60 protein-coding genes (2 of these 60 running past the window's edge) are annotated in these 54,555 nt (G+C 63.8%); 22 read left to right on the top strand and 38 right to left on the bottom strand.

Features of this window, described 5'->3' with window-relative positions:
* On the top strand, window positions 1-1,505 hold the 3' portion of the coding sequence (locus tag AC07P1_RS25250) for a glycoside hydrolase family 28 protein (RefSeq protein ID WP_494698420.1). The gene continues 340 nt to the left of window position 1, outside the view; only the last 1,505 of its 1,845 coding nucleotides appear in the window; its start codon lies beyond the left edge, outside the window; it ends in the stop codon at window positions 1,503-1,505.
* A 237-nt stretch (window positions 1,506-1,742) separates the two neighbouring features.
* On the top strand, window positions 1,743-2,234 hold the full coding sequence (locus AC07P1_RS25245) for a hypothetical protein (protein WP_494698419.1): 492 nt from the start codon (window positions 1,743-1,745) through the stop codon (window positions 2,232-2,234).
* A gap of 56 nt (window positions 2,235-2,290) precedes the next feature.
* On the opposite strand, the gene AC07P1_RS25240 is transcribed toward AC07P1_RS25245, so the two are convergent.
* The 6 genes from AC07P1_RS25240 to AC07P1_RS25215 form a co-directional block, all read right to left on the bottom strand.
* The gene (locus AC07P1_RS25240; RefSeq protein ID WP_494698418.1) at window positions 2,291-3,169 is read right to left on the bottom strand and encodes an SMP-30/gluconolactonase/LRE family protein; all 879 of its coding nucleotides are present in this window, start codon (window positions 3,167-3,169) and stop codon (window positions 2,291-2,293) included.
* Complete coding sequence (locus AC07P1_RS25235) at window positions 3,157-4,731, bottom strand: aldehyde dehydrogenase (NADP(+)) (protein WP_494698417.1); 1,575 nt, start codon at window positions 4,729-4,731, stop codon at window positions 3,157-3,159. Before AC07P1_RS25235 ends, AC07P1_RS25240 begins: the two co-directional genes overlap by 13 nt.
* Before the next feature lie 79 nt (window positions 4,732-4,810).
* Window positions 4,811-5,722 carry a 5-dehydro-4-deoxyglucarate dehydratase gene (kdgD, locus tag AC07P1_RS25230; protein ID WP_494698416.1) on the bottom strand — a complete coding sequence of 304 codons (912 nt, stop codon included), beginning with the start codon at window positions 5,720-5,722 and terminating at the stop codon, window positions 4,811-4,813.
* Window positions 5,723-5,909: 187 nt separating this feature from the next.
* Entirely contained in the window at window positions 5,910-6,674 is a 765-nt protein-coding gene (locus AC07P1_RS25225) for a FadR/GntR family transcriptional regulator (protein ID WP_494698415.1), read from the bottom strand.
* Window positions 6,675-6,992: 318 nt separating this feature from the next.
* On the bottom strand, window positions 6,993-7,811 hold the full coding sequence (locus AC07P1_RS25220) for an HDOD domain-containing protein (protein WP_315212245.1): 819 nt from the start codon (window positions 7,809-7,811) through the stop codon (window positions 6,993-6,995).
* Window positions 7,812-7,826: 15 nt separating this feature from the next.
* A complete protein-coding gene (locus AC07P1_RS25215; protein WP_494698414.1) occupies window positions 7,827-9,260 on the bottom strand; it encodes a DHA2 family efflux MFS transporter permease subunit in 1,434 nt (477 codons plus the stop codon).
* A gap of 302 nt (window positions 9,261-9,562) precedes the next feature.
* Between AC07P1_RS25215 and AC07P1_RS25210 the strand changes: the two genes are divergently transcribed.
* Complete coding sequence (locus AC07P1_RS25210) at window positions 9,563-10,885, top strand: porin (protein ID WP_494698413.1); 1,323 nt, start codon at window positions 9,563-9,565, stop codon at window positions 10,883-10,885.
* Window positions 10,886-10,971: 86 nt separating this feature from the next.
* On the opposite strand, the gene AC07P1_RS25205 is transcribed toward AC07P1_RS25210, so the two are convergent.
* The 4 genes from AC07P1_RS25205 to AC07P1_RS25190 all read right to left on the bottom strand — a co-directional run bounded on the left by AC07P1_RS25205 (window position 10,972) and on the right by AC07P1_RS25190 (window position 14,082).
* The gene (locus AC07P1_RS25205; RefSeq protein ID WP_494698412.1) at window positions 10,972-11,553 is read right to left on the bottom strand and encodes a TerD family protein; all 582 of its coding nucleotides are present in this window, start codon (window positions 11,551-11,553) and stop codon (window positions 10,972-10,974) included.
* Between the two features lie 37 nt (window positions 11,554-11,590).
* Complete coding sequence (locus tag AC07P1_RS25200) at window positions 11,591-12,289, bottom strand: TIGR00266 family protein (RefSeq protein WP_494698411.1); 699 nt, start codon at window positions 12,287-12,289, stop codon at window positions 11,591-11,593.
* A 38-nt stretch (window positions 12,290-12,327) separates the two neighbouring features.
* Entirely contained in the window at window positions 12,328-12,903 is a 576-nt protein-coding gene (locus AC07P1_RS25195) for a TerD family protein (protein ID WP_090316687.1), read from the bottom strand.
* Window positions 12,904-13,029: 126 nt separating this feature from the next.
* The gene (locus AC07P1_RS25190; RefSeq protein WP_494698410.1) at window positions 13,030-14,082 is read right to left on the bottom strand and encodes a DUF475 domain-containing protein; all 1,053 of its coding nucleotides are present in this window, start codon (window positions 14,080-14,082) and stop codon (window positions 13,030-13,032) included.
* A 110-nt stretch (window positions 14,083-14,192) separates the two neighbouring features.
* On the opposite strand from AC07P1_RS25190, the gene nhaR reads away from it, so the two are divergent.
* Genes nhaR through AC07P1_RS25175 form a run of 3 tightly spaced genes read left to right on the top strand, consistent with a single transcriptional unit; the run spans window position 14,193 to window position 16,044 of the window.
* Window positions 14,193-15,104, top strand: a complete 912-nt coding sequence (nhaR, locus tag AC07P1_RS25185; protein ID WP_090316692.1) for a transcriptional activator NhaR — start codon at window positions 14,193-14,195, stop codon at window positions 15,102-15,104.
* 56 nt (window positions 15,105-15,160) lie between these two features.
* Complete coding sequence (locus AC07P1_RS25180; RefSeq protein ID WP_494698409.1) at window positions 15,161-15,526, top strand: GFA family protein; 366 nt, start codon at window positions 15,161-15,163, stop codon at window positions 15,524-15,526.
* Complete coding sequence (locus AC07P1_RS25175; RefSeq protein ID WP_494698408.1) at window positions 15,523-16,044, top strand: hypothetical protein; 522 nt, start codon at window positions 15,523-15,525, stop codon at window positions 16,042-16,044. Before AC07P1_RS25180 ends, AC07P1_RS25175 begins: the two co-directional genes overlap by 4 nt.
* An 83-nt stretch (window positions 16,045-16,127) precedes the next feature.
* On the opposite strand, the gene AC07P1_RS25170 is transcribed toward AC07P1_RS25175, so the two are convergent.
* Entirely contained in the window at window positions 16,128-16,742 is a 615-nt protein-coding gene (locus tag AC07P1_RS25170) for a hypothetical protein (protein WP_494698407.1), read from the bottom strand.
* Window positions 16,743-16,955: 213 nt separating this feature from the next.
* Here AC07P1_RS25170 and AC07P1_RS25165 point away from each other — a divergent pair, with 213 nt between their 5' ends.
* Window positions 16,956-17,396 carry a GNAT family N-acetyltransferase gene (locus AC07P1_RS25165; protein ID WP_494698406.1) on the top strand — a complete coding sequence of 147 codons (441 nt, stop codon included), beginning with the start codon at window positions 16,956-16,958 and terminating at the stop codon, window positions 17,394-17,396.
* Here the strand turns inward: AC07P1_RS25165 and AC07P1_RS25160 are convergent.
* From AC07P1_RS25160 to AC07P1_RS25150, 3 genes are read right to left on the bottom strand one after another with little or no spacing between them, the layout of a single operon-like run.
* Entirely contained in the window at window positions 17,362-17,838 is a 477-nt protein-coding gene (locus tag AC07P1_RS25160; protein ID WP_494698405.1) for a GNAT family N-acetyltransferase, read from the bottom strand. The two genes, AC07P1_RS25165 and AC07P1_RS25160, sit on opposite strands and share 35 nt — an antisense overlap.
* Window positions 17,831-18,055, bottom strand: a complete 225-nt coding sequence (locus tag AC07P1_RS25155) for a hypothetical protein (RefSeq protein WP_494698404.1) — start codon at window positions 18,053-18,055, stop codon at window positions 17,831-17,833. Before AC07P1_RS25155 ends, AC07P1_RS25160 begins: the two co-directional genes overlap by 8 nt.
* Window positions 18,056-18,099: 44 nt before the next feature.
* Window positions 18,100-18,717, bottom strand: coding sequence for an energy transducer TonB (locus AC07P1_RS25150; RefSeq protein ID WP_494698403.1), 618 nt, complete (start codon window positions 18,715-18,717; stop codon window positions 18,100-18,102).
* Between the two features lie 204 nt (window positions 18,718-18,921).
* Here AC07P1_RS25150 and AC07P1_RS25145 point away from each other — a divergent pair, with 204 nt between their 5' ends.
* Window positions 18,922-20,259: a hemolysin family protein gene (locus AC07P1_RS25145; protein WP_494698402.1), complete on the top strand. Its 1,338-nt coding sequence runs from the start codon at window positions 18,922-18,924 to the stop codon at window positions 20,257-20,259.
* On the opposite strand, the gene AC07P1_RS25140 is transcribed toward AC07P1_RS25145, so the two are convergent.
* Window positions 20,256-20,786 carry a hypothetical protein gene (locus tag AC07P1_RS25140; RefSeq protein WP_494698401.1) on the bottom strand — a complete coding sequence of 177 codons (531 nt, stop codon included), beginning with the start codon at window positions 20,784-20,786 and terminating at the stop codon, window positions 20,256-20,258. The two genes, AC07P1_RS25145 and AC07P1_RS25140, sit on opposite strands and share 4 nt — an antisense overlap.
* Window positions 20,787-20,854: 68 nt before the next feature.
* Window positions 20,855-21,067, bottom strand: coding sequence for a hypothetical protein (locus AC07P1_RS25135; protein WP_494698400.1), 213 nt, complete (start codon window positions 21,065-21,067; stop codon window positions 20,855-20,857).
* A 210-nt stretch (window positions 21,068-21,277) separates the two neighbouring features.
* On the opposite strand from AC07P1_RS25135, the gene AC07P1_RS25130 reads away from it, so the two are divergent.
* Window positions 21,278-21,676 (top strand): GFA family protein, encoded by a 399-nt coding sequence (locus tag AC07P1_RS25130; RefSeq protein ID WP_494698399.1) that lies wholly within the window; start codon window positions 21,278-21,280, stop codon window positions 21,674-21,676.
* 24 nt (window positions 21,677-21,700) lie between these two features.
* Here the strand turns inward: AC07P1_RS25130 and AC07P1_RS25125 are convergent, their stop codons facing one another.
* The 6 genes from AC07P1_RS25125 to AC07P1_RS25100 are packed head-to-tail and all read right to left on the bottom strand — an operon-like array spanning window position 21,701 to window position 26,753.
* Window positions 21,701-22,756 (bottom strand): AI-2E family transporter, encoded by a 1,056-nt coding sequence (locus AC07P1_RS25125; RefSeq protein ID WP_494698398.1) that lies wholly within the window; start codon window positions 22,754-22,756, stop codon window positions 21,701-21,703.
* The gene (locus tag AC07P1_RS25120) at window positions 22,753-23,343 is read right to left on the bottom strand and encodes an SCO family protein (protein ID WP_494698397.1); all 591 of its coding nucleotides are present in this window, start codon (window positions 23,341-23,343) and stop codon (window positions 22,753-22,755) included. The genes AC07P1_RS25125 and AC07P1_RS25120 overlap by 4 nt, the downstream gene beginning before the upstream one ends.
* Window positions 23,340-24,233: a heme o synthase gene (cyoE, locus tag AC07P1_RS25115; RefSeq protein ID WP_494698396.1), complete on the bottom strand. Its 894-nt coding sequence runs from the start codon at window positions 24,231-24,233 to the stop codon at window positions 23,340-23,342. The genes AC07P1_RS25120 and cyoE overlap by 4 nt, the downstream gene beginning before the upstream one ends.
* A gap of 9 nt (window positions 24,234-24,242) precedes the next feature.
* Window positions 24,243-25,406, bottom strand: a complete 1,164-nt coding sequence (locus AC07P1_RS25110; protein ID WP_494698395.1) for a COX15/CtaA family protein — start codon at window positions 25,404-25,406, stop codon at window positions 24,243-24,245.
* 5 nt (window positions 25,407-25,411) lie between these two features.
* Complete coding sequence (locus tag AC07P1_RS25105) at window positions 25,412-26,038, bottom strand: SCO family protein (RefSeq protein ID WP_494698394.1); 627 nt, start codon at window positions 26,036-26,038, stop codon at window positions 25,412-25,414.
* A complete protein-coding gene (locus AC07P1_RS25100; RefSeq protein WP_494698393.1) occupies window positions 26,019-26,753 on the bottom strand; it encodes an SURF1 family protein in 735 nt (244 codons plus the stop codon). Before AC07P1_RS25100 ends, AC07P1_RS25105 begins: the two co-directional genes overlap by 20 nt.
* A 39-nt stretch (window positions 26,754-26,792) precedes the next feature.
* Between AC07P1_RS25100 and AC07P1_RS25095 the strand changes: the two genes are divergently transcribed.
* Window positions 26,793-26,996 carry a twin transmembrane helix small protein gene (locus AC07P1_RS25095; RefSeq protein ID WP_494698392.1) on the top strand — a complete coding sequence of 68 codons (204 nt, stop codon included), beginning with the start codon at window positions 26,793-26,795 and terminating at the stop codon, window positions 26,994-26,996.
* Between the two features lie 209 nt (window positions 26,997-27,205).
* Here AC07P1_RS25095 and AC07P1_RS25090 read toward each other — a convergent pair whose 3' ends face one another.
* The 7 genes from AC07P1_RS25090 to AC07P1_RS25060 all read right to left on the bottom strand — a co-directional run bounded on the left by AC07P1_RS25090 (window position 27,206) and on the right by AC07P1_RS25060 (window position 33,213).
* Entirely contained in the window at window positions 27,206-28,090 is an 885-nt protein-coding gene (locus tag AC07P1_RS25090; protein ID WP_494698391.1) for a cytochrome c oxidase subunit 3, read from the bottom strand.
* A 38-nt stretch (window positions 28,091-28,128) separates the two neighbouring features.
* Complete coding sequence (locus AC07P1_RS25085) at window positions 28,129-28,335, bottom strand: DUF2970 domain-containing protein (RefSeq protein WP_090316718.1); 207 nt, start codon at window positions 28,333-28,335, stop codon at window positions 28,129-28,131.
* Entirely contained in the window at window positions 28,322-28,918 is a 597-nt protein-coding gene (locus AC07P1_RS25080) for a cytochrome c oxidase assembly protein (RefSeq protein WP_494698390.1), read from the bottom strand. Before AC07P1_RS25080 ends, AC07P1_RS25085 begins: the two co-directional genes overlap by 14 nt.
* A gap of 3 nt (window positions 28,919-28,921) precedes the next feature.
* Window positions 28,922-29,029: a cytochrome oxidase small assembly protein gene (locus AC07P1_RS25075; RefSeq protein WP_494698389.1), complete on the bottom strand. Its 108-nt coding sequence runs from the start codon at window positions 29,027-29,029 to the stop codon at window positions 28,922-28,924.
* A 3-nt stretch (window positions 29,030-29,032) separates the two neighbouring features.
* Entirely contained in the window at window positions 29,033-30,622 is a 1,590-nt protein-coding gene (gene ctaD, locus AC07P1_RS25070) for a cytochrome c oxidase subunit I (RefSeq protein WP_494698388.1), read from the bottom strand.
* 15 nt (window positions 30,623-30,637) lie between these two features.
* The gene (gene coxB / locus AC07P1_RS25065; RefSeq protein WP_315212298.1) at window positions 30,638-31,855 is read right to left on the bottom strand and encodes a cytochrome c oxidase subunit II; all 1,218 of its coding nucleotides are present in this window, start codon (window positions 31,853-31,855) and stop codon (window positions 30,638-30,640) included.
* A 431-nt stretch (window positions 31,856-32,286) separates the two neighbouring features.
* A complete protein-coding gene (locus tag AC07P1_RS25060) occupies window positions 32,287-33,213 on the bottom strand; it encodes a methyltransferase domain-containing protein (RefSeq protein WP_494698387.1) in 927 nt (308 codons plus the stop codon).
* 94 nt (window positions 33,214-33,307) lie between these two features.
* On the opposite strand from AC07P1_RS25060, the gene AC07P1_RS25055 reads away from it, so the two are divergent.
* Entirely contained in the window at window positions 33,308-34,153 is an 846-nt protein-coding gene (locus AC07P1_RS25055) for a ComF family protein (RefSeq protein WP_494698386.1), read from the top strand.
* Between the two features lie 37 nt (window positions 34,154-34,190).
* Window positions 34,191-34,661 (top strand): tRNA (uridine(34)/cytosine(34)/5-carboxymethylaminomethyluridine(34)-2'-O)-methyltransferase TrmL, encoded by a 471-nt coding sequence (gene trmL, locus AC07P1_RS25050; protein WP_494698385.1) that lies wholly within the window; start codon window positions 34,191-34,193, stop codon window positions 34,659-34,661.
* A 161-nt stretch (window positions 34,662-34,822) separates the two neighbouring features.
* Here trmL and AC07P1_RS25045 read toward each other — a convergent pair whose 3' ends face one another.
* Genes AC07P1_RS25045 through AC07P1_RS25035 form a run of 3 tightly spaced genes read right to left on the bottom strand, consistent with a single transcriptional unit; the run spans window position 34,823 to window position 36,796 of the window.
* Window positions 34,823-35,110, bottom strand: a complete 288-nt coding sequence (locus AC07P1_RS25045) for a hypothetical protein (RefSeq protein ID WP_494698384.1) — start codon at window positions 35,108-35,110, stop codon at window positions 34,823-34,825.
* Window positions 35,107-35,592: a D-glycero-beta-D-manno-heptose 1-phosphate adenylyltransferase gene (gene rfaE2, locus AC07P1_RS25040; protein WP_494698383.1), complete on the bottom strand. Its 486-nt coding sequence runs from the start codon at window positions 35,590-35,592 to the stop codon at window positions 35,107-35,109. The genes AC07P1_RS25045 and rfaE2 overlap by 4 nt, the downstream gene beginning before the upstream one ends.
* Window positions 35,593-35,611: 19 nt before the next feature.
* Complete coding sequence (locus AC07P1_RS25035) at window positions 35,612-36,796, bottom strand: PilT/PilU family type 4a pilus ATPase (RefSeq protein WP_494698382.1); 1,185 nt, start codon at window positions 36,794-36,796, stop codon at window positions 35,612-35,614.
* A 122-nt stretch (window positions 36,797-36,918) separates the two neighbouring features.
* On the opposite strand from AC07P1_RS25035, the gene AC07P1_RS25030 reads away from it, so the two are divergent.
* The 4 genes from AC07P1_RS25030 (at window position 36,919) to AC07P1_RS25015 (ending at window position 41,752) form a co-directional block, all read left to right on the top strand.
* The gene (locus AC07P1_RS25030) at window positions 36,919-37,854 is read left to right on the top strand and encodes a LysR substrate-binding domain-containing protein (RefSeq protein ID WP_315212309.1); all 936 of its coding nucleotides are present in this window, start codon (window positions 36,919-36,921) and stop codon (window positions 37,852-37,854) included.
* Between the two features lie 73 nt (window positions 37,855-37,927).
* Window positions 37,928-38,782: a 4-hydroxybenzoate octaprenyltransferase gene (gene ubiA, locus AC07P1_RS25025; protein WP_494698381.1), complete on the top strand. Its 855-nt coding sequence runs from the start codon at window positions 37,928-37,930 to the stop codon at window positions 38,780-38,782.
* A gap of 88 nt (window positions 38,783-38,870) precedes the next feature.
* Window positions 38,871-39,221: an ElaB/YgaM/YqjD family protein gene (locus AC07P1_RS25020; RefSeq protein WP_494698380.1), complete on the top strand. Its 351-nt coding sequence runs from the start codon at window positions 38,871-38,873 to the stop codon at window positions 39,219-39,221.
* Window positions 39,222-39,685: 464 nt separating this feature from the next.
* The gene (locus AC07P1_RS25015) at window positions 39,686-41,752 is read left to right on the top strand and encodes a J domain-containing protein (protein ID WP_494698379.1); all 2,067 of its coding nucleotides are present in this window, start codon (window positions 39,686-39,688) and stop codon (window positions 41,750-41,752) included.
* An 86-nt stretch (window positions 41,753-41,838) separates the two neighbouring features.
* On the opposite strand, the gene proC is transcribed toward AC07P1_RS25015, so the two are convergent.
* Together proC and AC07P1_RS25005 are read right to left on the bottom strand one after the other, a co-directional pair.
* On the bottom strand, window positions 41,839-42,663 hold the full coding sequence (gene proC / locus AC07P1_RS25010; RefSeq protein ID WP_494698378.1) for a pyrroline-5-carboxylate reductase: 825 nt from the start codon (window positions 42,661-42,663) through the stop codon (window positions 41,839-41,841).
* A gap of 1 nt (window position 42,664) precedes the next feature.
* Window positions 42,665-43,378 (bottom strand): YggS family pyridoxal phosphate-dependent enzyme, encoded by a 714-nt coding sequence (locus tag AC07P1_RS25005; RefSeq protein ID WP_494698377.1) that lies wholly within the window; start codon window positions 43,376-43,378, stop codon window positions 42,665-42,667.
* 60 nt (window positions 43,379-43,438) lie between these two features.
* On the opposite strand from AC07P1_RS25005, the gene AC07P1_RS25000 reads away from it, so the two are divergent.
* The 4 genes from AC07P1_RS25000 (at window position 43,439) to AC07P1_RS24985 (ending at window position 48,929) form a co-directional block, all read left to right on the top strand.
* The gene (locus AC07P1_RS25000) at window positions 43,439-44,482 is read left to right on the top strand and encodes a type IV pilus twitching motility protein PilT (RefSeq protein ID WP_090316767.1); all 1,044 of its coding nucleotides are present in this window, start codon (window positions 43,439-43,441) and stop codon (window positions 44,480-44,482) included.
* Window positions 44,483-44,623: 141 nt separating this feature from the next.
* Entirely contained in the window at window positions 44,624-45,760 is a 1,137-nt protein-coding gene (locus tag AC07P1_RS24995; protein ID WP_494698376.1) for a PilT/PilU family type 4a pilus ATPase, read from the top strand.
* Between the two features lie 12 nt (window positions 45,761-45,772).
* Window positions 45,773-46,258, top strand: a complete 486-nt coding sequence (locus AC07P1_RS24990; RefSeq protein ID WP_494698375.1) for a glutathione peroxidase — start codon at window positions 45,773-45,775, stop codon at window positions 46,256-46,258.
* Between the two features lie 166 nt (window positions 46,259-46,424).
* Entirely contained in the window at window positions 46,425-48,929 is a 2,505-nt protein-coding gene (locus AC07P1_RS24985) for an EAL domain-containing protein (protein WP_494698374.1), read from the top strand.
* A gap of 174 nt (window positions 48,930-49,103) precedes the next feature.
* On the opposite strand, the gene glcF is transcribed toward AC07P1_RS24985, so the two are convergent.
* From glcF to AC07P1_RS24970, 3 genes are read right to left on the bottom strand one after another with little or no spacing between them, the layout of a single operon-like run.
* The gene (gene glcF, locus AC07P1_RS24980; protein WP_494698373.1) at window positions 49,104-50,342 is read right to left on the bottom strand and encodes a glycolate oxidase subunit GlcF; all 1,239 of its coding nucleotides are present in this window, start codon (window positions 50,340-50,342) and stop codon (window positions 49,104-49,106) included.
* A gap of 9 nt (window positions 50,343-50,351) precedes the next feature.
* Complete coding sequence (gene glcE / locus AC07P1_RS24975) at window positions 50,352-51,434, bottom strand: glycolate oxidase subunit GlcE (protein WP_494698372.1); 1,083 nt, start codon at window positions 51,432-51,434, stop codon at window positions 50,352-50,354.
* 10 nt (window positions 51,435-51,444) lie between these two features.
* A complete protein-coding gene (locus tag AC07P1_RS24970) occupies window positions 51,445-52,944 on the bottom strand; it encodes an FAD-linked oxidase C-terminal domain-containing protein (protein WP_494698371.1) in 1,500 nt (499 codons plus the stop codon).
* 126 nt (window positions 52,945-53,070) lie between these two features.
* On the opposite strand from AC07P1_RS24970, the gene AC07P1_RS24965 reads away from it, so the two are divergent.
* On the top strand, window positions 53,071-53,628 hold the full coding sequence (locus AC07P1_RS24965) for a suppressor of fused domain protein (RefSeq protein ID WP_494698370.1): 558 nt from the start codon (window positions 53,071-53,073) through the stop codon (window positions 53,626-53,628).
* A gap of 19 nt (window positions 53,629-53,647) precedes the next feature.
* Complete coding sequence (locus AC07P1_RS24960; protein WP_494698369.1) at window positions 53,648-54,223, top strand: cob(I)yrinic acid a,c-diamide adenosyltransferase; 576 nt, start codon at window positions 53,648-53,650, stop codon at window positions 54,221-54,223.
* A 43-nt stretch (window positions 54,224-54,266) separates the two neighbouring features.
* On the opposite strand, the gene AC07P1_RS24955 is transcribed toward AC07P1_RS24960, so the two are convergent.
* Window positions 54,267-54,555, bottom strand: the final stretch of a protein-coding gene (locus AC07P1_RS24955; protein WP_494698368.1) for a M48 family metalloprotease. The gene runs 473 nt beyond the window's last position; only the last 289 of its 762 coding nucleotides appear in the window; its start codon lies off the right edge, out of view; it ends in the stop codon at window positions 54,267-54,269.

Below are 54,555 nucleotides of genomic sequence, written 5' to 3'. Positions count from 1 at the left end.
TCATCCCGGCCGGCGACTGGTACTGCGCCGGCCCGATCGTGCTGCTGTCGAACGTGAACGTGCACCTGAGCGCCAAGGCCCACGTCTACTTCAGCCACAAGCCGGAGGACTACGCCAAGTACGGCGACATCGATTGCGGCAAGCATGGCAAGCTGTCGATCTCGCGCTGGCAGAGCAACGACGTGCTCAATTACTCGCCGATGGTGTACGCCTACAACCAGCACAACATCGCGCTGACCGGCGATGACTGGACCAGCACCCTGGACGGCCAGGGCGGCGTGCCGTTCAACGACGAAGGCGACTGCTGGTGGACCTGGAAGGGCAAGCAAAAAACCATCAACTCGATCGGCCAGGGCACCACGCCCAACTTCAAGGCCGGCAAAATGTCGGAGAACACCGAAAACCCGCTCAACGCCATGTCGCTGGCGACGGTCGCGCCCAAGCTGACCGAGGCCGAGCGCCTGCTGATCCAGGGCGAAGGCCAGCGCTGGCGCGCCGACGCGCAGTATCTGCCGGCGCTGTCCGAAGCGGGCGTGCCGCTGTCGAAGCGCGTGTTCGGCATCGGCCACTATCTGCGTCCGCCGATGATCCAGCTGATCGGCTGCACCAACGTGCTGCTGCAGGGGTACCACGTCACGCGCACGCCGTTCTGGATGCACCATCCGGTCCACTGCCGCAATATCGTCATCCGCAAGGTGCACTGCGAAAGCCATGGCCCGAACAGCGACGGCTTCGATCCGGAAGCCTGCGACCACGTGCTGATCGAGGGCTGCACCTTCGACACCGGCGACGACTGCATCGCCATCAAGGCCGGCAAGGATCTGGATACGCAATTCGGCCCGTCGCAGAACATCGTCGTCCAGAACTGCATCATGCACAGCGGCCATGGCGGCGTGACCCTGGGCAGCGAGATGGCCGGCGGCATCCAGAACGTGTTCGCGCAAAAGCTGGTGTTCGAAAACGCCAACTGGAAGACCAACCCGCTCAACACCGCGATCCGCATGAAGACCAACATGAATCGCGGCGGCTACCTGCGCAATTTCTACGTGCGCGATTGCACGATACCGAATGGGGTACAGTTGTCGCCGTCGTTCTACGCGTCGCTGCCAGGGTCGCCGATCCAATCGAAGACGGTGGCCACGGCGGCCGGCGCCATCGTCACCTTCGATTGCGACTACACGCCGATCAGCGACAACGTGCGTACGCGGCCGCCGGTGGTGTCGAACATTCATATCTCGAACATCAAGGTTGGCAACGTCACCAAGGACGGCAAGACGGCGTCGTGCTTCCAGGCGATCGTGATCCTCGGGCCGGTGGCGTCGGACTACAACGGTCCGGGGCCGATGCCGCCGGTGGTGCCGGTCACGGACGTGACGATCACCGACTGCGATTTCGGCGTTCCGGTCAACACCGCGCAGCCATGGTTCCTGTACAACGTCAAAGGGCTGACCTTAAAGAACGTCACCATCGGCGGCAAGGTCCACAACACCACGCTGAACGCCTGAGGATAGGACGCAGAACCCGTCATGGCCGCTGGCGGCTCGTGGCGGATTAGCGGGCGAGGCCCGCCAATCCGCCCCGGGGCCCCTCCGAAGGAGGCGGCCTACCTGCCGGTAGGCCTTAAGAGGCGGAACGCCGTAATCCGCCGCAGAGCCGCCGACAACGCTCGAGCTTGTGTAGAAATGGTGGACCTGACCCCGGATCGGTTTATACTGGTCCGTCACCATACCGCGAGGCCGATCATGCGTCCGCTGTCCCTGCTGTTGCTGCTGTCCGCCACCGCCGCGCAGGCGGCGCCGATCGATGCGCTCAAGCCGATGGCTTTCCTCGCCGGCCATTGCTGGAAGGGCGAATTCGCCGCCGGCAAACCGCAAACCGACGAGCACTGCTTCCAGTGGATGTACGACGGCAAGGCGCTGCGCGACGTGCACACCACGCGCTCGCCGGGCAAGCCCGATTACGTCGGCGAGACCATCTACTACTACGACGCGACCGCGAAGCACATCGCCTATCTGTACGTGGAAAACGGCGGTGGCCACAGTCGCGGCACGATGACGCCGACGGCCACCGGCCTCGAATTCCCGGCGACCCAATATATCGGCGCCAATGGCAAGGCGCTCCCCTACCGCGCCAGCTGGACGCCCGCCGGTCCGGACGCCTACGAAGTCCTGAGCGAGATGCAGGTCAACGACAAATGGGTCACGCAATTCAAGATGCGCCTGACAAAACAGTAGCGGCGCGGCGTCCATGAAAAAAAATCGGACACCAAGGTGTCCGATTTTTTGATCATTCATCCAACGAACGGCGTTTCCGCCAGCCCTTTGACACCGGGCCGCAGCAGCAACACCGCCCCGCCCCACTCCGCGTCCTCCGGCTTGCCGGACGGGATGGAGGTGACGATCATCGTGTCCAGATCCTTGCCGCCGAAGGAGCACATCGACGGCTTCTTCATCGGCACCTCGAGGCGGCGATCGAGCTTGCCGTCCGGGGTGTAGCGCAGCAGGCAGCCGCCGTCGTTGCCGGCGACCCAGTAGCAACCGTCGGCGTCGACCGCCGCGCCGTCCGGACGTCCAACCTCCTTCGTCAGATCGGCGAACACGCGCTGGTTCGACGGCACGCCGTCGGCGATGTCGTAGTCGAACGCCCACACCATGCGCCGCAGCGGATGCGAGTCCGACAGGTACATGGTGCGTCCGTCCGCCGAGAAGGCGGTGCCGTTCTGCGTCAGCAGCTCGACCACCAGCGGCGCCGAAATACCATGCGCCGCATCGTAACGGAACAGTTTGCCGACCGGACGATTGGCCGACATGTCCATGAACATGGTACCGGCCACGAAGCGCCCCTGACGGTCGCAGCGGCCGTCGTTGAAGCGCATGCCTTCGCCCAGGCCCACCGATGGCGTGGCCACCTTGGTCGCCACGGCGGCCGGGCCGTCGCCCAGCTCCAGCTTGAACACGCCCGTCTCCATGCCGGCGATCAGGCCACCACCGGCCCTGGTCGCGACACAGCCGGCCATTTCATCCAAGGTCCAGAAACGCGTGGCGCCGGACGCGAGGTCCAGGCGCCAGACACGCTTGGCGGGGATATCGGTCCAGTAAAAGGCCGATTCCGCCGCACTCCACGTCGGGCTTTCGCCCACCGCGCATTTGATGTCGCTTACGCGTTCCATACCAGGTCACCGTTGACGATGCGCGGCAGCTTTTGCGGATTCTCGTCAGCCAGCGATTCAGGCAACAGGTAGGAAGGCACGTCCTGGTAGCAAACAGGGCGCAGGAAGCGGTCGATGGCGCCGGCGCCAACCGACGTCGAACGGCTGTCCGAGGTCGATGGGAACGGGCCGCCGTGCACCATGGCGTGCGAGACTTCCACGCCGGTGCCGAAGCCGTTGAACAGGATGCGGCCCACTTTGCGTTCCAACACAGGCATCAGGCGCGCGGCCAGTTGACGGTCGTCGGCGGTGGCGTGGACGGCGGCGGTCAGTTGACCTTCGACGTGTTCGGCCACGGCCAGCAGTTCGGCTTCGTCGTTGGCGACCACCAGCAGCGAGGTCGGTCCGAAGATCTCGCCTTCCAGCGCTGGATTGCTCAGGAAGGTTTTCGCGTCGACCTGGTACAGGAACGCTTGCGCGGCGCATGGCGCCTCGGTGGTCTGGCCGGCGGCCTTTTGCGAAACGCCTTCGATGCCCGCCAGGCCCTTGACGCCGTTGACGTAGGCTTTGTGGATGCCAGGGGTCAGCATGGTGGCGGCGGGCTTGGCGCCCAGCGAGCCGGCGGCGGCATCGACGAAGGCTTGCAGCTTGTCGCTTTTCAGGCCGATCAGCAGGCCGGGGTTGGTGCAGAACTGGCCGGCGCCCATCGTCAGCGAATCGGCGAAGGCTTGCGGCAGCTTGGCGTTGTCCAGCGCGCCCGGCAGCAGGAACACGGGATTGATCGAGCTCATTTCGGCGTACACAGGGATCGGTTCCTTGCGTTCGGCGGCGGTTTTCATCAGGGCGAGGCCGCCGGCGCGCGAGCCGGTGAAGCCGACCGCCTTGATGGCGGGATGGCTCACCAGCGCCTGGCCGATGGTCTGGCCGGAGCCGATCAGCATCGAGAACACGCCTTCCGGCATGCCGCATTCCTCAGCGGCCTTGGCGACGGCTTTGCCGACCAGTTCCGAGGTGCCCAGGTGGGCCGAGTGGGCCTTGACGACGACCGGGCAACCGGCGGCCAGCGCCGAGGCGGTATCGCCGCCGGCCACCGAGAACGCCAGCGGGAAGTTCGAGGCGCCGAACACGGCGACCGGGCCCAGGCCGATCTTGCGCAGACGCAGGTCGCTGCGCGGCGGAGTGCGTTCCGGCAGAGCGCTGTCCAGGGTGGCCGACTGGAAGCGGCCGTCGCGCACGACTTTGGCGAACAGGCGCAATTGATTGCAAGTACGACCGCGCTCGCCTTCCAGGCGGGCTTGCGGCAGGCCGGTTTCCCGCATCGCGCGCTCGATCAGGGTCGGTCCGAGATCCATGATGCGGTCGGCGATGGTTTCGAGGAACTTGGCGCGCGCTTCCAGGCCGGTGGCGCGGTAGACGTCGAAGGCGGCGTCGGCCAGTTCGCAGGCGCGCGCCAGGTCGGCGGCGCCGGCCAGGCCGAACGCCGGTTCGATTTCGACGTTGCGCGATGGATCGATCGCCTTCATCGTGCCCTCTTTACCCACAACGGCGTTGCGGCCAATGATCATTTCGCCAGCTACTTGCATATCGACTCCTTAGATGTGTGAAAAGCGCGGACCAGCCGCGCTTATGTTGTATGACGTTCTATGACGACAGCTTACCGGATTATTGCGCGCCCTGCTTGCGAATCAGCTTGTCGAGCATGTCGCATTCTTCGGCGGTCAGGTCGGTCAGCGGTGCGCGCACCGGGCCGCCGTCGTGGCCGACCAGGCGGGCGCCGGCCTTGACGATGCTGACGGCGTAGCCGGCCTTGCGGTTGCGGATCTCCAGGTACGGCAGGAAGAACTCGTCCAGCATCCGGTTTTGTTCGGCGTGGTTGTCCGAGGCGACCGCGTGGTAGAAGTCCATCGCCAGCTTCGGCATGAAGTTGAACACCGCCGACGAGTATACCGGAGTGCCGAGCGCCTTGTAGGCCGCCGCGTACACTTCGGCCGTTGGCAGGCCGCCCAGGTAGCTGAAACGGTCGCCCATCTTGCGCCAGATCGAGACCATCAGTTCGATGTCGCCGACGCCGTCCTTGAAGCCGATCAGGTTAGGGCAACGGTCGGCCAGCTTGGCCAGCGAGTCCGGGGTCAGGCGGCAGTTGGCGCGGTTGTACACCACCACGCCCAGGTTGGTCGCCTTGCAGACTTCGGCGACGTGTTCGATCAGGCCGTCCTGCGACGCTTCGGTCAGGTAGTGCGGCAACAGCAGCAAGCCCTGGGCGCCCACGCGCTCGGCTTCCTTGGCGTAGGCGGCGGCGACGCGGGTCGGACCGCCGACACCGGCCAGGATAGGCACTTGGCCGGCGCAGGTGTCGACGGCGGTCTTGATGATGTCGGTGTATTCGTTCGGGGTCAGCGAGAAGAACTCGCCGGTGCCGCCGGCGGCGAACAGCGCGGTCGCGCCGTACGGGGCCAGCCATTCCAGGCGCTCGATGTAGGTCGATTTACGGAAATTGCCTTCGGCATCGAAGTCGGTGATCGGGAACGACAGCAGGCCAGAGGAAAGGATTTTTTTCAGGTCATTCGGTTGCATAAGGTCTCCAATAATCGACGTCTATTGTGTGAAGGGGAAGTTCGACGGGCTTCCCGTCGCGTGTTGTATGACATCGTACAACCATATTCGGACGGGAGCAAGCGATTTAGCGAAAACTCGCCGATCGCCGGCACTAGCGTTGCTGTTCAGGGCGAAACCCGCGGCGGCGGCGCCGCCCTTCCGCGTATCAGCCGTTCTTGGCGGCGATATCCTCTTGCGCGCGGCGCAGGCGCTCGCGGCTGTTGCTCAGGTGGGTACGCATGGCGGCGCGGGCCGCCTCGGCATCCTTGCGCAGGATGGCGTTGTATATATCGTCATGTTCGCGGTTGACGCGCTCCTGGTAGACCACCGGATCGTCGTGGGCCAGCTGCGCCGAATCGACGCGCGTGCGCGGGATGATGGTATTGCCCAGGTCGCTCAGGATATCGACGAAATAGCGGTTGCCGGTGGCCTGCGCGATCAGCAGATGGAATTTGACGTCCGATTCGACCGAGCCGGGGCGGGTTTGCGATTCCTGGATGCGCTTGAGCACCACGCCCATTTCCTGCACCTGTTCTTCGCTGCGGCGGCTCGCCGCCAGCCACGCGGCCTCGGTTTCGAGGCTGATGCGCAGTTCCAGGATGGCCAGCACGTCGCCGAGGGTGCGGATGGTGTCGGACGAGATGCGCAGGTTGGCCGGCTGCGGTTCGAGCACGAAGGTGCCGATGCCGTGGCGGGTCTGCACCAGCCCCGCCGCCTGCAGGTGGGAGATGGCCTCGCGCACCACGGTGCGGCTGACGCCGTGCATTTCCATGATCACCGATTCGGTCGGCAGTTTCTCGCCCGGTTTCAGGGTGCCGGCCTGGATGCTGTGGGTGAAGCTCTCCACCACGCCTTGGGCGAGGTTGCGGTGCTTCTTCTTGGGCAAGGGCGCCGGCGCGGCGGGCAATGGGACTGCTGCGGTTTGACTCATGGCTGTTGGTTTGTTGTATGACGACTATTCGGCATTATCGCCTATGAGGGTCGTGCGATGTGCATATTGCCAGAGTTTCGACAAAAATGATTGCTTATACATCGTTTTCGCCACAGGGCGGCGAATCGGCCGTGATATGCGTTATCGACTGTCCACACATGGCGGATTACGCTGCGCTAATCCGCCCTACGTGGAACCGTGGCCGGTCGACGGCCGCCGGCCAAATGAGCAATGCGACGGCGAATCCGCCACGGATCCACGTAGGGCAGATTAGGCGGAACGCCGTAATCCGCCATGCACGCGCCGCCGACAACGCCCCTAGACCAGCAACGCCGCGCTCATCGAGGCGGCCTCCTCGGCCGATTCGGCCAGCATCTGCTCCAGCGCGGCGTTGTCGTCGATGAAGCCGGCCAGGCCGGCGTGCTCCTGCGTCGGCGAAAACGGCGAGGCTACCGGCGCCAGCCGCTTGGCGATGAGCAAGGTGTCGCGCAAGCCCAGCGGCGGCGGCGTCAACGTCGCTCCGCGCAGCGAGACGATGGCCAGGCTCACCGGCTCGGGGATCGCCATCTTCTTCATCATCTCGCGGGTGATGATTTCGTGCGCGGCGCCCATCCAGTCGGCCGGATCGTCCAGCAGGCCGGGAATCTCGTCGGCGCGCGACAGCAGATAAAAGCCGCCCGCCTCGTGGACGATGCCTGCGAACATCGCCGTGTCGGCGTCGGTGGCGGTCAGCTTGCGGGCGATCACATGGGACAGCGCGGCCACGTGGGCCGTGTGGCGCCACAGCTGCTCGGCCTTGGCGCGCAGGCCGGCGTCGCGGATGCGGCTGCCGAACTGGCGCACCACCATCGCCGCCGCCATCGTATACAGGTGGCGGTAGCCCACCCGCGCCACGGCCGACCGCACGCTGGTGACGGGCACGCCGCCACGGTTGAACACCACCGCGTTGGCCAGCGCCACGGTGCGCGCCGCCAGCAGCGGCTCGGCCAGCACCTTGCGGATCACGTCGTCGGTGTCGCAATCGGGATCGGCCAGCGCCAGTTGCAGCCGCAACGCGGCGTTGACGCTGGTAGGAAAGACCAACTCGCCGCGTGAGGCTTGCGTAACAATCTGCGAGATGTCTTTTAGTTTTTCCATAGCAAGATTATAGCGTTAAAGGCCACGCCGCTTTGTAACAACTTGTGCGCCGGCGCCCGCTTTGAGGAACATCGCGTCCAGCATGGCCAGCAAACTGACCAGCGCCACCAGCAGAAACGCCAGCCGGTATTCGATCGCGGGCCAGTCGGCGATGCCCAGCCGCTGCGCGCCCCAATGGCCCAGGCGCACCCCGCCCGCCCCCATCGCGATGCCCAGGCCCACCGCCACCTGGAACGAGGTGCTGAACAAGGTGTTGGCGGCCGCCATGCGCTGCTGCGGCACGTCGGCGAAGGCCAAGGTGTTCAGGGCGCTGAACTGCATCGAGCGCGTCAGCCCGCCGACGAACAGCACGGCGGCGATCAGCCACACCGGCGTGGCCGGCGACAGCAGCGCGCACGCCGCCAGCGAGGCGACGTTGGCCAGGCCGTTCACCAGCAGCACCGGCTTGAAGCCGAAGCGCCGCAGGATGGGCGTGGTGGCCGGCTTCATCATCAGGTTGCCGGCGAAGACCGCCACCACCAGCAAGCCGGACTGGAAGGCGTCCAGTCCGAAGCCCAGCTGGAACATCAACGGCAGCAGGAAGGGCACGGCGCCGATCGCCATGCGGAACAGCGAGCCGCCGACCAGCGTGATGGCGAACGTCGGGATGGCGAACGCGCCCAGGTCGATCAACGGATGGGCGGCGCGGCGCAGGTGCCAGACCATCGCGGCCAGCATGACGGCGCCGGCGGCCATGCACGATGCCGCTTCGAACCAGTCCGGATTGGCGCCGCCGACCGACTCCGCGCCCCACGTCAGCAACAGCACGCCGCCCGCGCTGAGCACGAAGCCGGGCCAGTCGAAGGGCCGTCGCGTCTCCGCGCGCTGCTCGGGAATCAGCCACAGGGCCAGCGCCAGCGCGATCAGCCCGAGCGGAAGATTGAGATAGAAGATCCAGCGCCACGACAGGTAGCTGGCGATGAAGCCGCCAACCGGCGGCCCCAGCACCGGTGCCACCAGCGCCGGCCAGGTCAGGGTGGCGATCACGCCGATCAGCTTTTCCTTGGGGGTGTTCTTGAGCACCAGCAGGCGGCCGACCGGCACCATCATCGCCCCGCCCACGCCTTGCAGCACGCGCAGCCAAACGAATTCGGTCAGGCTGTCGGCCATCCCGCATAGCACGGAGGCGAGCGTGAAGATCGTCAGCGCCGCCGCGAACACGCGGCGCGCGCCCAGCCGCTCGGCCACCCAGCCGCTGATCGGGATGAATACGCCCAAGGTCAGCAGATAGGCGCTGACGCCGATGTTGAGCGCCAGCGGCGCCACGCCGAACGATTTGGCGATGTCCGGCAGCGCGGTGGTGATGATGGTGCCGTCCAGGTTCTCCATGAAGAAGGCGCCGGCCACCAGCAACGCGATCCATTTGCTGGCGGCCGGCGGGGTGGATGGCTGGAGGGCGTCGCCGCTCATGTGCCGCCCCTGGGGAATACCTGTCGAAAAAGCATCGTGTCCGCTTGCGTTGTTTGCGATACACAAATTATACGCACCACCCCACTAGCGATCCGCAAGCCTCGTTGCGGCGCCGCAATTGTCCTGTCCGGCGCGACAACTGTGTTTGGATAGCCACGTCCGAGGCACAATCCGCCAAAAAAACCCTTCTTTTAATGACAACTGTACGTGGCGCAAGGCATGTTGCTCTACACTAGGCAATAACACGACCGAGCAAACGGTCGGTTTTTATCACCACTTATAAAAATACCGGAGACAAGAATATGAAACGCACCGCCGCATCCGCAGCATGCCTGTCCGCCCTCGCCTTCCTCGGCATGGGCCACGCGTGCGCGCAATCGTCCGTCACCCTGTACGGCACCCTCGATGTCGGCGTCGACCGCATCGAAAAAGGCGAGGGCAACGTCCAGGGCACCCTGTTCGGGCTGCGCGGCACCACGCCGATCCCGAACTCGATCGCCTCGCCGAAAAGCACCTCGGTGCGGGTCAGCCCGTCGCACACGCGGCAGAGCAACTTCGGCATGCGCGGCGTCGAGGACCTGGGCGGCGGCTATCGCGGCCTGTTCGTGCTCGAAGGCGGCCTCACGCTCGACAACGGCGGCCTCGCCAACGACGGCCGCCTGTTCGGCCGGCAGGCCTATGTCGGCCTGACCACGCCGGTCGGCGAGGTCAAGATCGGCCGCCAGGCCAGCCCGATGCTGATCTCCTATTACCTGGTCACGCCGGAAGCGATCGGCAGCACCGACCTGTTCAGCGCGGGCCTGGCAGTCAACACCTTGCAAACCTTCCAGGACAACCAGGTCAGCTATGCCGTCAAGCAGGGACCGTGGACGGCGATCGCGTCGTTCTCGACCAACGCCGGCGTCGGCAGCGGCGTCAGCGCCGCGCGCTCCTTCCCCACCGCCACCACGCCGGTGGCCAGCGCCAGCACCGGACAAATCGTCGGCGGCCTGACCGCCGGCGCCGAGACCACCGACGACCGCGGCCGCGCCGTCGGCGCCATGCTGGCCTGGCGCGGCGAGAGCCTGACCGCGCTCGCCTCCTACCACCGCAACGACTTCGGCGGCGTACCGCTGGGCGTGGTCTCGGGCACCACCCTGGTGCCGCTGTACACCATCGAGAACTACCGCGCCTACATGGCGTCGTTCAAATACATTTTCGCCGGCACCGGCACCACCGTCGCCCTCGTCGGCCACCAGGGCAAGTTCAACCTGGGCGGCAACACCGATCCGACCGTCAACACCTGGGGCGCGACGATCAAGCAGGCCATCGGCCAGGTCGACGTCAGCGCGCACCTGCTCGACACGCGCTTCACCAACTACACGCGTGGACGCGAGCGCGGCCTGATGTTCGGCCTGGACTACAACTTCTCCAAGCGCACCGCGCTGTACACCCGTGTCGGCGGCGTCAAGGACAAGCGCGGCAACATCGTCCGCGGCGCCATCACCCCGCTGCCGATCGCCGGCGGTCCGGGCGCGCTGCTGCTGCCGCTGGGCTCGCAGGAAGTGCCACTGTTCGCCGGCGCCGGCCAGAACCTCGACGCCAAGACCACCATCGTCAGCCTCGGCATCCGCCACGCGTTCTAACGCAAAAAAGCGGAGCACCGCCGGTACGGTGCTCCGCTTCAACTGCGGGTACAACTCATTATCGGGGCGCTTGCGCCCCGAAATCATTACAGGTGCGCGGCGATCTGCGGCAGCAGGTCGTCGAAGGTACGGCCGTTGCCGTTTTCGCCGATCGCGTGCATCTTCCACTCACCGTTGTGACGGTACACCTTGGCCATGATCTGCGCCGAGTGCGGACCCTGCACGGACAAATTGAAACGCGCCACTTCCTTGCCGTTGGACGCGTCCAGCAGGCGGCAGTAGGCGTTCTCGACCTGGGCGAAGGTCTGGCCGGTGAAGCTGTTGACCGTGAACACCAGGCTCTTGACGGTCGGCGGCACGGCGTTCAGGTCGACGTTGATCTGCTCATCGTCGCCGTCGCCGGCGCCGGTGCGGTTGTCGCCCGTGTGGACGATGCTGCCGTCCTTGCTCTTCAGCTGGCGGAACCAAATCACGTCCACCGGACGCTGGCCTTCATCGAACATGACGACGGAGGCGTCCAGGTCGACCGCCTCGGTCTTGGCGCCGAAGCCCAGGAAACCCTTGCTCTTGATCGCATCCCAGCCCAGGCCCATGGTGACCTTGCCGAGTGCGCCGCCGCTTTCTTTTTCCAGAGAGATCTTCTGGCCCTTGCTCAAATTAACTGACATTGTGTGCTCCTTAGTTGGTTTGGTTGGCGATCATGGATTACTGCGACCCTGGGCGCTGGGCCCAAGCCCGGAACGCCGCGCCGTTGCGCGAACACACCAGGATCTTTCCGGTTCCGGAAAAGCGCAGCACCATGCCTTCGCCGCTGGTCTGGCTGTTGACCAGATTGCTCAAAAAGCCGCTGTTGCCGCCGGTGGTGACGGAGATTTCATAGCGCAGCCTGTTATCCCACACCACCACATGCGAATTGTCGATGACCACATCGTTGCCGGGCGTGACATCGAGCTCCGAGATCGAGCCGAAGCCCGACACCGCCACCTGGCCGCTGCCGGCGGTTTCGGTGATAAAGAAGCCCCCGCTCTGGGCGAACAACGCGTTGCCCAGGCTTTGCGTGCGCACCTTCAGTTCCACGTTGGAGGTGGCGGCGACAAAGGCGCCGTCGCTCAGCATGTACTGCACCTGGCCGACGTCGAGCACCTGCATGGCGCCCGGCAGGGTGGGCGCGAGCAGGCAATCGCCGCCCCCGCGCACCGCCTCGATGTGTTGCTGGAAGAAGGACTCACCGTTGGCGAAGCGACGCATGATGGCCGCACCGATACCGCCGGTGACCTTGCCCTTCAAATCCAGCGTCGCTTCCATCATCACCATCGCATCCGATTCGCAGTAGATCTTCTCTCCCTGCGCCAGTGAAACGTGCAGAAACGGGTCGACATCACCGGTGACCGAAAATTTTGGCATGACTGAGTCCTTTCAATTAAAACACTACTTTACAACAATTAAACGCCGACGCCGAACGATGCGGCGAGCGGACCGAGACCGCCTTTGAAGCCCTGGCCGACGGCCTTGAACTTCCAATCGGTACCGTTACGATACACCTCGCCGAACACCATCGCCGATTCGGTCGAACCGTCTTCGGACAGGTCGTAGCGGGCGATTTCGGCGTTGCCGCTGGCGTTGACGGTGCGGATGTAGGCCTTCTGCACCATGCCGAAGTTTTGCTTGCGGGCGTCGCCGTCGTGGATCGTCACGCAGATGGCGATGCGCTCGACATCGGCCGGCACCTTGGTCAGGTCGATGGTGACGGTTTCGTCGTCGCCGTCGCCGGCGCCGGTGCGGTTGTCGCCCGAGTGGGTGACCGCACCGTCGGACGATTTCAGGTTGTTATAGAAGATGAAGTCGTTGTCGGCGCGAACCTTGCCATCGACCTTCAGCAGGAAGGCCGAGCCGTCCAGGTCGAAGGCGCTGCCGTCGGTGGCGCGCGCGTCCCAGCCGAGGCCGACGACGATTTGCGACAGGCCCGGGGCTTCCTTGCTCAGATTAACGTTACCGCCTTTTTGCAGACTGATTGCCATAATGTGATACTCCTTAAAGAAACCGGACTTGGGTACTGCAGGCGGCGGATCGTGTCCGTATTTAACGACCCGCCGTGTTCTGTTGCAACTCTAACTTTGTTTGACTACCGCTTTGTTACGCCACCGTTACGCGGCAAGCTTTTCAACGGCCGCTTCCTTGCGGCGGTGGCGCACCGACGACCAGACCGAGGCGGCGATGAAGGCCACGCCAATCAGACCGGTGAACAGTTCCGGCACGTGGAACTTCATACTTGCCAGCATGATCGCGGCCAGGATACCGATCGCATAGTGGGCGCCGTGTTCCAGGAAGACGAACTGGTCGAGCGTGCCCTTCTTCACCAGGTAGACGGTCATCGAACGGACGAACATCGCGCCGATGGCCAGGCCCAGCATGATGATCACGACGTCGGTGGTGATGGCGAACGCGCCGATCACGCCGTCGAAGCTGAACGAGGCATCAAGCACTTCCAGGTACAGGAAACCACCGATACCGCCCTTCTTGACCATGTCGCCGACATCGCTGCCGCCAGACTCTTCCTTCTCCAGCAGGCCGCTGATCGCGTCGACACCGACGTACACCAGGATGCCCCACAGACCGGAAATCAAGACCACCAGCTTTTGCGCCTCGGTCACCAGGCCCATACAAGCCATCAGCACGCCCAGCGAAATCATCACCGAGATCGACGAGACCTTGCCCAGCGAGCCGAGCTTCTTCTCGAAGTTACCCAGCCAATGCACTTCCTTCTCGTCGTCCAGCAGGAAGTTCAGGAACACCAGCAGCAGGAACATGCCGCCGAATGCCGCCACCTCGGCGTGGTGGTTCGTCAGGTGCATCGAATACGTTTTAGGATCGTTCAGCGCCAAAGTCCAGACATCCATGATGCCGATGTCGGCCGCGACAGCGACGATCACCAGCGGGAACAGCAAACGCATACCGAACACGGCGATGATGATACCCAGGCCCAGGAACAGCTTTTGCCAGAACTCGTCCCAATCCTTCAGCACGGAGGCGTTGACCACCGCGTTGTCGAACGACAGCGACACTTCCATCGCCGCCAGAATCAGCGCGACGCCGAAAGCGGACAAGGCGCCAGGCCATCCGTTCAGCGTGTATCCCCACCAGCCGGCCGCCGCAAGGCAGATAAAGCTGACCAGGAAGGAAATTCTAAAATGCTTCATTGATTTTTTCCCCAGTTATAAGTTGATGTAGCGCAGTGTATAGGCGTGCAGCCAATTTAAAAATAGAAGATAATTGAAGTATTACTTCGCAAAAGCAGAAGATACCTACTATGAAGACCAGCGGATTGAATTTCCGCCACCTGTATTTTTTCTGGATGGTGGCCAAGGAGGGCGGCGTCACGCGCGCCGCCGAGCGTCTCGGACTGGCGGTGCAGACCATCAGCATGCAGCTGGCGTCGCTCGAGCAATCGGTCGGCAAGCAATTGCTCGAGCCGCAGGGGCGGCGCCTGGTGCCGACCGAGGCCGGCCGGCTCGCGCTCAGCTACTGCGACCAGATCTTTCTGCTGGGCGAGCAATTGCAGGACGCGCTCGACGAGGCCGAGGCCGGCAAGATGAGGTTGACGGTGGGCATCTCCGATTCGCTGCCCAAGCTGATCGCGTTCCGCCTGCTGCAGGCCACGCAGGAAATGGACAAGCAGGTGCGGCTGGTGTGCATGGAGGCCGAATTCGAGGACTTGCTGGCCGACCTGGCGCTGGGCAAGCTCGACGTCGTGCTGACGGACCGCACGGTGCACGCCGGCGGCAGCCTCAAGGTGTTCAGCCACCTGCTGGGCGAAAGCGACATGAAGCTGTTCGGCGTGCCGCGTCTGGCGGACAAATACCGGCCCGGCTTCCCCGCCAGCCTGAACCACGCGCCGCTGCTCGTGCCCACGCGCAACAACGCGCTGCGCGGGCGCATCGACGCCTGGCTGGTGCAGCACGAGGTGCGGCCGGAAATCGTCGGCGAATTCGAGGACAACGCCATGCTCAACACCTTCGGCCGCAACGGGATGGGCTTGTTCTTCGCCACGTCGGCGCTGGCGCACGATATCGAGGAGCAATTCGGCGCCGTGCTGGTCGGCGACGCGCCGGAGCTGCGCGAGCATTTCTACGCCATCTCCAACGCCCGCAAGATCAAGCACCCGGCGGTCGAAGCGATCCTGTCGGCGGTGCACGGCGGACCGTTCGCGGTGGCAAGCTGACAGGGGTTATCGAATCGGTTACAGTCTGGCGATCACCCATTAATACGGAGGACGCCATGCTGAAGGGAACTTGTCTATGCGGCGGCATCGCCTACCGGGCGGACGGGCCGGTGTCCCACGCCAGCCACTGCTATTGCACCATGTGCCAGAAGCAGCACGGCGCCGCGTCCGGCACCTACGCCAACGTGGACACCGCCGGCTTCGCCGTCGAACGTGGCGCCGACCTCGTGACGGAATACGCCTCGTCCGACCACGGCCGGCGCGGCTTTTGCCGCGTGTGCGGCTCCACCTTGTTCTGGCGCAGCACGCAAAGCCCGGACCGCATCGCCCTCACCCTGGGCACGATGGAGCCGGAATACGACGGCCCGGTCGAGCGCGAACTGCACACCGACACCAAGCCGCGCTGGCTGCCGACGAAATGAGCCTGCCGCCGACGATCAGCCTGAAAAAGCTCAGGCACATCGCCGCAGGCATCGCGAGCTCTTTCATCCGTCGCAACAACGATGCGGGCGGCCAGTGGGCGCTTGGATTGCTGTACCGCGACGCGCCGGAGGACCAGCGCATGCGACTGAACCTGCTTGACCACACCACCGTTCCGTCGACCAACATCGTGCGGCTAGTCGCCCGAAACTACGGAGAATTCCTGCGTCGCGCCGCGCTCAAGCAGGGAGTGCCGTTGGAGGAACTGGCGGAAGCCAAGGTCGAGTTACGCTTCAACGCCGATGTGCGAATACCCGGCGAAGGTTGCGTGTTTGTCGGCGACGCATACCTATGCACGGTCACGCTGACGTTAAGGGACGGCCGGACAGCCGTCACGCAACGCGCGGGCCGCTGCCTGCGCTACGAAAAAGGGCGGTTCCGGGGACGCACGCCGGGCGACGACACGATCCTCGAATCGCTACAGAACGACATCCGACTCGCCCCACGTAGGGCGGATTAGCCGGCACGCGCCGCCAACACCGTACGCGGTTGTACCGAACTCCCCCCGAACACCGCATACTGGCGCCGTGGCCGGCGCCCATTTCACAAGATCCCCAATTCGAATTTCTGCGCGAGAAGGTCATCCCACGCGATGTACATGAATTGGCTGCCGTCAGGATTGTCGATATACCCGAACCAATTACTGTTGTACTTCATTTTCTCCTGAAGAAAACTCGCCCGCGCAATCAGATCGGTCGTCCTGATGACAGCCGCGCACAATAGCTCCCCTCCTTTTTTGTCCAGATAAGCCTGGACCGTAAGGTGAGGATAGAGATGACCCTCGTCCCGATTGGCGATGGCCCTCGCTCGCTTCTCCAGCTCCGTCTCTCCGCCGCCTTTGGAGCGCGTACGGATGGTGAACGTGCGTCGCGCCGGTCCCCATTGCACCCGGCTCGCCAGCCCGCGAATCGACGAGGGGTTGGCCTGGATGTGCCAGGCGTCGATGCCGGCAAGGAGGTCCAGTTGATCCATGAAATTTTTGTCTGAAACGGCTTCAACCGGTTGCAGCTTGCCTCCGCCGACAATCGGCAATTGCGAGATGCCTGGCCACACGACGTTGACAAAATCTTCCGCGCTGGCCGACAGCATCTTGATGACATGGTCTTGCGCGCTGGATGCTTCCGCCAACGACTTGAGGGTTTTGAAAGTGAATGCCACTTGGTCTTCTCCGCGAGATGTACGATCCTGTCTCGAGCATATCATCACGCCGAAGAGTGAAAAATCACACATTCCCACATGGGTCGTCCACCGCGCGCATGGCTGACGGCCGTCAAGTGTTGTGCCTCCACTGCACACCAAAACTGTCCAAGATGAAACCATGATTAAATACCGGCGGGCTTCCCTATCAGTTTCACATCAATGAAAGAAGCAATGCATATTCGACAGGCCACCCTCCTCGACATTCCAACGATGTCGGCCATCCGCTTGGGCGTCAAGGAAAACACGCTATCCAATCCGAGCCGAATAACCGAACAGATGTATCGGGATTATCTGGAACTGCTGGGGTGCGGCTGGGTCGCGGAGGTTGATGGCGAGGTGGTCGGGTTTTCCTACGCCGACAAGAACGACGCGTCAATCTGGGCCTTGTTTGTCTCGCCGGATTATGAAGGCAGGGGAATCGCCAAGCGCCTGCTGCAGGTCGCGGTGGACTGGCTGTTCGCCCTGGGCCACGAAAGCGTTCATCTAAGCACGTCGAAAGATACACGGGCCGACAGATTTTATACGGGCCAAGGATGGACCCGAAGCTTGCTGAACGATCGGGATGCCGGGTTCCGCCTTACGCGGGAGACGACGACATTCTCACGTAGCTAATGTCAGTGCCGTTGTATTGCCGGTTCGCCTGACCGGTAACGGTGAATCCGCTTCGTTCATAAAACTGTCGCGCGTTCAGATTCGACTCCGCCACATGGAGCGACAGTCCACGCGGCTCGCGTGCCAGCGCAGCGTCGAGCAAGGCATGGCCGACGCCTCGCCCGCGTGCCGCGCTGTGCACGAACAACGCACGCAATTGGCCGTCGAACATGGCGGCGAATCCCATCACTCCGCCATCTTCGCAGACGATGACATCGGACTCGCGAAACGCCGCCAGGATGACGGCATCCTCTTCCAGCGGAATGATGTCAACGGCCTGGCCTTCGTATGCCAGCTCGTCACGCTTGGCATCGGCGTAAATTCGGCAGACGTCGACAAGATCCGCCTCATCAAACTGCCTGACGCAGATCGCCGGCGGCAGGCCGGCATCCGGTTCAGACAAGATCGGCCTGCTTGCGTCGCAGCCGCGCCCCGTAATACACCACAAATCCGATCATTGGAACCAGCGCGAATAGCACGCCGACGCCGATAAAAAGCCAGCCGACGGCCGCGCCGCCGAATCCGCAGAGCACTAGTAAAAATAAGATATCCGGACTGCTCAGGACAATGAGGCCAAGTTTTTCACGAGGGGCGGCAGATTTTCCAAAAATTTTCTTCATTGCAAACTCACAGTTCGGTTCGTCGTAGTCCATCGCGTCAAGGACTAGTTTTTCAGCAGCAACCTGCCGTAGGTGGTATCCGTCCGTTTCCCTTTGGCGTCCGGGTCCACGGCGAAGCGGCAGCTTTGAACATACGCCGCGGCGGCATCCATCAATTCCGGCGGCAGCCCTGATGCTTCCGCCTTCACGTTCCAGGGCGTCCCGTCACTTTTCACCAGCATGCGCAGCAGGATGCCGTTGGCATCGGTGGGTGATTTGTCCAGACTTTTGAAAGTCTGGAACCATTCGGACGCTGGACAACTCCCCTCCACCATCGACGGGTGCAGCATCGACCCGCCGTTCAACCGCCACACGAATTGCGTCGGCTTGGCGGGACCTTCCATCTCCGGCTTCGGGAACACGCAACGGGACAGTCCGATCAAGGAGGCCTTATCCAGAATACCCCAACCAGAACTTTTCTCGACCTTCGCCGACACGGGCCGGCCATCCGGTCCCACGACAAAACTCAACGTCGTCGTGCCTTCGAGCTCATAGCGACGCGCTTCCTGCGGCCATTCTGGCTTGGCGCAGCTAGCCGTTGGTGCGGCGTCACTTCGCACCGACACCAGCAGCAGCACTACCGCCGTGAGAAAGAACTGCTGCCATTTTCCTGTGCTGCGCATCCCGTCTCCGATTTATCAAGTTAAATGAACCTACAATAAGAATAGCATCTTGCTCGATTGGAAAGTACGCGGATTCTCACAGGTGGCCTGATTTCCGGCCTCGCCGCCGGCCCGATTTTCGATTGATAAACGGCAATTTGCGCCCCATCCCCGCGCAGTCGTTTAAGATGCATGTTTTAACTACGTCACCGCCGCTCGGCCCCTATGCAAAACGTTATGCTTGTCGTGCTCGCCCTGTTCCTGGTCGCGCTCAATGGATTCTTTGTGGCGGCCGAATTCGGCATCGTCACGCTGCGCAAGACGCGCGTTCGCGCCATCGCCAAGACCCAGGGACTACGCGGACGCATCCTCGGCAAAGTACACGGCCAGCTCGACGCCTACCTGTCGGCCTGCCAACTCGGCATCACCCTCGCCTCGCTGGGCCTGGGCTGGGTCGGCGAACCGGCCTTCGCCAGCCTGCTCGAACCCTTCCTGACCGCCATCGGCATCGACTCGCCCAAGCTGGTCCACAGCATCGCCTTCATCTTCGCCTTCGGCGTGATTTCCTTCCTGCACATCGTCGTCGGCGAGCTGGCGCCCAAGTCGCTCGCGATCCGCATGCCGGAAGTGGTCGGCCTGTGGTGCGCGCCATTGCTGTACGCCTTCTATTGGGCCATGTATCCATTCATCTGGGTGCTTAACGGCAGCGCCAACATGGTGCTGCGCCTGGCCGGCCTGGCCGGCAAGGGCGGCCACGACAGCCACTATTCGGTCGAGGAACTGAAAATGATCCTGCGCACCAGCCAGCCTGGCGAGAAATACAACAAGGACGAACGCAACATCCTGGCCCACTCGCTCGATTTCAGCGATCTGGCCGTGTCGGACCTGATGCGCCCGATCAACGAGGTGATCAGCCTGCACGCTGGGCGCTCGCTGGCCGACAACCTGCAAACCATGCTGCGCAACCGCTTCAGCCGCTATCCGTATTACGACAAGGATGGCGAGACGGTGCTGGGCGTGGTGCACTTGAAGGATTTGTTCTTCGCCCAGCAATCGGGCAAGCCGATCACGGACCTGATGCCGTTCCTGCGGCCGGTGGAGACGATTTCGGCGCGCACGCCGGCGCTGGAGCAATTCCGCCGCTTCCGCGACGGCGCCCCGCACTTCGCGCTGATCGGTGAAAAGGGCAAGCGGCCGCTGGGCTTCATCACGCTCGACAACCTGCTCGGCGCGATGGTCGGCGAGATCCACGATGAGTTCCGCCTCAACGAGAACGACTGGCTCAAGCAGCCCGACGGCACCTTGATCGGCAAGGCCAGCCTGCCGATCTTCTCGCTCGAACGCACCCTGGGCATCGATATCGAGAACGAGGAATTGGGCATGGACGAGGTGGAGTCGGTCGGCGGCCTGATCATGCTGAAGCTGGGCGACATCCCGAAACAGGGTCAGCGCATCAGCTTCCGCCACTTCGATATCGTGGCAAAGAAAATGAACGGGCCGCGCATCCTGCTGGTGAAGGTCATTCCGAAGGATGACACCGAGGACAACGCCGATCTGGATTAAGGGATGGGTGGGTTTTGTTTGGGTGGCGAGCCGGCGGAGTGCGCAGGCTCGGTTGTCTGAGTCTGGCTTGCCGTCGTACCGCTCATGCCCGCCTTCCTCTCGACGCCCTGCTGGAGTTCTGCGCTGAACCGGCATCCAAGCAAAAGCGCTCCAAGCACAAAAATCGACACTAAATTGACTACCAGATTGCCCGAAACATCGCGTACCCAGCCACTTATAGTGCGTTTTGCGCGGAGCGTATCGCTAACCGCCCCCAGCTTTTCTAGAAGATTCATATTGCCAGTTTCGATTTTCCTGTACAGCACGCCCTTGCGAGTGGTGGCCTCAATACTTTCAACAAGCTCGTCGAGACCGGCGTTGATGAAAAATCTCATTAACGTCTCGCCACGGGCCCGATACACTGCGATGGATGTATCCAACGAAGCGATGACATTGAAGCTGTCCAGTTCTTCCTTTGTGAGCTCACGTCCACCAAAGGACTTACAGAACTCAATTTTTTGCTGTTTGTAGATGATGTATGCGAACACTCCGATCGCGTCGCTCGGGTCCGCAGTCAATCGCTGGTATACGGAGCTGCAGGTCACGGCCGTAAATCCTATTTTTCAGAATCAACCGTCATCAGCGCGATGCGGAACGCCTCATTCAACTTCTCGCGGGAAATTCCTATCTCACGCAGCACTTTCGCGGCAACTGGCGAAGTGGGTGCGCGCGCCAAGTCAGCCAATGCGAGAGGCGAGGCGGAATAGCGCGCTATCCTGGCATTAATTGCGGCCATGTCAGCACGGGAAAATGTGGATTTCGCAGTCATAATTGTCCACCTCGATAAAACGGCTTAAAACGTCGTCTAACGCCTGCCAACAAAATTATATACCCGAGATGTTGAATGCAAAGTTCAAAAAAGGCGCACTCGTATTGAGGCAGAACAAATGAGGCCGGCACGAGTTCGAACGCCGGCGGCGCATTGTCAGCGATAAAATCCACTGTTAATCTTGACCGCATTGAACCAGCCGGAGAAACCGTGAAGACTTACCATGGAAGCTGCCATTGTGGCGCCGTGCGCTTTGAAGCGGACATCGATTTAAGCAAGGGAACATTGCGCTGCAATTGCTCGATCTGCACCAAAATACGGTTCTGGCCTGCCATCATCCAGCCGGAGGCGTTCCGGCTTCTCTCGGGCGAAGCGGAACTCACCACCTACCAATTCCTGACCAAGCGGGACAAGCACCTGTTTTGCCGTCACTGCGGCGTGCGCTCGTTTGGCATCGGCAGCTCGCCGCGCTGGGGCGAATTCTATGCCGTCAATGTGACCTGCCTCGACGATGTCACGCCCGAAGAGCTGATCAATGCGCCGATCACCTATCTGGACGGCCGCAACGACAACTGGGAAACGCCGCCGGACGAAGTGAGGCACTTGTAGCCACGGCACCAAAAACAGGCCGAATCAAACCGGTTGGCCGGTCCAGTTCTTCAGCAAGCCCAGTCCCACCGCCAGCAACGTCGGCCCGATGAACAGCCCGACGAACCCGAACGCCAGCACCCCGCCCATCACGCCCAGCAGCACCAGCACGAACGGCAGGCTGCTGCCCCGGCTGATCAGCAAGGGCTTGACGACGTTGTCGACGCCGCTGATCAGAAGCACGCCCCACACCAGCATGAACACGCCCCAGGCGACGCTGCCCTCGTTGAACAGCCACAGCGCCGCGCCGCCCCAGATCAGCGGCGGGCCGACCGGTATCAGCGAGAACAGGAACGTCGCCACCGACAGCAACGCGACGGCCGGCACGCCGGCGATCAGGAAGCCGATCGCCGCCACCACCGACTGCGCCAGCGCGGTGCCCAGCAGCCCGTACATGACGCCGCGCACCGTGCGGCTGACGGTGTCGGACACAGACAGGCTCTGCTCGGCGCCGATCAATTTGTTCATCGCGTTCGACAACGTGATGATGATGTTCTGGCCATCCCGGTACAGGAAGAAGCTCACGAACACGGCCAGGCTGACCTGCGCCACGCCGCTGCCCAGCACCATGCCGCTGCCCAGCAGGAAGTGACGCGCCGGCTCCAGCATGCCCTTGGCGGTGTTGACCAGCTCGTCGCGGCTGCCCAGCAGCTTGCGCAGATAGGTGTCGATGATGTCGCCGACGATGGGGATATCCTTGAGCCATGCCGGCGGCGACAAGGCGCCGGTGTCGAGATCGCCCTTGAAGTGGTCGTAGAATTCGGAGGCGTTGTCGGCGATGTTCCACGTGACCAGGGTCAGCGGCACGACGATCAGCAGGGTCAGGCCGACGCTCATGATGATGGCGGCCAGCCAGCGCCGCCCCTTGACGCGCTCGAGCAGGCGAAGATACAGCGGCCAGCTGGAGATGGCGATGGCGCAGGCGAACAGGATCGCGGCCAGGAACGGCCGCAGCACGAACAGGCAGCCGATCACCAGCAGGATGACGGCGGCGAGCCGGGTAAAAGGCTGGAAGCGCTGGCCCACGGAATCCCCGCTCATAACAACAGTTGTTTGATATCGTGCACGATCGGCGCCGGACCCTGGTTATGGCGCACCAGCAGGCGCACCTTGCCGTTGCGGTCGAAGATATAGCTGGCGGCGGTGTGGTCGATCGAATAGCTGCCCGGCGTCTTGCCCTCCACCTTGGAGTAGAACACCTTGAATTCCTTGGCGGTGGCGGCGGTCTGCTCCGGCGTGCCGTACAGGCCGACGAAGCGCTTGTCGAACGCCGGCACGTACTCCGACAACAATTGCCTGGTGTCGCGCTCGGGGTCGACGGTGACGAACAGCACCTGCACCTGCTCGGCCTGCGGGCCCAGTTCCTTCATCACGGCCGACATCTCCGCCATCGTGGTCGGGCACACGTCCGGGCACTGGGTGAAGCCGAAGAACATCACCACCACCTTGCCCTTGTAGTCCGCCATGGTGCGCGGCTTGCCGGTGTGGTCGGTCAGCGCGAAGTCGCGCGCGAAGGCGGCGCCGGTGATGTCGACGCTTTTGAACGTCGGCGCCGCCGCGGTTTTCTCGCCGCAGCCGGCCAACATCATGGAGACGGCCAGCAGGCCCAGGGCGAGGATTTTTTTCATAGTTTGATGTAGTGGTCCACCAGCAGCGCCGCGAACAGCAGCGAAAGATAAATGATCGACCAGGTGAACGCCTTGCGGGCGATCAAGTCGGTGTAGTGGCGGTAGATTTTCCACGCGTGGTGCAGGAACACGGCGTTGAGGATGACGGCCGACACCAGGTAAATCAGCCCGCTCATGTGCACCGCGAACGGCAGCAAGGTGGTCGCGGCCAGCGCGATCGAGTACAGCCAGACGTGGAACTGGGTGAACTGCATGCCGTGCGTGACCGGCAGCATCGGCAGGCCGGATTTGGCGTAGTCGTCGCGGCGGTACAGCGCCAGCGCCCAGAAATGCGGCGGCGTCCAGACAAAGATGATCAGCACCAGCAGCCACGCTTCCATCGGCACCTCGTTGGCGATGGCGGCCCAGCCCAAGGCCGGCGGCATCGCGCCCGACAAGCCGCCGATGACGATGTTCTGCGGCGTCGAGGGCTTCAAAATCATCGTGTAGATGATGGCGTAGCCGATGAAGGTGACAAAGGTCAGCCACATCGTCAGCGGATTGACCAGCGTGTAGAGTATCCACATGCCGGCGCCGCCGATCACCGTGGCGAACACGACCGTCTGCATGACGGTGATGTCGCCCAGCGCCATCGGACGGCGCGCGGTGCGGGCCATGCGGGCGTCGATCTCGCGCTCGGCCAGGCAGTTGACGGCGAAGGCGGCGCCGGTCAGCAGCCAGATGCCGATGGTGGCGGCGACCACGACGCGCCAGTCCGGCAGTCCCTCGGTGGCGAGGAACATGCCGATGACGGCGCAGAACACCGCCATCTGGGTGACGCGCGGCTTGGTCAGCGCCCAATATTGCGAGGCGCGGCTGGGTGGTTTGGAAATTGCGGTGTGAGTGGTCATCAGGTGTGCTTATCGTTGCCTGACCGGCAAGATCTGCGGGAAAGCCGAGCCTGAAGCTGCTTTTTTGGCAAGATCGTACTGGTACTTAGCCTTGTAGTTTAACATGGTAAGCAGCAGGACCAGCATGGCCGCCCCGGCGTTATGCAGCACAGCGATGGTCAACGGGAAGCTCAGGTAAATGGTGGCGACGCCGCTGGCGATCTGCACCGCCAACATGATGGCGATGCCGCGCGCCGTCTTGTGCAGCGCCGGGTGGTCCCACGCGCGCCAGGCCGTGTAGCCGGCCACCAGCGCGACGATGAAGCCCATGTTACGGTGCACCCAGTGGATCGCCGTCAGCGCCGAGAACGGCAAATAGTGGCCGGCGGCGGTCTTGCCCAGCTCGCGCCACAGGGTGAAGCCGTGCTCGAAGTCCATCTCCGGCACCAGCTTGCCGCCGCACAGCGGGAAATCGGTGCAGGCCAGCGTCGCGTAATTGGTGCTGACCCAGCCGCCCAGCGCGATCTGCACCAGCAGGATCAGCGCCGAGGCGGCGGCCAGCATGCGGATGTTGCGCATCGCCGGCGGCGACGCCGTCACCGTGCGCACCGGCGAGATCAGGTGGTTCTGGCGGCCGCCGTACCACACCAGCAGCGCCAGCAGCCCCATCCCCAGCAGCAGGTGGATGGTGACGATCACCGGCTGCAGCTTCAACGTCACGGTCCAGGCACCGAACGCGCCCTGCAGGCAGACGAAGAAGAACAGGAAGGTCGGCATGCCCGGCGCGTACTCGATGCGGGTGCGCTTGGACTTGATCCAGCGGTACCACGCCTGCGACATCATCGCCACGATCAGCACGCCGATCGCCATCGCCAGGTAGCGGTGGATCATCTCGATCCAGGCCTTGACCACGGTGACCGGGCCGGTCGGGCGCAGGGTTTCCTCGGCGACGATCTGGGCGTGCGCCAGGAAGGGGTTGGCGGCGCCGTAGCAGCCCGGCCAGTCCGGGCAGCCGAGACCCGAGTCGGTCAAACGCGTGAAGGCGCCGAACACGATCAGGTCGAACGTCAGGAACACGCTGACCCACACCAGCTTGCGGTACTTGCTGGCGTCGGACGAGGTGTAGACCAGCGACAGCGGCAGCAGCGCGACCAGCAACGCCGTGACCGCCATTTGGATCAGGGTCATGTGCATGATGGCTATCCGATCGCCGAGGCTTTAAGCAGTTTGGCGATGTCCTTGTGGACCTTGCGCACTTTCTCGGTGTCGCTGGATACCGCGCCTTTCGGGAAGCGCATCATCAGGTTGCCCAGCGGGTCGATCAGGTAGACGTGGTCGGAGACCTTGTCGGCCGGTGCGGTCTTGTCCAGCGGCAGCCACTTGTCGACCACGGCGGCGGGCGCGCGCAGCATGCGGGTGCCGTCGTTGACGCGCATCAGCACCGTATCGAGCGGCTCGTTATCGGTGATCATCCACACACGCTCGACGCGCTCCATGGCCTTGCCCTGCATGGTGCGCAACTGGCGCATCGCGAACAGCTGGTCCTGGCATTCCTGCAGACACTCGGACGGGCCGACCTTGAGCATGATCCACTTGCCCTTGTAATCGTCCAGGGTGGCCGGCTTGCCGTCCAGGGTGGTGCTGGCCATCGGCGGGATTGGATGCAGGCGAGGATCGATCAGGGTGCCGTAGTTGGTGACGCCGCCCTTGGGCTTGACCACGTAGTACATGAAATATGAAGCGATCAGCGGCGCGGCGCACACGGCCAGCACGGCCAGCAGCTTCCAGCGGCCACGGGATGTTTGATTATTTGGCGGGTTTTGCACGTCTGAATCCGTTCACAACAAAGAAGACAACGGCCATCGCCGCCAGCGCGTACCACTGGAAGGCATAGCCCTGATGTTTTTCGACGCTCATCGCCGGCAGCGCCCAATCGCGCGCCATGCTCGTATCGTCGCCGCCCGGCTTGGCCGGCGCGGTCTGCTGCAGCACGAACGGCTGCATCGTCAAGCCGCTCTGCTCGGCCACTTGCAGCGGGTCGGCGTTCTGCACGATGGCGTTCGGCGCCAGCGGCGGCGCCGTACCCAGCTGCATCACGTGGCCCGGGTTCAGGCGCGCCACACCTTCCAGCGTGACCTCGCCCGTCGGCGTGGCGTAGGCCGGCAGCTTGTCGTGCTGCGCCGAATCGCGCGGCAGCCAGCCGCGCTGCACCAGCACGTGCATGCCCGATCCGGCGATTTTAAACGGCATCAGCACGTAAAAGCCGGAGCGGCCCTGGTAGGGGCGGTTATCCAGATACAGCGGCCAGTCGGCGACGAATTGGCCGGTGGCGGTCACGCGGCGGAATTCGACGGCGCCGGCGTCGAGCGGCTTACCGTCGAGCACTAGCGGCCCGGCGAGGTTACCTTGGGCAAGTTTATCCTGAGCGGAGATTTTTTGCGCGGCGCGGCGTTCCTGCCAGTTCCCGGCCTGAATGCCGAGCGTCACCAGCAGCACGGTCGCCACGAAGGGGATCAATTTAAAGCGGAAGCTAATAGGCATTACAATGGAGCCTCACTCATTTTACCGCCCGGTCCTGTCATGAAAATTGCCGTCGCCATCGCGTTCATCCTGATACTGGGCAGCCTGGGATCGGCCTTTTTCTTCCTGATGCGCGACAAGGGCAAAACCAACAACACCGTCAACGCGCTCGCGCTGCGGGTGGGCCTATCGATCGCCCTCTTCTTGCTGATCCTGCTCGCGTACAAGCTCGGCTACATCCACCCGACCGGCATCCGCACCTGACGAAAATTCGTAGGGCGGATTAGGCGGCACGCCGTAATCCGCCATGAGCCGCCGACGACGCATGCATGGCGGATTACGCTTCGCTAATCCGCCCTACGTGGAACACGTGTCATTCGCGCGATTCGTCAAAAAATAAAGCCGCATCGGGTATACCCGTCTGCGGCTTTTTCGCCGCGACGACCCCGTCGCGGCATTATAACGCTGCGCCCTTACAGCCAGTACACGACAACGTACAAACCGAGCCAGACCACGTCGACAAAGTGCCAGTACCAGGCCGCGCCTTCGAACGCGAAGTGGTTGTTCGGCGTGAAGTGGCCCTTCAGCACGCGGTACAGCACCACCGACAGCATGATCGCGCCCATCGTGACGTGGAAGCCGTGGAAGCCGGTCAGCATGAAGAATGTCGAGCCGTAGATGCCAGAGGTCAACTTGAGGTTCAGTTCCGAATACGCGTGGATGTATTCGTAGGCCTGGAAGCCCATGAAGATGGCGCCCAGCAGCACCGTGGCGAACAGCCAGATCGCCGTCTGCGCGCGGTGGCCGGCGCGCAGCGCGTGGTGCGAAATCGTCAACGTCAGGCCCGAGGTCAGCAGCAGCGCGGTGTTGATCGTCGGAATCGGGAACGGCCCCATCGTGCGGAAGGTTTCCACCGTGCCGGCCGGGCCGGTGTTGCCCCAGTGCGCGGCGAAGTCCGGCCAGATGAACTTGTGGTCGAGGTCGCCCAGCCACGGCATCGAGATCGTGCGCGCGTAGAACAGCGCGCCGAAGAAGGCGGCGAAGAACATCACTTCCGAGAAGATGAACCAGCCCATCGACCAGCGGTACGAGTAATCGATGCGCTGGCTGTACTGGCCCGCTTCGGATTCCTTGATGGCGTCGCCGAACCAGAAGTACAGCACGGTGATGATCGCCGCCAGGCCGACGAAATTGACCGGCATGCCCCAGGACACGTCGTTCACCCAGGCCGACGCGCCAATCATCGTGACCAGCAGCGAAATACCGGCGAACAGCGGCCATCTGGACGGGCCCGGCACAAAATAGTACGGCGCCGTGGCGTTGTGTGATCCGACCTGTGAACCGACCTGTGAACTCATCTTCATCTCCCTAAATCATTTATTCGAGGATGCTACTTTTATTGTGCCACTACTAATTTGACTATCGTGATCAGCAAGCCGATGAAAACGGCCACGCCGATCAGGGCGGCGATGACGATGTGCAACGGATTCAGCTTGGCCGAATCGGTATCGAAATCGCTCTTCCTGCGCAGGCCGAAAAACGACCAGAACACCGCCCGCAACGAGTACAGGAACGAGGCGCTTTCCTTTTTATCGGACGGCATTTTGGGCGCCCTCGCTCACCGCGGCGGTCTTGGTCGCGGTTTTGTCCATGCCGCCCACCTCGAAGAAGGTGTACGACAAGGTGATCGTCTTCACATCCTTGGGCAGCGCCGGGTCGACGAAGAACACCACCGGCATCTGCCGCGCCTCGTTCGGCTTCAGCGCCTGCTGCTTGAAGCAGAAGCATTCGACCTTTTTAAAGTGCTGCATCGCATTCTGCGGCGCGTAGCTTGGAATCGCCTGCGCCGCGACATCGCGGTTTTGCGTGTTGACCACTTCATACGTCACCGTCGCCAGCTCGCCCGGGTGCACCGTCATGTTCGTCACCGTCGGGCGGAAGCGGTACGGCCCCTGCGCATTGGCGTCGAACTCGATGACGACGTTGCGCGTCTTGTCGACCTGCGTGTTCTTGTCGTACTCGACCGTGCCATCCTTCTGCGTCAGCACGTTCAGCCCCAGCGCTTCGCAGATCTGGCGGTAGAACGGATTGAGCGCGTAGGCGAAGCCGAACATCACCACCGCGATGACGATCAGCTTGCCCAACAAGGTGCGGTTTAGTCCGCTGGTTTCGTTGTCTGCGCTCAAGGCTTAGCTCAACCACATCCGCTTGACGAACACGGAAAGGAAAAAGAACAGCGCCAGCCCGGCCAGTATCCAGCCGGTGCGCGCGTTGTTCGGCTTTTTATGTTCTGTCATGGATTACTTGAACTGCGGTGGCGTTTCAAAGGTGTGGAACGGCGCCGGCGACGGCACGGTCCACTCCAGGCCTTCGGCGCCATCCCATGGCTTGGCTTCGGCTTTCTTGCCGCCACGAATGGTCGGGATGATCACGCAGAACAGGAAGAACACCTGCGACAGGCCGAAACCGAAGGCGCCGATGGTGGCGATCATGTTGTAGTCGGTGAACTGCGACGAGTAGTCGACATAGCGGCGCGGCATGCCGGCCAGCCCCAGGAAGTGCATCGGGAAGAAGGTGATGTTGAAGGTGATCAGCGACAGCCAGAAGTGCGCCTTGCCCATCGTCTCGTTGTACATGTGGCCGGTCCACTTCGGCGACCAGTAGTAGAAGCCGGCGAACAGCGCGAACAGCGAGCCGGCCACCAGCACGTAGTGGAAGTGCGCCACCACGTAATAGGTATCCTGCAGCTGGATGTCGATCGGCGTCACGGCCAGGATCAGGCCGGTGAAGCCGCCGATGGTGAACACGAAGATGAAGCCGACCGCGAACAGCATCGGGGTCTCGAAGGTCATCGAGCCCTTCCACATCGTGGCGATCCAGTTGAACACCTTCACGCCGGTCGGCACCGCGATCAGCATGGTGGCGTACATGAAGAACAGCTGCGACGTCACCGGCATGCCGGTGGTAAACATGTGGTGGGCCCAGACGATGAACGACAGGATCGCGATCGACGCGGTGGCGTACACCATCGACGCGTAGCCGAACAGCTGCTTGCGGGCGAAGGCCGGCAGGATCTGCGAGACGATGCCGAACGCCGGCAAAATCATGATGTACACCTCGGGGTGGCCGAAGAACCAGAAGATATGCTGGTACATGACCGGGTCGCCGCCGGCGGCCGCGTTGAAGAAGGTGGTGCCGAAGTGGCGGTCGGTCAGGGTCATGGTGATGGCGCCGGCCAGCACCGGCATCACGGCGATCAGCAGGTAGGCGGTGATCAGCCAGGTCCAGCAGAACATCGGCATTTTCATCAGGGTCATGCCCGGCGCGCGCATGTTGAGGATGGTGACGATGATGTTGATCGAGCCCATGATCGACGACGCGCCCATCAGGTGCATCGCGAAGATGGCCATGTCCATGCCCGGTCCCATCTGGGTCGACAGCGGCGCGTACAGGGTCCAGCCGGCGGCGGTGGCGCCGCCCGGGACCAGGAACGAGGTCGCCAGCAGCAGCGCGGCCGGCGGCAGCAGCCAGAACGAGAAGTTGTTCATGCGCGCGAACGCCATGTCCGAGGCGCCGATCTGCAGCGGGATCATCCAGTTGGCGAAGCCGACGAAGGCCGGCATGATGGCGCCGAACACCATCACCAGGCCGTGCATCGTGGTCAGCTGGTTGAAGAACTCGGGCTGGAAGAATTGCAGGCCGGGCTTGAACAGCTCGCTGCGTATCATCAGCGCCAGCACGCCGCCCGACAGCAGCATGACAAACGAGAACCACAGGTAGAGCGTGCCGATGTCTTTGTGGTTGGTGGCGAACAACCAGCGCGACAGCCCGTGCGGGTGGTCGTGAGCGTGATCGTGATCGTGTGCGTGATCCAAGGTGCTTGTGCTCATTTGTAACGCTCCTGATTACTTACGTGCAGCCGTGACTTCGGCCGGTTGAACGATGTTTTCGGCGGCCTTGTTCGACCAGCTGTTACGGGTGTAGGTGATGACGGCGGCGATGTCGGTGTCCGACAATTGCTTCCACGCCGGCATCTCGGCCGGGTATTTGCCGCTCTTCTGGCCGTTCAGCAGGATGTGGATCTGGTCGGCTTTCGGGCCGTTGACCACGGCCGAGCCGTCCAGCGGCGCGAAGGCGTTCGGCACGCCCTTGCCGGTGGCCTGGTGGCAGACCACGCAGTTGGCGGTGTAGATTTTTTCGCCCTTGGTTTTCAGCTCGTCGATGGTCCAGGTCTTGGTCGGATCGTCTGCCAATGCCGCCATTTCCTTTTTCTTGCCGTCGACCCAGGTCTTGTACTCGGCGTCGGTGACGACCTTGACCACGATCGGCATGAACGCGTGTTCCTTGCCGCACAGTTCGGAGCAATAGCCGCGGTAGGTCCCGGTGTGCTCGGCCTTGAACCAGGTATCGCGCACGAAGCCGGGAATGGCGTCCTGCTTGACGCCGAAGGCCGGCACCGACCACGCGTGGATCACGTCGTTGGCGGTGGTGACGATGCGGATCTTCTTGTTGACCGGCACCACGACTTCGTTGTCGACTTCCATCAGGTAGTTGTCGCCGCGCGCCTCGGTCGGCGCGAAGCCTGGCGCGCCCACTTGCGCGCGCGGGGTTTTCAGGTTCGACAGGAAGGAAATGCCCTCGCCGTCGCCCTTGAGGTAGTCGTAGCCCCACTTCCACTGCATGCCGGTGGCCTTGATGGTGATGTCGGCGTTGGAGGTGTCCTTCATGCCGACCACGGTGCGGGTGGCGGGCAGCGCCATGCCGATGACGATCAGGAACGGCACCACCGTCCAGGCGATTTCAACGGCGGTCGATTCGTGGAAGGTGGCCGGCTTGTGGCCGAGCGACTTGCGGTGCTTGAAGATGGAGTAGAACATCACGCCGAACACGGCGACGAAGATAACCAGGCAAACCACCATCATCCAGGTATGGAGGTCGTAGATTTGGGAAGCGATCTGGGTCGCGGGGGGCTGCAGATTCATCTGCCCGGGGACGGGGCCGCCGGTGCCGCCGGTCGCCGCGCCGTAGGTGCCTGCCGCCGTCTCCGCCGCCCACGCTGGGATACTGGCTGCCGTCATCGTCAGCCCGAGCATCAACGATTGAAGTCGCTTCGCATGTGTCATGTTTTCCCCAACCACCCAAGAAATTAAAAATATTTTTTTAACGACTCCGGATTTCGGTGAACTGAACCGGCGCCGCTCCTTAAACAACTTCAGGCCCCATGCCAGCCACGTTTGAAAAACTTCTCCAACGCGACCCCGGCGGGACCTTGAGACTTATAAGGTCGTCCCTACATACTGCCTACGGACAACATAAAAGCCTGATTATGCTTAATTCAACTGCTTGTTCTTGTTCGTTCTAACTGCTTTCGCCTCGCGTCGGTGGGTTATAGCTGGCGACGTGACATGCTGGCAAAATTAGTCAATGATTATATATAACAACAACGGCGCACATCAACAAATAATCCATTTTGCAACTCTTCCGTCCCTCACAGCGCACTCAGCTTTACCACAGTGCGAAATGTTAAACAGAAGGTGAAACAGCCGCAAAGCCGCTACTGGCGCGGCTTGCGGGGCAGATCGAAGCGGATAATGGCTTCACCCTTGGAAGTCACTTTCGGCGCCGGCCGGAAGGCGTGGCCGTAAATCACCTCGAACGTCAGCCCCAGCTTGCCATCCGGACGGCGGGTCTTTTCCAGCGCGTCCAGCATGCGTTGCCAGGCGTGCTTGCCCATCAGTCCCCTGCCCACCGTCCCCAGCGGATTGCCGCCCAGGGCACGCACATCGGCCAGCAGCGCCTTCGGCGTGTCGTAGGTCACGGTGATCACTTCCATATCCAGCACCGGCGTCGAGAAACCGACCTCCACCAGTTGGTCGCCGAAGTCGTGCATATCGACGAACGGCAGCGCGTGCTGGGCCAGATCGGCCTCGGCGAACGCCGCGCGCAACTCGCGGAAGGTATCGGGACCGAAGCAGGAAAACATCAGCAGACTGTTTACACGCAGCACCCGGCGCCATTCGGCGAACACGCGATCCGGCTGGGGATGCCAGTGCAGGGCCAGATTGGACCACACAAGGTCGACCGAGTTCGGTCCCAGCGGCAATTCAGCGAAATCCCCGCACATCAGGTCGACGCCGGTCTTGGATGGCAGCAGTTTGCTCAACAGCTGGTTCAGCGACGATTGCCTGGTCGCCTGGCCTTGCGCGGCGCGCAACTGCGCCTCGGCGGAATCGATGCCGAGGATCTGCGCGGCCGGGTAGGCTTTTTGCAACAGTGGCAGGTCGGCGCCGGCGCCACAGCCGGCGTCGAGCACGCGCTGCGGCGCGATCTTGATCAGTTCCAATCGGTCGAACATCCGCGACGACACTTCGCGGCGCAGGAAATCGGCCGGGGAAATGCGTTCAGGGCGGGAAAATAGCGCGCGCACACGCTCCAGATCGATAGGCGCACTCAGTTTGGGTGGATTTGCGGGCACATGCATCGTGGGGTGGTCTGTAATGCGATAATGTCGGCAGTGTACATGGTTGAACGCGAATGCGACGCCTACGGCCCGCGTTTTTTGCCGGGAGCGTGGCATGCGTGGCAAGCTGATCGAAGAAACAACAGACACTGGTGGTGGCGGCGCCGGCCCGGCCGGCGGTCTGCTGCGGCGCACCAGCGCCAGGATCATGCGTGCGTTGCTACCGACCTCCTGCGCGCTGTGCGGACTGGGCGGCGACCACACGCTCTGCCCGGACTGCGCCGCACAATTTTTCGGCGCCAATGTCGCCATCGCGCGCTGCGCGTGCTGCGCCAACCCGCTGCCCGGCGCGGGCGCGGCGGCGCAACACGGCGGGCAAATTTATGCCGGAAAACAGGCGCGCGGCCAGCCCGGGCATCGGCTGTGCGGCCTGTGCGCCACGCATCCGCCGGCCTTCGACGTCACCTTGACGGCGGCGGACTACGCGATGCCGGTCGATCAACTGGTGCTGCAATTGAAATTCGGCCACCGGCTGGCCTTGGCGGCCCTGTTCGCCCGCCTGCTGCGCGACGCCGTGTTGCAGCAGCCCGGCTTCGTGTTGCCGGCGCTGATCTGTCCGGTGCCACTGGGGCCGCGCAGGCTGGCCGAGCGCGGCTACAACCAGGCGCTGGAAATCGCCAGGCCGCTGGCGCGCAGCCTCGGCGTCGCGCTGCATCCGCGGCTGACGGCAAGGGTGCGCGAGACGACGGCGCAAAGCAGCGTCGCGCCGGAGCAGCGCCAGCGCAACATTGCCGGCGCGTTCGCGGTGCCGGACGCCGCGCTGGTGCGCGGCAGGCACATCGGCATCGTCGACGACGTCATGACCAGCGGCGGCACGCTGGACGAGCTGGCGGCAACATTAAAGCGCCATGGCGCCGCGCGCGTGAGCAACCTGGTGTTCGCCCGCACGCCGCCGCATTGAATCGCGCATTGAATATTGTAGGTTTGAGGAGAACATTTTGTTTCACGTCGTGCTGGTCCACCCCGAAATTCCGCCGAACACCGGCAACGTCATCCGTTTGTGCGCCAACACCGGCGCGCAGCTGCACCTGATCGAACCGCTGGGTTTCCCGCTGGAGGACTCGAAGATGAAGCGTGCCGGGCTGGATTACCACGAATACGCCAAAATGAAGGTGCACGCCGACTGGCCAGCGTTCCTGGCGGACCTGCAGCCGGACCCGTCGCGCATGTTCGCGATGACCACGCACGGCTCGTCGCCGTTCGCGCAAGCCAGTTTCCAGCCGGGGGACGTGTTCGTGTTCGGCTCCGAGACCAGCGGCCTGCCGCCGGCGCTGCGCGAAAATTTCCCGCCGGCCCAGCGCATCCGCTTGCCGATGCGTCCGGACAACCGCAGCCTGAACCTGTCGAACACGGTGGCGGTGGTGGTCTTCGAAGCATGGCGCCAGAATGGCTACGCCGGCGGCGCATAGCGACTAATTAGTTGCCGTATAAATTCCACGGCGGCACGTGGGGCGGATTAGGCGGGGCCGTATCCGCCATTTATGAGCCGCCGACGGCGGATGCATGGCCGATTACGCTACGCTAATCCGCCCTACGTGTCTCAACGGTATGCGTCCGACCCGGGCCTGGGTCAGCGGCGTCTTGCGACGTAACGCGCCAGCGCCAGCGCGCCCGTGCCGACGGCGCTGACGATGACCGTCGAGGCGGCAAACAGCGCCGGCGGATTGCGCATGCCGAGCACGTCGGCGGTGAAGGCCAGCGCCACCGCCGCCATCAGTTGCGCCGGCAGCATGAACCGCAACTGCCGGAACGCGACCGGATCGCCACGCTGCCACAGCCGCCACGCCACATACGTCACCGGCCCCCACAGCACGCCGATAAACGCCAGCACCGCGACGGCGATCAGCAGCAGCCTCATACCGGACGCTGCGCGCGCACCTTGGTCAGCAGCTTGGTGGTCGACCGGTCGTGCTCGAAGTCGATCGCGACCGCATGGCCGCCGTAGGCCAGCACCGCTTTACCCTCCGGTATCGCATCCATCCGATAGTCGCCGCCCTTGGCGTAAATCTCGGGCCGCGCCTGCTGAACCACCTCCAGCGCCGTGTCCTCGTCGAAATCGACCACCAGGCTGACCGATTCCAGCGCCGCCAGCACCGCCATGCGGTCGCCGCAGTTGTTCAACGGCCGGTCGTCGCCCTTGCCCAGCCGTTTGACCGAGGCGTCGGTATTGGCGGCCACCACCAGCGACGCCCCCAACGCGCGCGCCTGCGCCAGATACGTGACGTGGCCCCGGTGCAGGATGTCGAATACGCCGTTGGTCAGCACCACCGGCTTGGGCAGCGCGGCCACGCGCGCGGCCAGTTGTTCACGGGTGCAGATCTTGTCTTCAAATTGGGGCATGTGGGTCTTTTCGATGTGATTACTTGGGTTCTTCGTCTTGCGCTTCCGCTTCGATCTGCATGCTGAGCGCGTCGGCGCCGGAGCCGCCGGTCTGGCCAGGCTCCTTGCGCTCGCCGCGCAGCTTGATCTGCAAGCGCAGGCCATTGGCCGAATCGGCATTGCGGATCGCCTCTTCATAGCCGATGTAGCCCTTATTATAAAGTTCGTACAGCGCCTGGTCGAACGTGCACATGCCCAGCTCGCGCGATTTGTGCATGATTTCCTTGATCGACTGGAAATTACCCTTGAAGATCATCTCGGCGATCGTCGGCGTGTTGAGCAGGATTTCAATCGCCGCCTTGCGCCCCTGCCCGTCCTCGGTGCGCACCAGCCGCTGCGAGACGATGGCCCGCAGGTTGGACGACAAATCCATCAGCAACTGGTTGCGCCGCTCCTCCGGGAAGAAGTTGATGATGCGGTCCATGGTCTGGTTGGAGTTGTTCGCGTGCAAGGTGCCCAGGCACAGGTGGCCGGTCTCGGCGAACGCGATCGCGTGCTCCATGGTCTCGGTGTCGCGGATCTCGCCGATCAGGATCACGTCCGGCGCCTGGCGCAAGGTGTTCTTCAGCGCGTTATGCCACGACAAGGTGTCGACGCCGACCTCCCTGTGCGTGACCAGGCAGTTCTTATTCTTGTGCACATACTCGACCGGGTCCTCGACCGTGATGATGTGGCCGGCCGAATTGGCGTTGCGGTAATCGATCATCGCCGCCAGCGTGGTCGACTTGCCCGAACCGGTGCCACCGACCACCAGCACCAGCCCGCGCTTGGTCATGATGACGTCCTTCAACACCTCGGGCAGGTCGAGCTTTTCGAACGTCGGGATCTCGGAGGCGATGGTGCGGATCACCATCGCCACGTTCTGCTGCTGCACGAACACATTGACGCGGAAGCGGCACACCTCCGGCAAGGAGATGGCGAAGTTGCATTCCAGCTCAGCCTCGAACTCGCGCTTTTGCTTCTCGTTCATGATCGACAAGGCCAGCGCGCGGGTAACGCCGCCGGTCAGCTTCTGCTGGCTCAGCGGCTTCATCGCCCCCTGCGACTTGATGCTGGGCGGGAAATCGGCGGAAATAAACAGATCCGATCCACCCGTGTGGTGCATCACTTTCAACAGCTTGTGCAGGTAGGCCTGCGCCTCTTCCGGACCAAATGTGGTGGACATACACGCCCTCTTTCTCAGGTTTTGCGCCGCCAAGGTGCATTATATCGACACCATTCCGCTACAATGGCCTTTGTTGACCCACAATTATTGCATCTGTACATTGCCTGTGTTCAAATAGATTCATGACTCTGACCGAACTGAAATACATCGTCGCCGTTGCGCGAGCGAAACACTTCGGGCATGCCGCCGAAGCTTGCTACGTCGCGCAGCCGACGCTGTCGGTCGCCATAAAGAAACTCGAGGACGAGCTGGGCGTGGTGCTGTTCGAACGGGGCGGCGCCGAGATCTCGGTCACCCCGCTGGGCGCGCAGATCGTCGCCCAGGCCGAACGCGTGCTGGAACAGACCGCCGCGATCAAGGAGCTGGCCAAACAAAATAAAGACCCGCTGGCCGGCCCGTTGCGCCTGGGCGTCATCTACACCATCGGCCCCTACCTGTTGCCACCGCTGGTCAAGGGCATGATCGACAAGGTGCCGCAGATGCCGCTGATCCTGCAGGAGAACTTCACCGTGCGCCTGCTCGAAATGCTGCGCCAGGGCGAGCTCGACGCGGCCATCATGGCGCTGCCGCTGCCCGACCACGGCATGGCGATGCAGGCCCTGTACGACGAACCGTTCGTGGTGGCCATGCCGGCCCAGCACCCATGGACCAAACGCAAAACCATCCCCGCCGACGACCTCAAGACCGAAAACATGCTGTTGCTCGGCAACGGACACTGCTTCCGCGACCAGGTGCTGGAAGTATGCCCGGAAATGGCGCGCTTCTCGGCGCCCGGCAACGGCATGCAGCGCACCTTCGAGGGCTCGTCGCTGGAAACCATCCGCCACATGGTCGCCAGCGGCATCGGCCTGACCGTGCTGCCGCGCGCCTCGGTGCCGGACATGAACACCACCGAAGGCATGCTGCAGTTCCGCAACTTCGACGCGCCGCAGCCATCGCGCCGCGTGGTCATCGTCTGGCGCAAAAGCTTCACCCGCAAGGCCGCCATCGACGCCGTCTGCGAAGTCGTCGCCTCTTGCAACCTGCCCGGCATCACCACCCTCTGCGAAGCCGAATAATCCGGCCGTCGACGGCGCACCCGCCGGAAAGATTTGCGATAATGCCCGTCTTTCCCTTCTCGCGACGCAATCGATGAACAAGCTGCAGCTGTATTTCCGCCTGGTCAGACTGGACAAACCCATCGGCACCCTGCTGCTGCTGTGGCCGACGCTGTGCGCGCTGTGGCTGGCCTCCAACGGCAAGCCGGACTGGAAGCTGGTCCTGATCTTCTCGCTCGGCACGCTGTTGATGCGTTCGGCCGGCTGCGCCATGAACGACTACGCCGACCAGGATATCGACAAATACGTCAAGCGCACCGCGCAGCGTCCCATCACCAGCGGGCGCATCAGCGGCAAGGAAGCGCTGGCCATCGCCGCCGGGCTGGCGATCGTCTCGTTCTGCCTGATCCTGCCGCTCAACGCGCTGACCAAGCAATTGTCGGTGGCGGCCGTCATCATCGCCGCCACCTACCCCTACTTCAAGCGCTTCTTCGCCATCCCGCAAGCCTACCTGGGCATCGCCTTCGGCTTCGGCATCCCGATGGCGTTCGCCGCGATCCAGGACACCGTGCCGCCGGTGGCCTGGGTGCTACTGCTTGGCAACGTCTTCTGGGCGGTCGCCTACGACACCGAATACGCGATGGTCGACCGCGACGACGACTTGAAGATCGGCATCAAGACCTCGGCCATCACCTTCGGCCGCTTCGACGTCGCCGCCGTCATGCTGTGCTACGGCGTGCATCTGTCGCTGTTGCTGGTGTGCGGCCTGCAGCTGGGCTTGGGCGGCTGGTTCGTCGCCGGCCTGGCGGTGGCCACCGGCATCGCGCTGTATCACTACACCCTGATCCGCGCACGGGAGCGCGACGCGTGTTTTTACGCTTTCCGCCATAATAACTGGCTGGGTGCAGCGGTGTTCGCGGGTATTGCCGTCGATTACGCGCTGCGCTGAAACGATAGCCCCGGCGCAAGGGCGCCATGCACTTGGCGCCTACACCGGCTATCCCCTTTCAACGAGCGACAGACAGGAGGTCATCACCATGGATCAAACTCATCAGAACAGCAACGGCATCTCCGACGGCCAGGCCGCCAGCGGCGCGGCGCGCGACAAGTTGATGGACGGCTTGAAGACCGCCATCGGCGAGGCGGAAAACTATCTGAGCGACGCCGGCGACAAAGTCGGCGGCACGGCCTCCGAGGTCCGCGCCCGCTTCGAGGACACGCTGCGCACCGCCAAGACGGACCTGCGCAAGCTCGAGGACAGCGTCATCGCCCGCAGCCACGAAGTGGCGCAAAGCGCGGACATCTATGTGCGTGACAACCCGTGGAAAGCGGTCGGCGTGGGCGCGGCCGTCGGCGTCATCGTCGGCATCTTGCTGTCGCGTCGATAAACGCGCCATTCCCTTGTTTCGGCACGCCCCCTCCCCGGCGTGCCGGCCGCGGCATCGAGTCCCTCCACTGAGCGCCCATCGGCCGCCGCGCGGCCCGGCTGGGCGCTCCAGCTTCCCTCCCCGATAAAAAACCGTCAAGCGCGGCTTCGCCTGCCGCGCCGTCGATTCGCTTGCGCGCACGGTCCGCCGAAGGCCATGTCCTATTGTTGACATGCGCAAGCTAAGTCCGGCATCCGTGCCGAAAACCACCCCGAGGGGAAGCACGCACCCATGACGCGGAGCATGCTCTCCCGTCGGCATCGGTGCGCCTCCCCGAATGGTCCCTCCATCCCCAACCATTTGAGGTAGTTATGAGTTCGACAACCATCGCATCGGCCCCGCCGCGAGGCGGCACCACCCACCACGCCATCCATCCGGACAGCCCCCGCTGACCACCACTTCCACTTCAGCAGAGAGGAACTATCATGGGTCTTTTTAGCAAAATCAAGCATGCGATGCACAATATCGGGCATGCGATAGAACACGTCGCCAAGGATGTCGCGCACGGCATAGAACACGTCGCCAAGGATATCGGCAACGCCGCGCACGAGGCGGCCAACGCGGTCAACGACATCGCCCACGGCAGGCTGCGCGCGGCGTTGAATGACATGGCCAACGTCGGCACCAACCTGACCAAGGGGCTGACCGACATCGAGAAGACCGCCGTCGACGCGGCGGCCGACGCCACCGTCGACCTGCACCTGTCGAAGGCGATGGACAAGATGGCGGCCAGCGCCAAGCAGATGGCCGCCAAAATGGCCGACAACACGGTCAAGGCGGTCGACAACATCGGCCACAGCCTGGCCAACGACGCCGCCACCATGGCCAGCGACGTCGGCCATCTGACCAAGGACGTGGTCTCGGGGCATTTGGACGCGGCCAAGCACGATCTGTCCAAATACGGCACCGACTGGGGACACACGATCGGCAACCTGGGCAAGGACGCCGCCGTGGTGGTCAAGACCGTCGCCGCCAACGCTGGCGAAGTTGGCAAATGCGCGACCGATTCGGCCGCCGCCGCGCTGCAGGGCATGCATATCTCCAAGTCGGTGGACCGGTTCGCGGAGAAGGCCAGCCACACGATAGACAAGGGCATCAACACCACGGTGAAGATCACCGACCAGGTGGCCGACGGCGTCGCCAACGATGTGGCCGGCACCGTGGACGGCGCCGTCGCCATGACCAAGGACCTCGTCAACGGCCAAGGCGGCAAGTTGCTGCACGACGGCTTGAACACCGCCATGAGCGCCGTCTCGGCGGCGTGCGACCTGACGCCGGAGGGCTTGGCCGCCAACGCCGTCATGGCCACCATGAAGACCGCCCACATCGGCAACGAAATGGTCCAGAACGTCGTGGGCGGATTGATCGGCGGCCCCAAGGGCTTGATGAAACGCGTGGCGGAAACCGGCCTCGGCGTCGGTGTCGGCGAGGCGCTCAACAAGGTGACCAACGGCCACACCGAGTCCGCGCTGCTGATGGCGGGCGCCCTGGCGCCGGCGGCGGCGGACATGCTGGGCAGGCGGCGCGGCGGTCAGGGCGCGGCGCCGGCGGCGCCGCCGGCGTCCGGCGCGCACCACCCGAACGCCGAGGGACCGGAGTGCGGCCACGCGCACGGCCCGGAGACCAAACACGAGTCCAAGCCGGAGACGCCGGCATCCAACTGGCACGAGGTCCTCGGTGTCAGTCCCAACGCGAACCTCGCCCAGATCAACCAAGCCTATCGCAAGCTGTCGCTGCAAAACCATCCGGACAAAGGCGGCAGCCACGAGAAGCAGCAGGATATCAACACCGCGCGCGATGCCGCCAAGGCCGACCTGGAGAAAAATCCAAGGACGGCTCCCGCTCCCGCGCCCAAAGCGGAAGCGAAACCGGAAACCAAATCGGAAGCCAAGCCCGAGACCAAGGCGGAAACCAAGCCCGAGACCAAGTCCGAAGCCAAGCCCGAGACAAAGCGGGAGAGCAAACCGGAGACCAAATCCACGGCCGAACCCGAGGCCAAGCAGCCGGAGACCAAACCCGCGGCCCAGCCTGAAACCAAGGGCCGCGACGTGAAGCCCGACCAGGCATCTCCGCAAAGCGACCTGTCGACCTCCAGCCAGTTGGTCCTCAGTTCGCACAACCAAAGCGACTTGCACACCACGACCGCCCTCCAGGTCAGCACTACCAGCCCCGCCAGCCCGACCACGACGCCGGTGCCGCACGAGGAGGAAGCGCCTAAGCCGAAGGACAACGACCTCGCCAACTCGGCCGGCAACGTGGCAGGCAGCGCCGGCAACGTGGCCGGCACCGCCGGCGCCGTGGCGGGCACGGCGTCGACCTTGGCCGGTTCAGCCGAGGCCGCGGCGACCATCGCGGCGGCGCAGGCCTCGGCCGCCATCGCCATGGCGGCCCAGGTCGCGATGGCGGCGATCCAGAACGCGATCGCGCTCAACGAGGCGCAATGCCATGTAAGCGAAGAGATCGGTAAAGGCGTCAAATCCTTGGCGCAATAAGCCGCGTTCCCCGCAACGCCAACGGGCCGGCTCCAGCGCACAGCTGGAACCGGCCCGTTTTCTTTTGCGCGCGCCGCGGTTGGCTATCAGTCAGCCGCGCCCAACTCGTCGCCCATCTCCTTGCCGCGCGCGGCGGCCGCCTTCACCGCCTGGACGATGGCCGCCTTCACCCCGCTCTGCTCCATGCTGGTGAGCGCCGCGTAGGTGGTGCCGCCCTTGGACGTCACGCGCTCGCGCAGCAGCGAGACCGGCTCGCTCGACTGGTTGGCCAGCTGCGCCGCGCCGGCGAACGTCGCCAGCGCCAGCTGCGTGCCCTGCTCCGCGCTCAGGCCCATGTCCACGGCCGCCTGCTGCATCGCCTCGATAAAGTAGAACACATAGGCCGGGCCGCTGCCGGAAACCGCCGTCACCGCGTCGATCTTCGCTTCGTCGTCCAGCCACACGGTCGGGCCGACCGCGCGCAGGATGTCGTCGGCGGCCTGCTTCTGCCCGGCGCTCACGCCGGCGGCGGCGACCATGCCGGTGATGCCCATGCCGATCAGCGCCGGCGTGTTCGGCATGCAGCGCACGATGGCGCCGTAGCCGCCCAGCCAGCGCGACAGGTCGGCGCTGCGGATGCCGGCCGCGACCGACACGATCAAGGTCTGCCCGGCCTGGTCCAGCAAGGGCAACAACTGCGCCGCCACCTCGCGCATGCTCTGCGGTTTGATCGCCAGCACGATCACGTCGGCCGCGCCGACGGCGGCGTCGGCGGCGGTGGCCGTGGTCACGCCATATTGCTGCTTCAGTTTTGCCAGCGACTCCGGATTCGGATCGACCACATGGATGTCCGCGCCGGCGGTCAGCTTGCCGGCCAGGCCGGCGATCAACGCGGAGGCCATGTTGCCGCCGCCAATAAATGCAATCTTCATATCAAACCTTGTTGTAAGTTCGTGATCCAAAAATGGCGCTGCCGACGCGCACGATGGTCGCGCCCTCGAAGATCGCCGCGCGCATGTCGGCCGACATGCCCATCGACAGCGTATCGAGCGCCAGGCCGTCGGCGCGCAGTTGCTCGTACAGCGTCCGCAGGCGCGCGAACGCGGCGCGCTGCCGGTCGAATTCCGCGGCCGGCTCGGGGATCGCCATCAGGCCGCGCAACGTCAGATTCGGCAGCGCCGCGACCTTGTGGGCCAGCGCCGCCACCTCGTCCGGGGCGACGCCGCTCTTGCTGGCCTCGCCGCTGATATTCACTTGCAAACAGATTTGCAGCGGCGCCATGGCGGCCGGGCGCTGCTCGGACAGGCGCTGCGCCACCTTCTCGCGCTCGACCGTGTGCACCCAATCGAAATGCTCGGCGATGGGCCGCGTCTTGTTGCTCTGGATCGGCCCGATGAAATGCCACTCCAGGCGGGTGGCCGCGACCTCGGGCTGCGCGCTCAACGCCGCGATCTTGTCGAGCGCCTCCTGCAAATAGTTCTCGCCGAACGCGCGCTGGCCGGCGTGCACCGCCTCCAGCACGGCTTCCGGACCGAAAGTCTTGGACACGGCCAGCAGTTGCACCGTATCCGGCGCGCGGCCGGATTCTTGAGAGGCGGCAACGATAGTCGCGGTGATTGCTTGCAAGTTTTGGGGGATCGGGGACATAATCATCGGGTAAAAGACAGCGGTAAGCGTCATCACACCAACGCCAGGCAGGGATTATAAATGGACATATCCGAACTTCTCGCATTCTCCGTCAAGAACAAGGCCTCGGACTTGCACCTGTCGGCCGGGCTGCCGCCGATGATACGGGTGCACGGCGACGTGCGGCGCATCAACCTGCCGCCGCTCGAGCACAAGGAAGTGCACGGCATGATCTATGACATCATGAACGACGGCCAGCGCAAGGCCTACGAGGAGATGCTGGAGGTCGACTTCTCGTTCGCGATCCCGGGGCTGGCGCGCTTCCGCGTCAACGCCTACAACCAGGAGCGCGGCGCCTCGGCGGTGCTGCGCACGATCCCGTCGAAGATCCTCAGCCTCGAAGAGCTCAACGCGCCCAAGATCTTCGCCGAGTTCGCGCTCAAGCCGCGCGGCCTGGTGCTGGTCACCGGACCGACCGGCTCGGGCAAATCGACGACCTTGGCGGCGATGGTCAACCACCTCAACGAAAACGAATACGGCCACATCCTCACGATCGAGGACCCGATCGAATTCGTGCACGAATCGAAGAAATGCCTGATCAACCAGCGCGAGGTCGGGCCGCACACGCTGTCGTTCAACAACGCGCTGCGCTCGGCGTTGCGGGAAGACCCGGACGCCATCCTGGTCGGCGAGCTGCGCGACCTCGAAACGATCCGCCTGGCGCTGTCGGCGGCCGAGACGGGGCATTTGGTGTTCGGCACCCTGCACACCTCGTCGGCGGCCAAGACGATAGACCGCATCGTCGACGTCTTCCCGGCCGACGAAAAGGAAATGGTGCGCGCGATGCTGTCGGAATCGTTGCAGGCGGTGATCTCGCAAACGCTGCTCAAGACCAAGGACGGCGCGGGCCGGGTGGCCGCGCACGAGATCATGGTCGCCACGCCGGCGATCCGCAACCTGATCCGCGAATCGAAGATCGCGCAGATGTACTCGGCGATCCAGACCGGCAGCAACGTCGGCATGCAAACGCTGGACCAGAACCTCACGGACCTGGTGCGGCGCAACGTCATCTCCGCCGCCGCCGCCCGCAGCGCCGCCAAAACCCCGGACAACTTCCCCGGCTAACCCAGTGGGGTCAAGTCTGACATTCGGACACGGGCTCTACACCCCCGGGGGTCAGGTCCGACATTCGGACACGAACTCTGCCACGCCGCTGCCGGGCTCGTGTCCGAATGTCGGACCTGACCCCGCTTTTGAAGGAATTTTATGGAACGCGACCAGGCCTCCAAATTCATGTTCGACCTGCTGCGGTTGATGACCAGCAAAAAAGGCTCGGACCTGTTCATCACCGCCGGCTTTCCGCCGGCGATCAAGATCGATGGCAAGATGACGCCCGTGTCGTCCCAGGTGCTGACCGCCGCCCATACCGTCGACCTGGCCCGCTCCATCATGAACGATAAGCAGACCGCGTCGTTCGAGCTGACCAAGGAGGCCAACTTCGCCATCAGCCCGGGCGACCTGGGCCGCTTCCGGGTGTCGGCGTTCGTGCAGATGAGTTCGGTCGGCATGGTGCTGCGGACCATCACCAGCGACATCCCCAAACTCGACGAGCTCGGCCTGCCCGAGGTGCTCAAGGAGGTCGTCATGGCCAAGCGCGGCCTGGTGATCATGGTCGGCGCCACCGGTTCGGGCAAGTCGACCACCCTGGCGGCCATGGTCAACCACCGCAACGAGAACAGCTACGGCCACATCATCACCATCGAGGACCCGGTCGAGTACGTCCACCCGCACAAGAACTGCATCATGACCCAGCGCGAAGTCGGCGTCGACACCGACGACTGGGCCGTCGCGCTGAAAAACACGCTGCGCCAGGCGCCCGACGTGATCCAGATCGGCGAGATCCGCGACCGCGAAACCATGGACCACGCGATCGCCTTCGCCGAGACCGGCCACCTGTGCCTGGCCACCCTGCACGCCAACAGCGCCAACCAGGCGCTCGACCGCATCATCAACTTCTTCCCCGAGGAGCGCCGCCAGCAGCTGCTGATGGACCTGTCGCTGAACCTCAAGGGCATGATCTCGCAGCGCCTGATCCCGCGCAAGGAGGCCAAGGGCCGCGCGGTGGCCATCGAGATCATGCTCAACTCGCCGCTGATCTCGGACCTGATCTTCAAGGGCCAGGTCCACGAGATCAAGGAGCTGATGAAGAAGTCGCGCGAGCTGGGCATGCAGACGTTCGACCAGTCGCTGTTCGATTTGCACGAAGCCGATATCATCACGTACGAGGACGCGCTGCGCAACGCCGATTCCGTCAACGACCTGCGCCTGGCGATCAAGCTGGAAGGCAAGGCCGCCAAGAACCGCGACCTGTCGGCCGGCACCGAACATCTGGGCATCATCTAACGAGGACACATCATGGACACCATCTTCGACATCTCCGCCGACAGCCTGACGGGCGCCCCCGTCGACCTGCGCCGGTACCAGGGCCAGGTGCTGCTGATCGTCAACACCGCCAGCAAGTGCGGCTTCACGCCGCAGTACAAGGGGCTCGAGCAGGTCTACCAGCAGTTCAAGGACAAGGGCGTGACGGTGCTCGGCTTCCCCTGCAACCAGTTCGGCGCCCAGGAGCCGGGACAGGCCGACGAGATCGGCGCCTTCTGCGAGAAGAACTACGGCGTCACCTTCCCGCTGTTCGCCAAGATCGACGTCAACGGCGAGCATGCGCACCCGCTGTTCGTCAAGCTCAAGAAGGACGCCCCCGGCATCCTCGGCACCGAGGCGATCAAGTGGAATTTCACCAAGTTCCTGATCCGCAAGGACGGCACCGTCTTCAACCGCTACGCCCCCGCCACCAAGCCGGAGGAGCTGATCGCCGACATCGAAAAGCTGCTGGCCGAATAAAATCGGTTAATCGTTGTCTAGTACATCATGTAAATGCTTCAATCGTCTTCCGAAAAACGTGCTTTAGGTTAACTTTTCGGTAATAATGGCCCTTGGCCCTTTCCAATCGAATCAAGTACCTATGTCCGTGTTTGGAAAATTATTGTCGCCGTGGCTGCGAATGGGAATGTATTCCCGGCTGTTCGTGCCCATTTTCATCATCATCGCCATGGTGGTGGGCGTGCGCTACACCTTGCTGTTCCAGGCGGAGACCGCCAGCGCCAACGCGCGCTATCAAAAGGACGCCAGCGACATCGGCATCTATCTGCACAAGGCGCTGCTGCCGGCGCTGGCCGTGCCCGACCGCGCCGCCATCGACAGCGCGCTGGCCGACGCCCTGCTGCTTAGTCCCGATCTGGCCGCCGCCCGCCTCGACTTCGCCGGCGGCCATCTAGAGGCGCTGCGCCAGCCGCCGCCACGGTCGGACGTCCCCGCCTGGTTCGCCAGGCTGCATCCGCTGGAGCCGATCCGCCGCCACATCTACATCGGCACCGCCAGCCTGGTGCTGGAATTCGATCCCGCGCTGCCGGTGGCCGCCGTGTGGACCTCCGTCTGGAAGCAGATGGTCATCACCGCCCTCAACATCACGGTGATCTACACGCTGCTGGGCATTATCATCTTCGCCAACAAGCGCATGCTCAAGCGCCTCAACGACGTCACCCGGCGCTTCCAGGGCGGCGAGTATGACGCCAGGCTGCCGGTCGGCGGCACTTTGGAGGCGCGCATGCTGGCGGTCACCTTCAACAACATGGCGCAGCGCGTGCAGGCCCTGGTCGGCAAGCTGCAAACCAGCGAGAAGGAGTTGAGCGAGCAGCTCAAACGCACACTGATCGCGCAGGACCAGCTGCAGGCGCAGAAGGAGCGCATCGAAGTGACCCTGGCGTCGATCGGCGACGCCGTCATCACCACCGACCTGACAGGCAGGATCGAATCCATCAACGATGTCGCCCAGCGGCTTACCGGCTGGACCGACAAGCTCGCGCGCGGCATGGAACTGCACCAGGTGTTCGTCCTGGCGAATAACTTCGGCCAGCACTCGCTGCTTAAAACGATGTCGGCGATCTACGACGGCGGCGAAGTGGTCAAGGTCGGCAACCAGAGCCTGCGCAACCGCGCCGGCCAGACCTTCACGGTGGAGTACACGGCCAACGGCATCCGCGCCGCCCACGGCGAGGTGCAAGGTTCGGTGCTGGTGTTCCGCGACGTGACCGAACGCCGCCAGCTGATGCAGCAGATCTCCTGGCAAAGCAACCACGATATCCTGACCGGCCTGCCCAACCGCGCGGCGCTGGCGGCGCGCTTCGAAAACGAGGTCGCGCGCGCGCGCGAGCAGGACTATCTGCTGGCCGTGTGCCTGTTCGATCTGGACCACTTCCAGCAAGTCAACGACACCTTGGGCCACGCCATCGGCGACGAGGTGCTCAAGCAGGTCGCCAGCCGCCTGCACGACTTCGCCGGCCGGCGCCATTATGTCGCGCGCCTGGGCGGCGACGAGTTCGTCCTGCTGCTACCGGAGATGCACTCGCGCGTGGCCGTGGAGGTGGCGATGGACCGGCTGATGTCGGCGCTCTCGCGCGACTACCTGGGCGACGGCCAGGCGGTGGCGATGTCGGCCAGCGTCGGCATCGCCGTCTACACCGGCAACGAAATCAGCGCCGACAGCCTGCTGCGCCACGCCGACCAGGCGCTGTACCAGGCCAAGATCATGGGCCGCAACCGTTTCCACTTCTTCGACGCGGACCTCGACGAGCAGGTGCGCACACACCACAACCGCCGCACCGAGGTGCGCTCGGCCCTGCGCGCCGGCGAGCTGCGGCTGTACTACCAGCCCAAGCTGGACATGCGCAAAGGCCGCATCATCGGCATGGAGGCGCTGCTGCGATGGCAGCATCCCTCGCGCGGGATCGTCGGACCAATGGAATTCCTGCCCATCGTCGAACACAGCGACGTGATCGTCGACATCGGCGAGTGGGTGCTGCGCGAGGCCCTGCGCCAGTTGCAGCAATGGCGCGCCTTCGATCCGGCATGGGTCATCAGCGTCAACATCGCCGCGCGCCATTTCCAGCGCGGCGATTTCGTCGACCGGCTCACCGCGATCCTGTCCGAATTCCCGGACGTGCCGCCGCACATGCTGGAGCTGGAGATCCTGGAGTCATCGGCGCTGAGCGACATCAACCACGTGCGCGGCATCATGCTCGATTGCCAGGCGCTGGGCATCAGCTTCGCGCTCGACGATTTCGGCACCGGCTATTCGTCGATGTCCTACCTCAAACGGTTGCCGGCGGACCTGCTGAAGATCGATCAAAGCTTCGTGCGCAACATGCTGGTCGACCGCGACGATCTGCACCTGGTCAGCGCGGTCATCGGCCTGGCCAGGTCGTTCGGCCTGGGCGTGATCGCCGAGGGCGTCGAAACGATCGAACACGGAGCGATGCTGATGCGGCTGGGCTGCGATCTGGTGCAGGGCTACGGCATCGCGCGGCCCATGCCGGCGGACGAAGTGCTGGTGTGGGTCCGCGCTTTCGACCTGGCGCCGACCTGGCAGGCCGCCGCCGGGTTGCCGCCCATCGTCAGCCTGCACGGCCATGAGCCGGCCGGTGGCACCGCGCAGATACCGTTGTTCGTGGGATAGGCAAACGTCGATGGCGGACCATGGCGGATTACGCCGTTCCGGCTAATCCGCCCTACGTGTATCCGTGGTCCAGCGCGGTCCCAGGCCGTGGCCGGGGGCCACGGAACGACGATCAAACGAGGAGGCACGTAGGGCGGATTAGCGCAGCGTAATCCGCCAAGCTCCGCCAACGGCTCATCGCCGCTTACGGCTCGCCAACGCGCGGTCGACCAACTCAATCCAATGCAACACCGGCGTCTGCGTCCCCGACTGCAAATGCGCCGTACAGCCGACATTCGCCGAAACGATGGTGGTCGCCCCCGTATCGGCCAGATTGGCCAGCTTGCGGTCGCGCAGCTGCAGCGACAACTCCGGCTGCAGCAGTGAATACGTCCCGGCGGAACCACAGCACAAATGACTCTCCGCGCAAAGGACCACATCGACACCGACCGCGCGCAACACGCCCTCCACCTTGCCGCGTATCTGCTGGCCATGCTGCAAGGTGCAAGGCGGATGATAGGCGACGCGCTCCTTGATGACCGCCCCAAGGCGTGCCAGGCCCTCCTCGAACTCCGGCATGACTTCGCTCAGATCCCGCGTCATCATCGAAATGCGCGCCGCCTTGCCGACGTAGTCGCTGTCGTGCGCCAGCAGATGCCCGTAATCCTTGACGGTGGATCCGCAGCCGGATGCCGTCATGACGATCGCTTCCACCGCACGACTCTCGACATACGGCCACCACGCGTCGATATTGCGGCGCATGTCGTCCAGCGCCGCCTCGTGATCGCTCAAGTGATGCCGCACCGCGCCGCAGCAGCCCGCCTTGGGGGCGACAATCAGCTGCACGCCCACCGCATCGAGCACCCGCGCGGTGGCGGCGTTGATATCGGGCGCCATGGCCGGCTGCGCGCAGCCTTCCAGCACCAGCATCTTGCGCCCATGCTCGCGCGTCGGCCAGGCGCCGGCGCGCGCCACGGCCGGGATCTTGTCCTGCATGGCGGGCGACAGCAGCGGACGGAAAAGCTGCCCGGCGCGCAGCGCCGCCGTGAAGACTGTCTTGCGGGGCAGGCCCTCCTTCAACACCTTGCGCTTCAGCCGATCCATCAGCGGACGCTCGACGCGCTCCTCCACGACCTTGCGGCCGATATCGATCAGGCGTCCGTACTGCACGCCGGACGGACAGGTGGTTTCACAGTTGCGGCAGGTCAGGCAGCGGTCCAGGTGTGTTTGCGTCTTGGCGGTGACCGGCGCGCCTTCCAGCACCTGCTTGATCAGATAAATACGTCCGCGCGGCCCGTCCAGCTCATCGCCAAGCAGCTGATAGGTGGGACAGGTCGCGGTGCAAAATCCGCAATGGACGCAGGAGCGCAGGATGGCGTCGGCCTCTTCGCCTTCGCGGGTATTCTTGATGAAATCGGCGAGATTGGTTTGCATGGATACCTATCAGTACATGCGGCCGGGATTGAAGATCCCCGCCGGATCGAAGGACTGCTTCAGCCGCTCGTGGATCTTCGCCACGGCGGGCGCCAGGGGATGGAACACGCCGAGCCGCTTATCCCCGCCCCGGAACAGCGTCGCATGGCCGCCTGCCGCCGCCACCGCGCTACGGATGCCGGCCGTCTGCCCGGCGTCGCAATCGTCCGCTTTGAGCCAACGCTGGGCGCCGCCCCACTCGATCAACTGCTCGCCGCGCAGGATGATGGCGCTGGCCGCCGGTGGCACCGAGAGGCGCCACAAGGCGTCGCCGCTGAAATGGTCGTGCGATTGGTCGCGCAACGATGTCCAGAACGCGACGCCGTCATTCAACGCTTCGCCGCCCAGCCTTTGCCGCGCCGCGATCACCGCCGCTTCGGCGCCGGACAAGCGCAGCGAGAGCACGCCCCGATGCCAGCAGCTTGCCGATATCGGCAGCGGCTGGCCCGCCCACTCGTTCAACCGGGTCAACGCGTCGATCTCGCTCATGTCGAACCGCAGGCTGGTCTCACTCACCGGCACCGGCAGCACCTTGAGCGACACCTCCAGTATCAAACCGAGGGTGCCGAGCGATCCGGCCAGCAGGCGCGAGACGTCATAGCCGGCGACGTTCTTCATCACCTGGCCGCCGAAACGCAGCCCCTCGCCGCGTCCATCCATCAGCACCGCGCCCAGCACGAAGTCGCGCACGGCGCCGGCGCTGGCGCGGCGCGGCCCGGACAAGGCGCTGGCCACCACGCCACCTATCGTCGATCCGGCACCGAAGCGCGGCGGTTCGAACGCCAGCATTTGATTGTGCCGCGCCAGCAGCGCCTCGATCTCGGCCAGCGGCGTGCCGCAGCGCGCGGTGATCACCAGTTCTGTCGGCTCGTACGACACGATGCCCGAGTAGGCGCGCGTGTCGAGCACTTCGCCGTCAATCTCCTGCCCGTACCAGTCCTTGGTGCCGCCGCCGCGCAAGCGCAGCGGCTTGCCGGCGGCCGTGGCGGCGCGAATACGGGCGCCGAACTGCGCCGCGATGTCGGTCGATGAATCCGTCAATGGTTCAGTCATGTGGCTCCGTTCAGAAACGCGGCAGATGGGCGAACGGCAGCGCGCCGCCGCTGACGCGCATCTTGCCGAATTCGGCGCAGCGGTTCAGGGTCGGTATCGCCTTGTCCGGATTGAGCAGGCCGGCCGGGTCGAACGCGCGCTTGACCGAGAAGAACGCCGCCAGCTCGGATGGCGCGAACTGCACGCACATTGAATCGATCTTCTCGATCCCCACGCCATGCTCGCCGGTGATGGTGCCGCCCACCGCCACGCACAACGCCAGGATCTCGGCGCCGAACGCTTCGGCGCGTTCGAATTCATCGGGGATGTTGGCGTTAAAAAGGATCAGCGGGTGCAGGTTGCCGTCGCCGGCGTGGAAGACATTGGCGCAGCGTAGGCCGTACTTGGTTTCCATCTGTGCGATGCCTGTCAGTACCTCGCCCAGGCGCTTGCGCGGAATCGTGCCGTCCATGCAGTAGTAGTCCGGCGAGATGCGGCCGGCGGCCGGAAAGGCGTTCTTGCGGCCCGACCAGAACTTCAGGCGTTCCGCCTCCGACTGCGACACCGCGATCGCGCTGGCGCCGGCCGTTTGCAGCACGGCCGACATGCGGGCGATCTCCTCCTCCACCTCCTCGGCGGTGCCGTCGGCCTCGCACAGCAGAATCGCGGCGGCGTCGGTGTCGTAGCCCGCCCGGACGAACGGCTCGACCATGCGTGACGAGGTTTGATCCATCATCTCCAGTCCGGCCGGGATGATGCCCGCCGCGATCAGCGCGGCCACCGCCTCGCAGCCGGCCACCACCTGATCGAACGACGCCATGATCACGCGCGCCGTCGCCGGCTTGGGCACCAGCTTGACCGTCACCTCGGTCACGATGCCGAGCATGCCCTCCGAGCCGATGAAGACAGAGAGCAGATCGAGCCCCGGCGCGTCGAGCGCCTCGCCGCCCAGCTCCACCACGTCGCCGTCGATGGTCACCATGCGCACGCGCAGCACGTTGTGTACCGTGAGGCCGTACTTCAGACAATGCACGCCGCCCGAGTTCTCCGCCACATTGCCGCCGATGGTGCAGGCGATCTGCGACGACGGGTCGGGCGCGTAGTACAAGCGGTGCTGCGCGGCCGCCTCGGAGATGGCCAGGTTGCGCACACCCGGCTGGACCACCGCCGTGCGCGAATACGCGTCCATGCGCACGATGCGGTTCAGGCGCGCGGTCGACAGCACGACGCCATCGGCGATCGGCATCGCGCCGCCGGATAGCCCGGTGCCGGCGCCGCGCGGCACGATAGGCACGTTCAACTCGCGGCACACGCCCAGCACGGCGATGATCTGCGCCTCGCTGTCGGGCAGCACGACAATCATCGGCAACTGGCGGTAGGCGGCCAGGCCGTCGCATTCGTAGGGCCGGGTATCCTCCGGCGCGGACAAGATGGCGCTCGACGGCAGCACATGCCGCAGCGCAGCAGCGACCTGGTCGCGGCGAGCGGCGATGTCGGCCAGAAGACCGGAATCGGGAATGGCAGTGTTCATGGGACCAGCGCCTGAAAACACGAGTAAGCCTCGATTGTAAGCACAAACGTCCGCCCAGGCGATATCTTTGGCTGGTGCGCGGCGTATAATCTGCCGGCCGTCGCTATATCAACGCATTGGAATCGTATGGAATACAATTTTGAGAAAGAGTGGCTCCTGGCTCTGGAGCGTCGCTTCAACCGTCAGGCGACGGAAATCGCCGAGATCACGCTGAGCGGTCGTCCGCGCATGATGATCTTTTACTTCGCCGACTTCCCGGCCCAGGGCATGCTGACGGCCGTGACCGCCGGCCTGTCCAACGCCAACCACCCGGACTGGAAACACGGGAAGCCGGAACTGAGCTTCGCGCTGAAAACCACCGATCAGGGCTGGGGCAAGAGCGCCGCCTACCTCGCACAGGAGTTCTTCAACCAGCGCTCATTCGCCTACCAGTCGTCGTTCGCCCTGGATGTCGCCATGTCGGAGGACAGCGCGATGAACGCCTGCTTCGTCTACCGCCCCCAGTTCATGGACAAGGACCAGGTCAAGTTCGAGCTGCAAGACCGCACCATCTACCTGGCCGGCCTGTTCCCGATGTATGACGAGGAAATCGCCATGTACGAGGCCAAGGGCACCGAGGCTTTCTGGAACACGCCCGGCTTCCATCCGTACGACCCGACGCGCGCCAGCGTCGCCGGTAAATAATCGACATCAGGAGCCACATATGGGCAACCGACTCTCAAAAATCGCCACCCGCACCGGCGACGGCGGCACCACCGGCCTTGGCGACGGCACCCGCACCGACAAGGACAGCGTGCGCATCCACTCCATCGGCGAAGTCGACGAACTGAACTCGCATATCGGATTGCTGCTGTGCGAGGAGATGCCGGCCGATCTGCGCGAGGAGCTGGTGACGATCCAGCACGACCTATTCGATCTGGGCGGCGAGTTGTGCATCCCCGGCTACCAGATGATCACCGAGGCCCACGTCGAGCGGCTCGACGCGTTGCTGGCGAAATACAACGCCACCTTGCCGGCGCTGACGGAATTCATCCTGCCGGCCGGTTCGCGCGCGGCGTCGCAGGCGCACGTGTGCCGCACGGTGTGCCGCCGCGCCGAACGGGCGATCGTCACCTTGGGCAAAACGGAAACCATCCATGAACATCCGCGTCAGTACGTGAACCGCTTGTCGGACCTGATGTTTGTGCTGTCTCGGGTACTGAACCGCTTTGGCGGCGGTAGCGACGTGTTATGGCAGCATGAACGTCGCGGCAAACCCGCAAATCCGGACGGGGTCTGACCCGGCCGGGTCTGCCCCCATCGTAGCGACGCGCGCATGCTCTTCAGGGATGCGGGGTTGGAGGCTGGAACAACAAAGCCATCCCCTTCGCCATGCTGATGCGCGAGGCCGCCGCCGGATAGGCGTTGGACACGAGCGCCGATTGTTCTTCGGTCTGCAGCTTGCGGTAGAAGCTGACCATCTCCGCCGCCGGCCAGCCGGCGCGGTGCGCCAGCACCATTCCCAGTTGATCCGCCTCCGACTCCTGCAAGCTCGATAATTTGGATAGGCGGATCTGCAGCGACAGGTCGCTATCCAACCGCTCCATCACGACGTCGACCGGCGCGCGCAAC

Source organism: Duganella sp. GW821-FHT07F09 (assembly GCF_059418705.1).
The sequence above is the reverse complement of the archived record's forward strand: the minus strand, read 5'-3'. Positions and strand labels throughout refer to the sequence as shown.

What these genes read in the sequence shown, in the direction of transcription:
- AC07P1_RS25245 (WP_494698419.1), top strand. Translation starts at nt 1,743, where the DNA reads ATGCGTCCGCTGTCCCTGCTGTTGCTGCTGTCCGCCACCGCCGCGCAG.
- AC07P1_RS25240 (WP_494698418.1), bottom strand. Translation starts at nt 3,169, where the DNA reads ATGGAACGCGTAAGCGACATCAAATGCGCGGTGGGCGAAAGCCCGACG.
- AC07P1_RS25235 (WP_494698417.1), bottom strand. Translation starts at nt 4,731, where the DNA reads ATGCAAGTAGCTGGCGAAATGATCATTGGCCGCAACGCCGTTGTGGGT.
- kdgD (WP_494698416.1), bottom strand. Translation starts at nt 5,722, where the DNA reads ATGCAACCGAATGACCTGAAAAAAATCCTTTCCTCTGGCCTGCTGTCG.
- AC07P1_RS25225 (WP_494698415.1), bottom strand. Translation starts at nt 6,674, where the DNA reads ATGAGTCAAACCGCAGCAGTCCCATTGCCCGCCGCGCCGGCGCCCTTG.
- AC07P1_RS25220 (WP_315212245.1), bottom strand. Translation starts at nt 7,811, where the DNA reads ATGGAAAAACTAAAAGACATCTCGCAGATTGTTACGCAAGCCTCACGC.
- AC07P1_RS25215 (WP_494698414.1), bottom strand. Translation starts at nt 9,260, where the DNA reads ATGAGCGGCGACGCCCTCCAGCCATCCACCCCGCCGGCCGCCAGCAAA.
- AC07P1_RS25210 (WP_494698413.1), top strand. Translation starts at nt 9,563, where the DNA reads ATGAAACGCACCGCCGCATCCGCAGCATGCCTGTCCGCCCTCGCCTTC.
- AC07P1_RS25205 (WP_494698412.1), bottom strand. Translation starts at nt 11,553, where the DNA reads ATGTCAGTTAATTTGAGCAAGGGCCAGAAGATCTCTCTGGAAAAAGAA.
- AC07P1_RS25200 (WP_494698411.1), bottom strand. Translation starts at nt 12,289, where the DNA reads ATGCCAAAATTTTCGGTCACCGGTGATGTCGACCCGTTTCTGCACGTT.
- AC07P1_RS25195 (WP_090316687.1), bottom strand. Translation starts at nt 12,903, where the DNA reads ATGGCAATCAGTCTGCAAAAAGGCGGTAACGTTAATCTGAGCAAGGAA.
- AC07P1_RS25190 (WP_494698410.1), bottom strand. Translation starts at nt 14,082, where the DNA reads ATGAAGCATTTTAGAATTTCCTTCCTGGTCAGCTTTATCTGCCTTGCG.
- nhaR (WP_090316692.1), top strand. Translation starts at nt 14,193, where the DNA reads ATGAAGACCAGCGGATTGAATTTCCGCCACCTGTATTTTTTCTGGATG.
- AC07P1_RS25180 (WP_494698409.1), top strand. Translation starts at nt 15,161, where the DNA reads ATGCTGAAGGGAACTTGTCTATGCGGCGGCATCGCCTACCGGGCGGAC.
- AC07P1_RS25175 (WP_494698408.1), top strand. Translation starts at nt 15,523, where the DNA reads ATGAGCCTGCCGCCGACGATCAGCCTGAAAAAGCTCAGGCACATCGCC.
- AC07P1_RS25165 (WP_494698406.1), top strand. Translation starts at nt 16,956, where the DNA reads ATGCATATTCGACAGGCCACCCTCCTCGACATTCCAACGATGTCGGCC.
- AC07P1_RS25155 (WP_494698404.1), bottom strand. Translation starts at nt 18,055, where the DNA reads ATGAAGAAAATTTTTGGAAAATCTGCCGCCCCTCGTGAAAAACTTGGC.
- AC07P1_RS25150 (WP_494698403.1), bottom strand. Translation starts at nt 18,717, where the DNA reads ATGCGCAGCACAGGAAAATGGCAGCAGTTCTTTCTCACGGCGGTAGTG.
- AC07P1_RS25145 (WP_494698402.1), top strand. Translation starts at nt 18,922, where the DNA reads ATGCAAAACGTTATGCTTGTCGTGCTCGCCCTGTTCCTGGTCGCGCTC.
- AC07P1_RS25135 (WP_494698400.1), bottom strand. Translation starts at nt 21,067, where the DNA reads ATGACTGCGAAATCCACATTTTCCCGTGCTGACATGGCCGCAATTAAT.
- AC07P1_RS25125 (WP_494698398.1), bottom strand. Translation starts at nt 22,756, where the DNA reads ATGAGCGGGGATTCCGTGGGCCAGCGCTTCCAGCCTTTTACCCGGCTC.
- AC07P1_RS25120 (WP_494698397.1), bottom strand. Translation starts at nt 23,343, where the DNA reads ATGAAAAAAATCCTCGCCCTGGGCCTGCTGGCCGTCTCCATGATGTTG.
- cyoE (WP_494698396.1), bottom strand. Translation starts at nt 24,233, where the DNA reads ATGACCACTCACACCGCAATTTCCAAACCACCCAGCCGCGCCTCGCAA.
- AC07P1_RS25110 (WP_494698395.1), bottom strand. Translation starts at nt 25,406, where the DNA reads ATGCACATGACCCTGATCCAAATGGCGGTCACGGCGTTGCTGGTCGCG.
- AC07P1_RS25100 (WP_494698393.1), bottom strand. Translation starts at nt 26,753, where the DNA reads ATGCCTATTAGCTTCCGCTTTAAATTGATCCCCTTCGTGGCGACCGTG.
- AC07P1_RS25095 (WP_494698392.1), top strand. Translation starts at nt 26,793, where the DNA reads ATGAAAATTGCCGTCGCCATCGCGTTCATCCTGATACTGGGCAGCCTG.
- AC07P1_RS25090 (WP_494698391.1), bottom strand. Translation starts at nt 28,090, where the DNA reads ATGAGTTCACAGGTCGGTTCACAGGTCGGATCACACAACGCCACGGCG.
- AC07P1_RS25085 (WP_090316718.1), bottom strand. Translation starts at nt 28,335, where the DNA reads ATGCCGTCCGATAAAAAGGAAAGCGCCTCGTTCCTGTACTCGTTGCGG.
- AC07P1_RS25075 (WP_494698389.1), bottom strand. Translation starts at nt 29,029, where the DNA reads ATGACAGAACATAAAAAGCCGAACAACGCGCGCACCGGCTGGATACTG.
- ctaD (WP_494698388.1), bottom strand. Translation starts at nt 30,622, where the DNA reads ATGAGCACAAGCACCTTGGATCACGCACACGATCACGATCACGCTCAC.
- coxB (WP_315212298.1), bottom strand. Translation starts at nt 31,855, where the DNA reads ATGACACATGCGAAGCGACTTCAATCGTTGATGCTCGGGCTGACGATG.
- AC07P1_RS25060 (WP_494698387.1), bottom strand. Translation starts at nt 33,213, where the DNA reads ATGCATGTGCCCGCAAATCCACCCAAACTGAGTGCGCCTATCGATCTG.
- AC07P1_RS25055 (WP_494698386.1), top strand. Translation starts at nt 33,308, where the DNA reads ATGCGTGGCAAGCTGATCGAAGAAACAACAGACACTGGTGGTGGCGGC.
- AC07P1_RS25045 (WP_494698384.1), bottom strand. Translation starts at nt 35,110, where the DNA reads ATGAGGCTGCTGCTGATCGCCGTCGCGGTGCTGGCGTTTATCGGCGTG.
- rfaE2 (WP_494698383.1), bottom strand. Translation starts at nt 35,592, where the DNA reads ATGCCCCAATTTGAAGACAAGATCTGCACCCGTGAACAACTGGCCGCG.
- AC07P1_RS25035 (WP_494698382.1), bottom strand. Translation starts at nt 36,796, where the DNA reads ATGTCCACCACATTTGGTCCGGAAGAGGCGCAGGCCTACCTGCACAAG.
- AC07P1_RS25030 (WP_315212309.1), top strand. Translation starts at nt 36,919, where the DNA reads ATGACTCTGACCGAACTGAAATACATCGTCGCCGTTGCGCGAGCGAAA.
- ubiA (WP_494698381.1), top strand. Translation starts at nt 37,928, where the DNA reads ATGAACAAGCTGCAGCTGTATTTCCGCCTGGTCAGACTGGACAAACCC.
- AC07P1_RS25020 (WP_494698380.1), top strand. Translation starts at nt 38,871, where the DNA reads ATGGATCAAACTCATCAGAACAGCAACGGCATCTCCGACGGCCAGGCC.
- AC07P1_RS25015 (WP_494698379.1), top strand. Translation starts at nt 39,686, where the DNA reads ATGGGTCTTTTTAGCAAAATCAAGCATGCGATGCACAATATCGGGCAT.
- proC (WP_494698378.1), bottom strand. Translation starts at nt 42,663, where the DNA reads ATGAAGATTGCATTTATTGGCGGCGGCAACATGGCCTCCGCGTTGATC.
- AC07P1_RS25005 (WP_494698377.1), bottom strand. Translation starts at nt 43,378, where the DNA reads ATGTCCCCGATCCCCCAAAACTTGCAAGCAATCACCGCGACTATCGTT.
- AC07P1_RS25000 (WP_090316767.1), top strand. Translation starts at nt 43,439, where the DNA reads ATGGACATATCCGAACTTCTCGCATTCTCCGTCAAGAACAAGGCCTCG.
- AC07P1_RS24995 (WP_494698376.1), top strand. Translation starts at nt 44,624, where the DNA reads ATGGAACGCGACCAGGCCTCCAAATTCATGTTCGACCTGCTGCGGTTG.
- AC07P1_RS24990 (WP_494698375.1), top strand. Translation starts at nt 45,773, where the DNA reads ATGGACACCATCTTCGACATCTCCGCCGACAGCCTGACGGGCGCCCCC.
- AC07P1_RS24985 (WP_494698374.1), top strand. Translation starts at nt 46,425, where the DNA reads ATGTATTCCCGGCTGTTCGTGCCCATTTTCATCATCATCGCCATGGTG.
- glcF (WP_494698373.1), bottom strand. Translation starts at nt 50,342, where the DNA reads ATGCAAACCAATCTCGCCGATTTCATCAAGAATACCCGCGAAGGCGAA.
- glcE (WP_494698372.1), bottom strand. Translation starts at nt 51,434, where the DNA reads ATGACTGAACCATTGACGGATTCATCGACCGACATCGCGGCGCAGTTC.
- AC07P1_RS24970 (WP_494698371.1), bottom strand. Translation starts at nt 52,944, where the DNA reads ATGAACACTGCCATTCCCGATTCCGGTCTTCTGGCCGACATCGCCGCT.
- AC07P1_RS24965 (WP_494698370.1), top strand. Translation starts at nt 53,071, where the DNA reads ATGGAATACAATTTTGAGAAAGAGTGGCTCCTGGCTCTGGAGCGTCGC.
- AC07P1_RS24960 (WP_494698369.1), top strand. Translation starts at nt 53,648, where the DNA reads ATGGGCAACCGACTCTCAAAAATCGCCACCCGCACCGGCGACGGCGGC.